The 48,050-nt window shown below is 37.9% G+C and carries 50 protein-coding genes; 22 read left to right on the top strand and 28 right to left on the bottom strand.

The window, feature by feature from the left end:
• The first annotated feature begins 64 nt into the window (after positions 1-64).
• Positions 65-460, top strand: a complete 396-nt coding sequence (locus LQ50_RS17920; RefSeq protein ID WP_034631852.1) for a hypothetical protein — start codon at positions 65-67, stop codon at positions 458-460.
• 258 nt (positions 461-718) lie between these two features.
• Here LQ50_RS17920 and fabI read toward each other — a convergent pair whose 3' ends face one another.
• Both fabI and LQ50_RS17910 read right to left on the bottom strand, forming a co-directional pair.
• Positions 719-1,501 (bottom strand): enoyl-ACP reductase FabI, encoded by a 783-nt coding sequence (gene fabI, locus LQ50_RS17915; RefSeq protein WP_034631851.1) that lies wholly within the window; start codon positions 1,499-1,501, stop codon positions 719-721.
• Between the two features lie 365 nt (positions 1,502-1,866).
• The gene (locus tag LQ50_RS17910; protein WP_034631849.1) at positions 1,867-3,930 is read right to left on the bottom strand and encodes a cation:proton antiporter; all 2,064 of its coding nucleotides are present in this window, start codon (positions 3,928-3,930) and stop codon (positions 1,867-1,869) included.
• A gap of 236 nt (positions 3,931-4,166) precedes the next feature.
• Between LQ50_RS17910 and prpE the strand changes: the two genes are divergently transcribed.
• Positions 4,167-4,907, top strand: coding sequence for a bis(5'-nucleosyl)-tetraphosphatase PrpE (gene prpE / locus LQ50_RS17905; RefSeq protein WP_034631848.1), 741 nt, complete (start codon positions 4,167-4,169; stop codon positions 4,905-4,907).
• 21 nt (positions 4,908-4,928) lie between these two features.
• Complete coding sequence (locus tag LQ50_RS17900; protein WP_034631846.1) at positions 4,929-5,360, top strand: hypothetical protein; 432 nt, start codon at positions 4,929-4,931, stop codon at positions 5,358-5,360.
• Positions 5,361-5,461: 101 nt separating this feature from the next.
• Here LQ50_RS17900 and LQ50_RS17895 read toward each other — a convergent pair whose 3' ends face one another.
• Genes LQ50_RS17895 through LQ50_RS17880 form a run of 4 tightly spaced genes read right to left on the bottom strand, consistent with a single transcriptional unit; the run spans position 5,462 to position 8,219 of the window.
• Positions 5,462-6,358: an RluA family pseudouridine synthase gene (locus LQ50_RS17895; RefSeq protein WP_034631845.1), complete on the bottom strand. Its 897-nt coding sequence runs from the start codon at positions 6,356-6,358 to the stop codon at positions 5,462-5,464.
• Positions 6,351-7,145, bottom strand: a complete 795-nt coding sequence (locus LQ50_RS17890) for an NAD kinase (protein WP_034631844.1) — start codon at positions 7,143-7,145, stop codon at positions 6,351-6,353. The genes LQ50_RS17895 and LQ50_RS17890 overlap by 8 nt, the downstream gene beginning before the upstream one ends.
• Positions 7,146-7,164: 19 nt before the next feature.
• Complete coding sequence (yjbM, locus tag LQ50_RS17885; protein WP_034631864.1) at positions 7,165-7,797, bottom strand: GTP diphosphokinase; 633 nt, start codon at positions 7,795-7,797, stop codon at positions 7,165-7,167.
• Between the two features lie 44 nt (positions 7,798-7,841).
• Complete coding sequence (locus LQ50_RS17880) at positions 7,842-8,219, bottom strand: UPF0738 family protein (RefSeq protein ID WP_034631842.1); 378 nt, start codon at positions 8,217-8,219, stop codon at positions 7,842-7,844.
• A 211-nt stretch (positions 8,220-8,430) separates the two neighbouring features.
• Between LQ50_RS17880 and LQ50_RS17875 the strand changes: the two genes are divergently transcribed.
• The 5 genes from LQ50_RS17875 to LQ50_RS25815 all read left to right on the top strand — a co-directional run bounded on the left by LQ50_RS17875 (position 8,431) and on the right by LQ50_RS25815 (position 11,638).
• Entirely contained in the window at positions 8,431-9,018 is a 588-nt protein-coding gene (locus LQ50_RS17875; RefSeq protein ID WP_034631841.1) for a CYTH domain-containing protein, read from the top strand.
• A gap of 99 nt (positions 9,019-9,117) precedes the next feature.
• The gene (locus tag LQ50_RS17870; protein WP_034631840.1) at positions 9,118-9,756 is read left to right on the top strand and encodes a lytic transglycosylase domain-containing protein; all 639 of its coding nucleotides are present in this window, start codon (positions 9,118-9,120) and stop codon (positions 9,754-9,756) included.
• A gap of 225 nt (positions 9,757-9,981) precedes the next feature.
• Positions 9,982-10,365 carry a globin domain-containing protein gene (locus LQ50_RS17865; protein ID WP_034631838.1) on the top strand — a complete coding sequence of 128 codons (384 nt, stop codon included), beginning with the start codon at positions 9,982-9,984 and terminating at the stop codon, positions 10,363-10,365.
• 15 nt (positions 10,366-10,380) lie between these two features.
• Entirely contained in the window at positions 10,381-11,307 is a 927-nt protein-coding gene (locus LQ50_RS17860) for a ClpXP adapter SpxH family protein (RefSeq protein ID WP_034631837.1), read from the top strand.
• 154 nt (positions 11,308-11,461) lie between these two features.
• Positions 11,462-11,638 (top strand): hypothetical protein, encoded by a 177-nt coding sequence (locus tag LQ50_RS25815; protein WP_202595391.1) that lies wholly within the window; start codon positions 11,462-11,464, stop codon positions 11,636-11,638.
• Positions 11,639-11,689: 51 nt separating this feature from the next.
• On the opposite strand, the gene pepF is transcribed toward LQ50_RS25815, so the two are convergent.
• The 4 genes from pepF to mecA form a co-directional block, all read right to left on the bottom strand.
• A complete protein-coding gene (gene pepF, locus LQ50_RS17855; protein ID WP_237563743.1) occupies positions 11,690-13,492 on the bottom strand; it encodes an oligoendopeptidase F in 1,803 nt (600 codons plus the stop codon).
• A 28-nt stretch (positions 13,493-13,520) separates the two neighbouring features.
• A complete protein-coding gene (locus tag LQ50_RS17850; RefSeq protein ID WP_052144840.1) occupies positions 13,521-14,762 on the bottom strand; it encodes a competence protein CoiA in 1,242 nt (413 codons plus the stop codon).
• A 164-nt stretch (positions 14,763-14,926) separates the two neighbouring features.
• Complete coding sequence (gene cls / locus LQ50_RS17845) at positions 14,927-16,438, bottom strand: cardiolipin synthase (RefSeq protein WP_034631834.1); 1,512 nt, start codon at positions 16,436-16,438, stop codon at positions 14,927-14,929.
• A 145-nt stretch (positions 16,439-16,583) separates the two neighbouring features.
• Positions 16,584-17,231 carry an adaptor protein MecA gene (gene mecA / locus LQ50_RS17840; RefSeq protein ID WP_034631833.1) on the bottom strand — a complete coding sequence of 216 codons (648 nt, stop codon included), beginning with the start codon at positions 17,229-17,231 and terminating at the stop codon, positions 16,584-16,586.
• 477 nt (positions 17,232-17,708) lie between these two features.
• Here mecA and LQ50_RS17835 point away from each other — a divergent pair, with 477 nt between their 5' ends.
• Complete coding sequence (locus LQ50_RS17835) at positions 17,709-18,374, top strand: TerC family protein (protein ID WP_034631831.1); 666 nt, start codon at positions 17,709-17,711, stop codon at positions 18,372-18,374.
• A gap of 64 nt (positions 18,375-18,438) precedes the next feature.
• On the opposite strand, the gene spxA is transcribed toward LQ50_RS17835, so the two are convergent.
• The 6 genes from spxA to trhA form a co-directional block, all read right to left on the bottom strand.
• A complete protein-coding gene (spxA, locus tag LQ50_RS17830; protein ID WP_034631830.1) occupies positions 18,439-18,834 on the bottom strand; it encodes a transcriptional regulator SpxA in 396 nt (131 codons plus the stop codon).
• Positions 18,835-19,276: 442 nt separating this feature from the next.
• The gene (locus LQ50_RS25810; RefSeq protein WP_202595390.1) at positions 19,277-19,420 is read right to left on the bottom strand and encodes a hypothetical protein; all 144 of its coding nucleotides are present in this window, start codon (positions 19,418-19,420) and stop codon (positions 19,277-19,279) included.
• A gap of 35 nt (positions 19,421-19,455) precedes the next feature.
• Entirely contained in the window at positions 19,456-20,019 is a 564-nt protein-coding gene (locus LQ50_RS17820; RefSeq protein ID WP_034631827.1) for a GNAT family N-acetyltransferase, read from the bottom strand.
• 221 nt (positions 20,020-20,240) lie between these two features.
• Positions 20,241-21,446, bottom strand: coding sequence for a putative glycoside hydrolase (locus LQ50_RS17815; RefSeq protein ID WP_034631826.1), 1,206 nt, complete (start codon positions 21,444-21,446; stop codon positions 20,241-20,243).
• Between the two features lie 54 nt (positions 21,447-21,500).
• Positions 21,501-21,731 (bottom strand): excisionase family DNA-binding protein, encoded by a 231-nt coding sequence (locus tag LQ50_RS17810; protein WP_034631825.1) that lies wholly within the window; start codon positions 21,729-21,731, stop codon positions 21,501-21,503.
• Between the two features lie 99 nt (positions 21,732-21,830).
• Positions 21,831-22,475 (bottom strand): PAQR family membrane homeostasis protein TrhA, encoded by a 645-nt coding sequence (gene trhA / locus LQ50_RS17805; protein WP_034631824.1) that lies wholly within the window; start codon positions 22,473-22,475, stop codon positions 21,831-21,833.
• A 173-nt stretch (positions 22,476-22,648) separates the two neighbouring features.
• Between trhA and LQ50_RS17800 the strand changes: the two genes are divergently transcribed.
• The gene (locus LQ50_RS17800; protein ID WP_034631823.1) at positions 22,649-23,185 is read left to right on the top strand and encodes an HD domain-containing protein; all 537 of its coding nucleotides are present in this window, start codon (positions 22,649-22,651) and stop codon (positions 23,183-23,185) included.
• A gap of 335 nt (positions 23,186-23,520) precedes the next feature.
• Positions 23,521-24,504, top strand: a complete 984-nt coding sequence (locus LQ50_RS17795) for a sodium:calcium antiporter (RefSeq protein WP_034631822.1) — start codon at positions 23,521-23,523, stop codon at positions 24,502-24,504.
• Between the two features lie 52 nt (positions 24,505-24,556).
• Here LQ50_RS17795 and LQ50_RS17790 read toward each other — a convergent pair whose 3' ends face one another.
• Positions 24,557-25,111 (bottom strand): TlpA disulfide reductase family protein, encoded by a 555-nt coding sequence (locus tag LQ50_RS17790; RefSeq protein ID WP_034631821.1) that lies wholly within the window; start codon positions 25,109-25,111, stop codon positions 24,557-24,559.
• Between the two features lie 89 nt (positions 25,112-25,200).
• Here LQ50_RS17790 and LQ50_RS17785 point away from each other — a divergent pair, with 89 nt between their 5' ends.
• A complete protein-coding gene (locus LQ50_RS17785; protein ID WP_034631819.1) occupies positions 25,201-25,383 on the top strand; it encodes a hypothetical protein in 183 nt (60 codons plus the stop codon).
• A 500-nt stretch (positions 25,384-25,883) separates the two neighbouring features.
• On the opposite strand, the gene LQ50_RS26545 is transcribed toward LQ50_RS17785, so the two are convergent.
• Positions 25,884-26,066 (bottom strand): diacylglycerol kinase family protein, encoded by a 183-nt coding sequence (locus tag LQ50_RS26545; protein ID WP_034631817.1) that lies wholly within the window; start codon positions 26,064-26,066, stop codon positions 25,884-25,886.
• A 91-nt stretch (positions 26,067-26,157) separates the two neighbouring features.
• Here LQ50_RS26545 and LQ50_RS17775 point away from each other — a divergent pair, with 91 nt between their 5' ends.
• On the top strand, positions 26,158-26,991 hold the full coding sequence (locus LQ50_RS17775; protein ID WP_052144839.1) for a zinc-dependent alcohol dehydrogenase: 834 nt from the start codon (positions 26,158-26,160) through the stop codon (positions 26,989-26,991).
• A gap of 2 nt (positions 26,992-26,993) precedes the next feature.
• The gene (locus tag LQ50_RS17770; protein ID WP_034631814.1) at positions 26,994-28,085 is read left to right on the top strand and encodes a class II aldolase/adducin family protein; all 1,092 of its coding nucleotides are present in this window, start codon (positions 26,994-26,996) and stop codon (positions 28,083-28,085) included.
• Between the two features lie 64 nt (positions 28,086-28,149).
• On the opposite strand, the gene LQ50_RS17765 is transcribed toward LQ50_RS17770, so the two are convergent.
• Positions 28,150-29,265: an MGDG synthase family glycosyltransferase gene (locus tag LQ50_RS17765; RefSeq protein ID WP_034631812.1), complete on the bottom strand. Its 1,116-nt coding sequence runs from the start codon at positions 29,263-29,265 to the stop codon at positions 28,150-28,152.
• Between the two features lie 187 nt (positions 29,266-29,452).
• Here LQ50_RS17765 and trpS point away from each other — a divergent pair, with 187 nt between their 5' ends.
• Complete coding sequence (trpS, locus tag LQ50_RS17760) at positions 29,453-30,445, top strand: tryptophan--tRNA ligase (protein WP_034631811.1); 993 nt, start codon at positions 29,453-29,455, stop codon at positions 30,443-30,445.
• A gap of 339 nt (positions 30,446-30,784) precedes the next feature.
• Here trpS and LQ50_RS17755 read toward each other — a convergent pair whose 3' ends face one another.
• The 3 genes from LQ50_RS17755 to LQ50_RS17745 form a co-directional block, all read right to left on the bottom strand.
• Positions 30,785-31,528, bottom strand: a complete 744-nt coding sequence (locus LQ50_RS17755) for a YjbA family protein (protein WP_034631809.1) — start codon at positions 31,526-31,528, stop codon at positions 30,785-30,787.
• Positions 31,529-31,623: 95 nt separating this feature from the next.
• Positions 31,624-31,848: a YuzI family membrane protein gene (locus LQ50_RS26620; protein WP_034631807.1), complete on the bottom strand. Its 225-nt coding sequence runs from the start codon at positions 31,846-31,848 to the stop codon at positions 31,624-31,626.
• A gap of 35 nt (positions 31,849-31,883) precedes the next feature.
• The gene (locus LQ50_RS17745; RefSeq protein WP_034631805.1) at positions 31,884-32,714 is read right to left on the bottom strand and encodes a DUF2268 domain-containing putative Zn-dependent protease; all 831 of its coding nucleotides are present in this window, start codon (positions 32,712-32,714) and stop codon (positions 31,884-31,886) included.
• A 169-nt stretch (positions 32,715-32,883) separates the two neighbouring features.
• Between LQ50_RS17745 and LQ50_RS25520 the strand changes: the two genes are divergently transcribed.
• Both LQ50_RS25520 and LQ50_RS17740 read left to right on the top strand, forming a co-directional pair.
• Positions 32,884-33,024, top strand: coding sequence for a hypothetical protein (locus LQ50_RS25520; protein ID WP_161784698.1), 141 nt, complete (start codon positions 32,884-32,886; stop codon positions 33,022-33,024).
• A gap of 23 nt (positions 33,025-33,047) precedes the next feature.
• Complete coding sequence (locus LQ50_RS17740) at positions 33,048-33,386, top strand: hypothetical protein (RefSeq protein ID WP_052144838.1); 339 nt, start codon at positions 33,048-33,050, stop codon at positions 33,384-33,386.
• Between the two features lie 46 nt (positions 33,387-33,432).
• Here the strand turns inward: LQ50_RS17740 and LQ50_RS17735 are convergent, their stop codons facing one another.
• Complete coding sequence (locus LQ50_RS17735; protein ID WP_034631803.1) at positions 33,433-35,577, bottom strand: DNA topoisomerase III; 2,145 nt, start codon at positions 35,575-35,577, stop codon at positions 33,433-33,435.
• Between the two features lie 163 nt (positions 35,578-35,740).
• Between LQ50_RS17735 and coaA the strand changes: the two genes are divergently transcribed.
• Positions 35,741-36,694, top strand: coding sequence for a type I pantothenate kinase (gene coaA / locus LQ50_RS17730; protein ID WP_034631801.1), 954 nt, complete (start codon positions 35,741-35,743; stop codon positions 36,692-36,694).
• Between the two features lie 102 nt (positions 36,695-36,796).
• Here coaA and LQ50_RS17725 read toward each other — a convergent pair whose 3' ends face one another.
• Positions 36,797-37,918, bottom strand: coding sequence for a D-alanyl-D-alanine carboxypeptidase family protein (locus LQ50_RS17725; protein ID WP_052144837.1), 1,122 nt, complete (start codon positions 37,916-37,918; stop codon positions 36,797-36,799).
• A gap of 386 nt (positions 37,919-38,304) precedes the next feature.
• Here LQ50_RS17725 and LQ50_RS17720 point away from each other — a divergent pair, with 386 nt between their 5' ends.
• Positions 38,305-38,892, top strand: coding sequence for a cell wall hydrolase (locus LQ50_RS17720; protein ID WP_034631799.1), 588 nt, complete (start codon positions 38,305-38,307; stop codon positions 38,890-38,892).
• Positions 38,893-38,934: 42 nt separating this feature from the next.
• Here LQ50_RS17720 and LQ50_RS17715 read toward each other — a convergent pair whose 3' ends face one another.
• Positions 38,935-39,432, bottom strand: coding sequence for a GNAT family N-acetyltransferase (locus LQ50_RS17715; RefSeq protein ID WP_034631797.1), 498 nt, complete (start codon positions 39,430-39,432; stop codon positions 38,935-38,937).
• A gap of 123 nt (positions 39,433-39,555) precedes the next feature.
• On the opposite strand from LQ50_RS17715, the gene LQ50_RS17710 reads away from it, so the two are divergent.
• Together LQ50_RS17710 and LQ50_RS17705 are read left to right on the top strand one after the other, a co-directional pair.
• On the top strand, positions 39,556-40,206 hold the full coding sequence (locus LQ50_RS17710) for a hypothetical protein (RefSeq protein ID WP_034631795.1): 651 nt from the start codon (positions 39,556-39,558) through the stop codon (positions 40,204-40,206).
• An 82-nt stretch (positions 40,207-40,288) separates the two neighbouring features.
• Positions 40,289-42,790, top strand: a complete 2,502-nt coding sequence (locus tag LQ50_RS17705) for a CBS domain-containing protein (RefSeq protein ID WP_052144836.1) — start codon at positions 40,289-40,291, stop codon at positions 42,788-42,790.
• A 233-nt stretch (positions 42,791-43,023) separates the two neighbouring features.
• Here the strand turns inward: LQ50_RS17705 and LQ50_RS17700 are convergent, their stop codons facing one another.
• Complete coding sequence (locus tag LQ50_RS17700; RefSeq protein WP_034631793.1) at positions 43,024-44,307, bottom strand: acetyl-CoA hydrolase/transferase family protein; 1,284 nt, start codon at positions 44,305-44,307, stop codon at positions 43,024-43,026.
• 182 nt (positions 44,308-44,489) lie between these two features.
• Here LQ50_RS17700 and LQ50_RS17695 point away from each other — a divergent pair, with 182 nt between their 5' ends.
• Positions 44,490-45,503, top strand: a complete 1,014-nt coding sequence (locus tag LQ50_RS17695; RefSeq protein ID WP_034631791.1) for an LCP family protein — start codon at positions 44,490-44,492, stop codon at positions 45,501-45,503.
• Positions 45,504-45,563: 60 nt separating this feature from the next.
• Here the strand turns inward: LQ50_RS17695 and fabF are convergent, their stop codons facing one another.
• Together fabF and LQ50_RS17685 are read right to left on the bottom strand one after the other, a co-directional pair.
• On the bottom strand, positions 45,564-46,805 hold the full coding sequence (fabF, locus tag LQ50_RS17690) for a beta-ketoacyl-ACP synthase II (protein ID WP_202595389.1): 1,242 nt from the start codon (positions 46,803-46,805) through the stop codon (positions 45,564-45,566).
• A gap of 25 nt (positions 46,806-46,830) precedes the next feature.
• A complete protein-coding gene (locus LQ50_RS17685) occupies positions 46,831-47,769 on the bottom strand; it encodes a beta-ketoacyl-ACP synthase III (RefSeq protein ID WP_034631789.1) in 939 nt (312 codons plus the stop codon).
• Positions 47,770-48,050 lie beyond the last annotated feature (281 nt).

Raw genomic sequence — 48,050 nt, 5'->3', positions numbered from 1 at the left:
CATTCACCTACTCCCTCCAACTCCATAGTATAAAGAGAAGCAAACAAGATAAGGAGTTGATTTCATGTACGGACCACAGGAACCTTCCGTGCAATTTTTGCCACCGGTTGTTGTATCTCAATATGTCAACCAGTGGGTTACAACATCTATTCCAAATTACGGGGAAGTAACAGCATATATTACAGACTATAACCGTAGAACAGGCATGGTATCCATGTTCATCTATAGACCACCTAACTACCAACCGCAATTTATCCAAGTACATCATAGTGACTTAGTAGGAATTGCACCATACTACGGCCCTATTCCACCTAGACCAGGCAGACCACCTAGACCTAGACCACCATATTCACCTGGTTATCCTGGTGGTGGTTATCCTTACCCAGGTCCAGGTTACCCTGGTGGCTTCATCCCATGGTTAATTGGCCAAACAGGTATTTTCGGGCAACAAAGATATTAAGTATAGGTAGTTTTTGCAAAGGTTTTTGCTTTAGAGAAGGTTTTTCTCTAAGAGAAAAGGAGCGGACCTCGACTCCTGCAAGATAAAGAGGAAGACCACTGAAAAAGGTACGATTTTCACCTTTTTCAGTGGCCTCATAAATAGGTATATTCGAAAACACTTTAATTATATAGCACTCAAAAAAGGCTGACTCGAAAAGGACACAAACAGGCACCCCCTATTTATGTCCTCTACTCTTGTCAGTCTTCTCTCTATCCTTTATGACATGGATAGAATATTATATCCACTATCAACGTGTAACATCTCACCAGTCATTCCACGTGACAAGTCACTCATTAAGAACAACGCTGTATCTCCTACTTCTTCTTGTGTTGTTGTACGACGAAGCGGTGCCCGTTCTTCGATTTCTTTTAACACATCATTAAAACCGCCAATCCCTTTAGCCGCTAAGGTACGAATTGGGCCAGCAGAAATCGCATTCACACGAATGTTATCTTTCCCTAAATCATTAGCTAAGTATTTTACACTTGCATCAAGAGATGCTTTTGCCACGCCCATGACATTGTAATTTCGAACAACTCTCTCTCCACCTAAATAAGTAAGAGTGACAATGCTTCCACCTTCAGTCATTAATGGGCGAGCTTCTTTAACTACAGCTGTTAATGAATACGCGCTAATGTTTTGAGCGAGAAGAAACCCATCGCGAGTTGTATTTAAATATTCTCCCTCTAGCTCATCTTTATTAGCAAAAGCAATACAATGAGCAATTCCGTGAATCGTTCCCACTTCATCCTTAATTTGCGAGAACGTCTTCTCGATTTCCTCATCACTAGTAATATCACAAGGAAGAATAAGATGGTCCTTGCGTTCAAGTGTTTCCATAAGTGAGCGAACATTTTTTTCCAGTCTTTCTCCAGCATATGTGAAGATCAATCTTGCTCCCGCATTTGCTAAGGATTGTGCAATTCCCCAAGCTATACTTCTTTTGTTTGCGACACCCATTACAACATATGTACGTTGCTCTAAATTTAATTGAATCATTCTTTCTCCTCCATTATGAGTAGTTATTAATACCAAGTACTAATTATTATATCATATGGTTCCTATGATAGATAGTTTCAACATGTAATCTCACTAACCCTTTTTTGTTTTAATATTCTTCTGCTCATACTCACACTCTACACATTTATAAATAATATTTTGATTCGATTGTGCGGTTAATAAATTCGTTATAGGCTTTTGATCTTGGCAATTTGGGCAGACAACGATAACATCAGTTAACACTAGCAATCACTCCTGTTTTTATCTTCAGTGTCGCCCAATTCAGAGTAGGACATTCCTTTATATATAAAAAGAAGAGAGTGCAAAAAAGTCGCTTATGACCTTTTTGCACCCTCTTTATACTCTTACTCCTCATATGAACTATTAGATAAAAATGTCTTAGGTAACGCCGTACCTCTTGTACCTCTTGTATCAACATTTTCAATTTCACGCGGATAAACAATAATGAAACTTTCTGGCCCTGAATGAGCAAGTACACGTGGCAAACGCTCCAGTTGGGGATGCCATGCCACCGTCCCTCTCCTTGCACTAAATACAACAACTACATCATCTGCTCGGAGTAGTGGTTTATACGTGTTATGCCATTCATTCCAAGATTCAAGACTCGTCACCGATACCTTAACATCAGGCTTTACTTCATTAAAGCTTTTTTCATAGCTTTTAATGTTATCTTTAATAACGAAGCAAGCAATAGTTGCGCCTAATTGATTTGCCATCTTCTTTGCTACTTGAACCGATTGATAGTAACCTGATTTATGATCGAATCCAGAAGGAATGAGAATAACAATTCGCTTAGTCGTATTTAAAGGGTGACCGAGTATTGATACGAGCACCATCTGAGTTGTACGCTCAAGCAATTGATCTAACACTCCACCAAATATTTTTTGAGGGGTAGATAATTTTCCATTCCACCCGATCACAGCCGTTGTAATACGTGACTCCTCCATGGCTCGAACCATTCCTGAAGTGATGTTTGTATCCACCCTAGTAAGCATTTGAATCGGTACCTCTGCACCAGCAGCATACGTTACGGCATGGCCGAGTAACTTTTCTGCTTCCACAATTCTGGAGGAAGAATCTTCCCTCCCTCCTTGAGCAACAGATAATGTATAGAGCGGTTCAGGCGATTGCCCCCTAATAATAAATGATAAATCCATGAGCGACTCCATTGTGTGAGGATTAGCAATTGGGACCATAACCCTTTCAGGAGCCGAAGAAGGCTCATATGGCTTTTGCTCTTCTTTCATCGCAATAATCCTTGAGAATTTCTCTACTTTATATGGTCCTATCATGCATGTTATTAATATCATTACAATGATGGCATTCACAGTCGCTTGGTCAAACAATCCTAAATCAAATCCAACAAGGGTTGCAGCTAATGTAGCTGCAGCTTGTGGAATGGTCAGTCCGAAAATAAGTCTGATTTCTTCTTTTGAATATTGATATATCTTGCCTGCCGCCCACGCTGCTAAAAACTTACCGATGATAACAAGAAATACGACAAGGAATGCCTTTGTCCATGCAGACGGATCCGACAAAAGAATTCTTAAGTCCATTAGCATTCCCACTGATAACAAAAAGAAAGGAATAAAAATCGCATTTCCAGTAAATTTAATTCGATTCATTAAAGGACTTTGTTCAAAGATGAATCGATTTAAGGCTAACCCGGCTAAGAAGGCACCGATAATTGGCTCTAAACCAGCTACTGTCGCAAAATAAGCCGTAACAAATAACACGGTCATAACAAAAATAAATTCTAGTGTCCCTTCACTACTTAATGTTCGAAAGAAGAACTTTGCCGCAATTGGTACAATAATAAAAACACCGGCAACATAGACAATTAAGGAGACAATCAGAACAAACCAAAAATTCGGTGTCAATTCACCTTGTGTTGAACCCGCCACGACCGCTAATACAAGCAAGGCAAGCGTGTCAGTCATGATAGTTCCACCAACGGATGTCGTAACCGCCTTATTTTTGGCAATACCTAGCCTACTAGCAATCGGATAAGCCAACAACGTATGTGAACCGAGTAACGATCCTAATAGAATGGCTCCAGCTATACTATATCCTAATATATAGGCGCCAATTGTACCGAAGACAAAAGGAATCGTAAAAGACATCGTTCCAAAGGTTAAACTTCTATTTCGATATTTTTTAAACCCGTCTAAATCAATTTCAAGCCCAGCAATAAATATAATGTATAACAAACCAACTGTTCCAAGTAATACAATGGTTGGATCTCGTTCCAAGAGCCCAAGTCCATTTGGCCCAATAATAACACCGGCAAAAATGAACCCTATAATACCCGGAATTCTTAACCTTGCCATAATCAATGGGGCCACGAGAAACACGACCATAGCAATAGCAAAAATGAGAACAGGATTCGTCACAGGTTGTGGCAACATTGATTATTCACTCCCTTACATAAAAAACTTCTGTACCAATAAGTCTTTTCAATCTTAAAGAACAGGTAGCATACATGTCAACGTTAAATACTTTTGCAACCCCTTCCAACTAAAAGTTCAATAAATTCTTGAGATTAGTATGAATTTTTCAAGCTGTTCATTGCTTTCTCTTTACTGGATAAGCTATTATTTGAACGAGTCATTTCATTCGTAAACGAACATAGGAGGGTCAGGAAATGGAAATTGATATCATCGGGGATATACATGGATGTTATGAAGAACTCATCTTACTTATTACTGAATTAGGTTATGAAAAGCAAGGCCGTTCATACATTCATCCAAAAGGGAGGAAATTGGCGTTTGTAGGAGACTTAACCGATCGTGGACCTAATTCTGTTGCTGTTATACAATTGGTTTCTGAACTGATAAACACGAACCAAGCTTTTTATTGTCCAGGAAACCATTGCGATAAGCTCTATCGTTATTTTCTAGGTAGAAACGTACAAGTTACTCACGGGTTAGAAACAACCGTAGAAGAATTAGCCCAATTGTCTAAACCAGATTATCAAAAAGTCAGACAGCAATTTATGTCTTTAATAGAAAACTCCCCTCTCTACCACGTTCTTGATGACAAAAACCTAGTTATTGCCCACGCTGGAATCCGTAGTGATTTCATCGGACAAGCAAACAAGCGTGTCAAAACATTTGTCCTTTATGGTGATATAACTGGTGAAACGAACAAAGATGGTACCCCTGTACGACGGGACTGGGCACAGAAACACCAAGGAGATGAATGGATTGTTTATGGACATACCCCTGTACGAAATCCTCGGTTTCTACATCGCACAGTAAATATTGATACCGGCTGTGTTTTTGGAGGGGCCTTAACTGCCTTACAATATCCCGAAATGAATATCGTCCAAGTCTCCTCCAAACAACCTTTAGTTGAAGAGAAATTTCGGACTTTTGATAATTAATTCTAATGCATGGAGGATTATATGAATAAATACATAATTTCCCTATTTCTATTACTCATTATCACTGCTTGTGGTCCTGAAGTTCTTCTTGAGATTGATCAAGAGCAAACTCGAATCATCCACGATAATGAAATAGAGATGGTTTCTATTTACGTACGGGTTGAGAATAACGGACAATTACCAGCAAATGACTTATCTGCTCGTTTTCTCATCGATGACCCCAACGTACAATTGGCTCTAGGTGGTCAAAATGAAATCGTTTTTACAGATACAGAAGGAAACCCGGAACCGTTTCAACTAAGCGGTGGCTCAAGTTTCTTTATTGCTGAAGTGTTTTCCCTTGAGTCTGATGTAACAGATGAAGATTTACGTGAAGCGATTACAGTAGAAATTCTTAATGCACAAGGAGATGTAGTGGCTGAACACACAATCAATTATGTCACGACTGAATAAGACGTTTAATCCAAAGGGGTAAAAAGGAGACCACTGAAAAACGTACCTTTTTCAGTGGTCTTGAAAAAAAGAACAAAGGAACTCTTTAATTAGTACTCGCATTACATTAAAAGCTTGCTCATTTCCACAGGTAATTCACTTGTAACCCGTATCACGTCATTTGTAAATGGGTGTTGAAACTCAATCTTAAAACAATGAAGAGCGTGACGTTTAATTCTATCACGCATTCCGCCATATAGTTCATCTCCTAATAAAGGGTGTCCAACGTAAGAGAAATGAACTCGAATTTGATGAGTTCTTCCTGTTTCTAATTTTATATGTATTAAACTAGCTTGGTTCGTCACGCTCATCACAGAATAATGGGTCACAGCTCGTTTGCCGTCAGCTCTTACTTGGCGAGTTATAATGCTGTTTGGGTCTCGACCAATTGGAGCATCAATCGTCCCTTTTTCGCAAATAGGCTTACCTGTCACTATTGCCTGATAATAACGGTTCACAAGCCCTTCCTGCTGTAATTTAGAAAGTCGGTCATGCGCCAGACGATGTTTGGCAATAATTAACAGGCCTGACGTATCTCTATCTAATCGATTTACAGCGTGAAATGTAGTTTTCAATTCTTTTTGGCGATAATACCCTAAAACAAAATTAGCTAAAGAATGCAAAGGATGCTCTCTTGAAGGAATAGTTGACATTCCAGCCTCTTTATTGATGACTAACAAATGGTCATCCTCAAAGACAATGTCTAAATCTCCTTCTTCGGCTAATAACGTTGAGCTTACTTCTTCAGGTGGGAGACATACCGTCACCTTATCGTCCGTGCTAAGCGTGGTCCGAACAGTCACCTCTTTCCCATTTAACATGATGACTCCACCATTAAATTTAATATTGGCGAGCCCACGTTTAGAGATATGACAGTTCTCACGTAAAAAAAGCCTCAATAGCTCTTTATCCCACTTTTCATCCACTCTCCACGAAAGAGTCGCAACGTATTTATTCACGAATAAATGACTCCCTTACTCTTTTCCAAAATGGAAATGGACGAAATCTTGCAAAGCGAACTTTCTCTTCAGCAACACGACATTGTAACGACTTAATCCGACGATGCTCAAGCGTATAATGATCAACGGTTACTTGAATATCAACATCATTTAATGGCTTTAATAAACAAGTGTGGTGTTGCGGCAATACAAGAGGAGAACCAACTGTACGGTACACACGATTATTTATCGATGCCATCTCGGCAATCTGAATAGACGCTAGAGAAGGATGTAAGATCGCTCCTCCTAACGCTTTGTTATAAGCTGTGCTCCCCGATGGAGTTGATACACATAGTCCATCCCCACGAAAAACTTCAAATGGTTCTCCTTTTATATCTATGGTACTAACGAGAGAACCACCTATGCTTTTAATCGTACATTCGTTGAGTGCGAGATGACGTTCTGAATTAGCCATTCCTTCCTGTCGAATAACTACTTCAAGTAGGGGGTATTCAACAATTTGGTAAGGAGTCTTTGCAATATGTATGACTAATTTCTCTACTTCATCAGGCACCCAATCTGCATAAAATCCAAGGTGCCCTGTATGTATTCCAACAAAAGCCGTATCTTCTAGACGATCGGAATAATCATGAAAGGCTTGTAGCAAGGTTCCATCCCCACCTACAGTGATCACCATTTCTGGTTTTTCATCGTCATAAGATAAACCAAAATCAAGCAAATACCTCTTTATTCTTTGCTGCAAAGTATTAGACACGTCATCCCCGCGCGATGTGACCATAAACTTCATCAATCTTCCTCCTTAATCTCTACAGCTTTCTGCCTTGCTCTTGCTTGGTTGTAATAATCTCCTGTGCGTCTCTCACTTCATCACGTATGATTGACATCTCTTCATCTAATTTAAAGGCGGCCTCGGCTGCACGTTGCAATCGCATTTTAATGTCCTCGGGAATTTCTCCACTATATTTATAATTTAAAGAGTGCTCAATCGTTGCCCAGAAGTTCATGGCTAATGTTCGTACCTGAAGTTCGACCAAAACCTTCTTTTCTCCTTCAATGGTTTGCACAGGATAGCGTAAGACCAAATGATAAGACCGATATCCACTTGGCTTTTTGTCAAAAATATAGTCTCGTTCCTCAACGATCTCAAAGTCTCTTCTCGTTCTAATTAATTCAACAACTGTTTCAATATCTTCTACAAATTGCGTTACAATTCGAACGCCTGCAAGGTCTTGCATCCCTTCTTCTAACTGATCAAGAGGAACATTTTTTCGTTTCGCCTTATCTAGAATACTCGTAACCGGCTTCACCCTCGCCGTTACAAATTCAATCGGAGTATGCTTGGATGATTGTTGATACTGTTCCCGTATTCCTTTAAGCTTTATTTTCAACTCATCAACTGCTTGTTTATATGGTGTCAAAAAAATCTCCCAATTGCTCATTACATCACCGTCCGTCTCTTGCACAGAAAATTACCTATTTATTCCTAATTAAAAAACTCCTGTACAGCCTTTTCCATCTCTTCACCATAGTTGCTATTGCCTTCAATATTTTCAGTTAAGAAGGAAAGCTCTTCAACTATCGAAACAAGCTCAATTGTTATATCGTTGTTTAGACGTAGTGTAAGTGAAGCTGATTGAGATAATACTTCATGCAACTGTGGCCACGTCGCCTGTGAAAATGCAACATAATAAAAGGAAGATTCGTCTTCTAATATGTATACAAACGCTAATCCATCTGAATCGACAAGCATACGTCCACCTGCTTGCAATGTTTTAGCAAGTTCCTTATCTATTTCTTCCTGCATTATGGCAGTATATTGGTCTTTTTCAACAATTATTTTTTCTACTTCTAGTTTTTTCATTATGTCCCTCCAACTATTCAACAGATCTAACAAATACACACTTATTCTAACATAGTTCTAATGTGAATACGTACCAATGAGACGTTTCCATTGCAACTGCATGAATGAATCTAGTCACATATCAATAGAGAACATTACCTGCTATAATAAAAAGCATTGAAAATTAACCGAAATGAATAGGAAATTTGAACATTAAAAAGGTGGGTATAATATGTCACAAGAAATAGAAATTGAAGTAAAATCAATGCTTACTGAAGAAGGGTATCACACCTTAATAAATGGGTTAGAATTACTCGGAGCAAATGCAGTTACCCAGCATAATCATTATTTTGAAACTCCGGACTTTTCTCTAAAATCTGCGCATTCCGGTCTTCGAATCCGTGAAAAGGATCAAACTTTCACGTTAACACTAAAGCAACCTCATACTGTTGGAAAGCTCGAGACTCACCAAACGTTAAAGGAAGGTGAGTGGATCACAGCAAAAGAGGAAGGGCTACTCCCTGCAGGCCAGGTCGTTAGTCAACTTACTTCATTAAAAATTCCAATTGAGAGACTCACTTATGTAGGAACTCTCACTACAAGTAGAATTGAAATATCATATAGAAATGGAACTTTATGTTTAGATAAGAGTAGCTATTTAGGTCAGACTGATTTTGAGATAGAGTTTGAAGGTACCTCACTTTCGCATGCTGAATCAACACTTACAAAGCTATTAGAGAGCTATAACCTCCCATATACAGAAACAGACAATAAGGTGCGCCGGTTCTTCACTCGTAAATTAGCCTTAGACAACAAGTAGACCAAAAACAACCAATTGTTGTTATCTTTCTTATTTGCTATTATTAACTGTGTAAATCATCTATTTTAATTCAGTGTCACAAAAGAATGAGGTGTAACGATGGATCTGTCCTTCCTTCAACATGTTAACCAGCTTCAAGCTTTACAAAAGTTAAACAAATCAAGTCAGCAATCATCGATGATGCAATCGATGTTCTCACAATTTTTAAATGAACAAATGACTAGATTGGAAATCGATTCTCCTCAAACGAAACAAAGAGATCTTTTTCTTCATCCACTATCTAATTTTGAACCAGTACATACAAATGAACTGGCTACATCCGTGGATCCAAACTGGACTAACTCTCTATCCAATAAAGAATCTAAGTTTCAACCACTTATAGAGGCTGCAGCCCAAAAGTACAATATAGACCCTAAATTGCTTCATTCTGTCATTAAACATGAATCTAATTTTGATCCAAACGCAATTAGTCATGCTGGCGCTAGAGGATTAATGCAACTTATGCCTGCTACAGCTCGTATGCTTCAAGTTGAAAATAGTTTTGATCCTGAACAAAACATTAATGGCGGAGCAAAATATTTGCGACAGATGTTAGATCGGTACAATGGAGATACTAGGCTTGCGTTAGCTGCATACAATGCAGGTCCAGGAAATGTTGATCGATATGGAGGTATTCCACCATTTAAAGAGACACAAGCTTATGTCCCTCGTGTTTTTAATACGTATTTAAATGCGTAGCTTTTGATTTTTTCCCCGATACCAACATATACTAAAACTGATATTTGAGAATTTATCTTCTCTATATCAGTTTTTTTTGACTACAACTCTTCCCTTCTCCACACTTCACCATCATTATGTGGTTATTATGTAATTCATCAAATTTGCCGTACCCTGCTCATATTGCTACAATATGAGCATAGAACAATATCATAGTTACTGCTATACAACAGAGGAGTTATAAATATGACCAATTCAAGTCAAACACCTTTTGATGCTTTAGGTGGGGAAGACGTTTTATCAAAGCTCGTGGATACATTTTATCGTAAAGTTTCACAGCACCCTGATCTAGCTCCGCTTTTCCCTAATGACCTAACAGAAACAGCTCGTAAGCAAAAGCAATTTTTAACACAGTTTCTCGGAGGACCCTCTCTCTATTCAGAAGAACATGGTCATCCAATGTTACGAGCTCGCCATATGCCTTTTGTTATCACTTCGATACAAGCAGAAGCATGGCTTAACTGTATGGAACGTGCAATGGATGATGTTGGAATAGAAGGAGTCATTCGTGAATATATGCTAGAACGTTTATCAATGACCGCCCATCATATGGTAAATCAACCATTATAGAAAGGAGAATGACCATTGAACCAAAAAGATACTCATTCAACTTGCGATCATCAACTTGGCGTTTGTGGTCTAGATCCTGAACAATCGTTTTCGGAAAAACGCCATAAACCGATCGAACTATATACATTTATCGATCCTTTATGTGCTGACTGTTGGGCCTTTGAACCAATTTTAAAAAGACTTCAAGTTGAATATGGAAACTATTTTCGAATAAGAACCCTTGTAGCAGGCAGGCTCCAAGCATGGAATGCATGCAAAAATACAAGCAAAGGACTCATCTCAAAAAAGCAAGAAATTGCGTCGATTTGGGAAGATATCGCAACAAAAACAGGGATGTCTTGCGACGGAGATGTATGGTTAGAAAGTGAGTGGCACTCCCCATATCTCGCCTCGTTAGCAATAAAAGCGGCAGAATTACAAGGGCAACAAGCAGGTACACGTTTTTTACGAAAAATGAGAGAAGCCCTTTTTCTTAATAAGCAAAATATTACTAAAGAGCAAGTCCTCATAGAATGTGCCCATAATGCTTGTTTAGACATAGCTGAATTCAAACACGACCTAGAATCCAAAGCAGCAACGAAGGCACTTCAACACGACATAAAAACAACGAATGAAATGGGCGTTGACGTTGTTCCAACGTTTGTCTTTTTTAATGCGAATGTAGAAGACGATGGAATAAAGGTAACAGGAAATTATCCTTATAAAGTCTATGTACAAATACTAGAGGAGATGCTAGGATTTAAACCCGAGCCGGCAGTGGCTCTCACATTAGAGGAGTTTTTAAAACGCTATGAGTTTGTAGCTACAATTGAGGTCTCCGTCGTTTTTAACTTGAGTGCTGAAGAGGCTGAAAAACAGTTAAAAGCTCTCGTACTTCAACAAAAGGTTGAGGCTGTTCCTGTTAAATATGGCTTGTTTTGGCGGTACTTAGGGGAAAGGTGACCATTTATTGTAGCCCTTTAAGGTGGCCCGAGAAAAAGTTATTGTTTGATGCAGCCTATTTTATTCGCTTTAATCGACTTTAGGAAAACACACCTTCTAAGCTTGATCAACTCATCATAAACTATGATAGCACCTGTTGATAGGAGGGCTTGTGTTGAATCGGGTAAAAATTATTATCGGCATTATTGTTACTATCATTTGCTATTACCTTTTCCTTTTATCATTAATGAGAGTTTTTCCACTATGGATTGCTGCACCAGCGCTATTTGCGGGTCTTGTCTTGACCCTTTCTCCTCTTGCCGCTCAAAAACGATTTAAAGGATTCAAATAAATAAGACAGGGTGTCTAAAAGGTCAAACTTCCGACCTTTTAGACACCCTCTTTATTGATCAAGTAACTCTTCCATCTCTGATAATGTCTGTTCAAAAACTGCCAATGCCTGTTCAATCGGCTCTGACGATGTCATGTCAACTCCGGCATGTTTTAATACTTCAATTGGATAATCAGAGCTACCAGCTTTTAAGAAGTCCAAATAACGAGATACAGCCGGTTCTCCTTCTTCAAGAATCTGTTTGGATAAAGCAGCTGCTGCACTATACCCCGTTGCATATTGATACACATAAAAATTGTAATAGAAATGCGGAATTCTAGCCCACTCTAGTCCAATCTCTTCATCAATTACAAGATCTTCCCCAAAGTATTTAACATTCAAATCATAATACGTCTTTGTTAATAATTCAGGAGTTAACGCTTCGCCATTTGCTGACTTTTCATGGATCAGCTGTTCAAATTCAGCGAACATTGTTTGACGGAATACCGTACCTCTAAATCCTTCTAAGAAGTGATTCAACAAATATAATTTTTCCTTTGGGTCATCCGTATTCTTTACCATATAGTCATTAAGTAACGCTTCATTTAACGTAGAAGCGACTTCTGCCACAAATATCGTATAATCACCATATAAGAATGGTTGATTTCGACGAGTATAATAACTGTGAAGACTATGGCCGAATTCGTGAGCCAGTGTAAAAAGATTGTTGACGTTATCTTGCCAGTTCATTAAAATATACGGCATTGTTCCATAGGCACCAGAAGAATAAGCCCCACTACGTTTACCAACATTCTCCTCGACATCAACCCAACGCTTTTTAAAGCCTTCTTCTAATGTTGAAACATACTCATCTCCTAATGGTGACACCCCTTTGACTACAAGCTCTTGAGCTTTTTCATAAGGAATTTCCATCTTCACATCTTTGACAAGTGGCGTATAAAGGTCATACATATGCAATTTGTCGACACCTAATACTTTTTTGCGTAATCTCACATAGCGGTGAAGCAAGTCTAATCGATTATTTACTGTTTCTACGAGTTGATCATAAACAACTTCCGGAATATGATTGGCACTAAGAGCCGCTTCTCGTGCTGAGTTATACTTTCTTACTTTTGCATAAAATAAATCCCTTTTCACTTGACCGCTGAGCGTAGAAGCAAATGTATTTTTGTATTTATTATACGTACTATACACTGCTTTAAATGCATCTTCTCGTACACGTCGATCGCTACTTTCTAAGAAACGAATATAGCGTCCATGTGTAATTTCAACTTCCTCTCCATTTTCATCCTTAATGGTTGGAAATTTGAGGTCAGCATTATTCAGCATCCCAAAAGTATTACTTGGACTATTTGTTACTTCTGACGCCTGAGCTAAAATGGCTTCTTCTGCTTCTGATAAAACATGCGCTCGTTGTTCATTTAATTCAGCAAACATTTGTTTATAAAGCTTTAACCCGTCATGTTCCCTCATAAATTTTTCAATTTTTGATTCTTCGATCGAAAGAAGTTCCGGAACAATAAATGAGGCTACTTGGCCAACCTGTGCAGCAAGGCTTGATGCACGATCGTTTAACCCTTGATAAAAAGAATTCGATGTATCTTGATCATTTCTCATATGTGCGTATGCATATAAACGTCCAAGCTTTTCTGAAATCTCATTTTGTTTTTCTAGCGCCACAAATAGCGTCACTGCTGAATCAGCTAATGTTCCTTTACATGCCTCCAAGTACGGAAGCATAATTTGAATTTCTTTAAATTCTTTCTCCCACTCTTCATCTGTTTTGAAAATAGCTTCTAAATCCCACGTTTTTTCTACTGGGACTTCGTCACGCTTTTGTAATTTTTTTGACAAGTGATAACACCTCCACATTCATTCCATATTATATATTCGACTTAAGGCTGCTTATTCCTTTATTCTTTCCTTCATTCCTTTCTCTCATGATTGTAACTAACGTATTGTAATATAATGTTTGATCATACTGAATTGCTTCATCTACCGTTTTAGCAGCAATAGCATTCTTAAGTCTTTTAAAATAACGCTTTGGTGTTTGTTCTAAATAACCTATTTTAACAAGAAAATGAAAAAAACCCATTATAGCTAATGTCCAATGTCTATCATCATTCATCGAACGAAGGGTGAATATATTGTTGTTTAAATATGGTTGGATACAATGTATAGCAAGATGAATTGAAAATGGTTGGTACAGAGGCTGATTCTCGAGGCACTCTAATAAGAGGTATGTTTGCCAATGACAAGGTGCAGATGAAATAAGTTCATAGTGATTCGTAGGCCATCCTGCTTCAATCGGAAATAAACTTGGAGCTATACGCCTTCGATATAAAAGACTTTGGAGAAATTTTTCCGTTTTACTCGGATACGGGTTAGGTTGATGATATCGCCAATGCTTCCTAATCGTAAGCCATTTATCTAATAATTGGGTATAATGTTTGCTAGGATTGAGGAGTGTATTAAGAGAAGAATTGGTTAAGGATATTTCTTGATAGGTTGCTAATATTCGAGTAGAACTATACGGGGTTAATTGCTGTAAGAAAACAAAACTTTCCTGCTCAGGACAGAAATACGTAAGAAATTGTTGCTGATCTATAAAATTGCGAGTTGTATGCCATTCAAATGATTTCAGTGAATACGAATGAGGACCATGACGTTTTAATCGATTTCCACCTAATATCCATATTGGGACCATCCCTAACTGGAGATAACCTTCCGTACGACTTTTCAGAAGTGTTGATTCAATTGGAGAACACTGAAATTCCAGTGCATAGAGGGTATTTTGGTTACGGAATAATATATCGGGTCTTTGTCTAATAAGCGGCAAATAAACTTCCATTCCAACTTTTAACTTTTGACTCTTGAGCCAATCGTATAACTTTCTTTTACCTTTAAGGTGATACAGGGTTTCTTTCTCGGTTTGGATGATACAAATATTGTTTGCCTGATGAGCAAAATGCCAAAGCTTCGATGTCCCCAGTTTCAATTGGACTTGAGAGTGACAGGCAGGGCAGAAGAATGTCCGTTTCTTGCGTAATTCCTTCAACTCATCTATATGCCATTGATCTGCCATTGAAATAATCGTTCCATCTGCAAATTTAGCGTTAAACATCCATTCACCTCCATCAATTTATGATTATCAATTCGCCTTTCATTTTTATTTCCCTGCAAAAAAAGAAATATTTATAAAACTAATTTAAAAACAATCGCTATTTTTCTTCACATATAAAAAAGGAACATCCAAAAAGGTCTATCGTTGCCCTTTGGAAGCCCCTTTTACAATAATGGTGATAACAATCTAGAAGTAGATTCAATGATTCGATACAAGATAGAACGATTCCTAAATAATTTGTAGCTTAATTGATTACAATGCTCTAGATCATATACAAAATCACTGACAAGCGTTGTAACACTTTTCGTTTGATATAGATAAGCATTTACTTCAAAGTTCAAATGAAAACTGCGCATATCCATATTGGATGTACCAATTGAAGCCATTTCATGATCAACAATAATTAATTTACTATGCATAAAACCACGATTATACTCGTAAATTTTCACTCCAGCCTCTAGTAGCTCAGGAAAATAAGAACGAGAAGCATGAAAGACAATACGTTTATCGGGCCGACTTGGTACAAGCAATCTTACATCAATTCCACTTAATGCAGCAATCTTAAGCGCGCTTAAAATGTCATCATCGGGAATAAAATATGGACTGGCAATCCAAATGGACTTCTTAGCAGATGTGATCATCGAGAAAAATAATTTCTTATTAACTTCCCAACGTTGGTCCGGTCCACTAGCAATCATTTGGACCCCTCCATCGGCCTTAACAGACGTCAAAGCAGGAGATAAATAGGTTGGATTCAAAATGGTTTCCCCTGTTTGATAATGCCAATCTTGTAAGAAAATCAGTTGTAATGTTCGAACCGCTTCTCCTCTTACAAATAAATGTGTGTCCCTCCATTTTCCAAAGTAAGAATGTTTCCCTAAATACTCATCTCCGATATTTAAGCCACCAACAAAACCTACAATGCCATCAATGACAATAATCTTTCGATGATTGCGGTAATTAATTTTGTGATTTAAAAAAGGGAGTTTCACTGGTGAAAAGGCGACGATTTCAACGCCTCCCTCTTTTAACTCACGAATGTAGTTCTTTGAAAGCCGCCAGCTTCCTACAGCATCATATAGAAAACGAACTTCTACACCGGCTTGTGCTTTTTCAATTAATATCTCTTTTATCTCTTGTCCAAGTCCATCATTTCGTACGATATAATACTCTAGATGAATGTGATGTTCTGCTAATTTAAGCGCTTGTAAAATATGAGTAAAAGTTTCTTTTCCATCTGTAAGTACTTTCGTTTCACTCGAAAACGAAACAGGGTTTTTTCCAAGCCGATGAGCTAAACGAAAAAGCAACTGCTGGTGCCCACCCATTTTTTGAATTTGATCCTCATTTAATTGTCTTTGGCCTTCAATTTTTTCAAATGCTTGTTCATCTTGTAAAGCCTTAATTGAAAATGAGCGACTTTTTCGGTGATTTTGTCCAAATAACAAATAAAAGAAAAAGCCAACTAACGGAAATGCAGCTAATACTAATAGCCAAGTTAATGTTTTGGTTGGATGGCGATTTTCAAAAAATATAACGACAGCTATGAAAACAACTGACAGTGAAAAAGCAACACTTAACGCCCCAACAACCCAACCTTGCCAATACATCCGAGTCATGTAAAGTACAGCTAATAATGAGGTTAAAAAAATAAAAATATTAAATTGATTTCTCATTGGACACTCCAAAAATAGTTACATTCAACTAAAATAGGAGGACCCACAGGATCCTCCTTATTTCCAAGCAAATATCAACAAAGATACATAGCTTTTCTGTAGGCAAATAACCGTTTTGTTGTAGTTCAACCCGTGTCTTGCCATTTTATTTAGAAAATGAGGATCGAATGACTGGTAGAGCATTTTCTCTTACAATTTCTTTCCCATATTCCTTCATTCGATAGATCGAGATATCTGATTCATAGCCATATTCGAGCATTTGGCTCAACATATCGTCTTGCTCATCTTCATTATAACTATCGTCGTTAAAGATCACGTGAAGATAATACGTACCTTCAAAATGATATAGTTCATTATATAGGTCATTAATGAAGAAATTATGACTTAATGAGATTACATCTTCAAAATCTTTAAATCCAATGACAATTTCAAGATGATCATTAGAAAGGTCTAACTCATCATCCTCACTCCCTGACATTAAATCAACAAGGTTTGACTCATCCGATTCTTTGTCAGTTACTGGAATCTCAAGCTTCACACTTCCATCTGAAACCTGACCTCTTGTCACTACAATTTCTAATCCTTTATCTAATGCATGAACCTGTATCCATAACGGTCCATCCAATTCTAATGCATCGTCACTATCATTAGCTTCATTCATCATTTCGAAGAAGAGCTCTTCTCCACGCTCACGATTGTACCAGATTTCATCTCGGTCAAAGCCTCTATCCTCAATATCTGTATACGTAATAAAAAACTTAATGGTCGTATCATTTACGCGTTCAATATCCATTTTCGCTCTCCCTCCTAATCGAGTAATGGTACTAGACTTCGTTTTTGATGAGGAAATCTTCGTTAAACCCCCTTCAATTTCTTAGTCATGTAGCAAAGCCTTCACTTCGTACTAAATGTAATTCGTGATATGTGCTCTGATTCCTTCCTACTACCTAGGATATCTTGTGGGTGCCTATATCGCTCACCTCAATATAAGCTTACTACTATTTTATGATAAATCGATTGAAAATGGAAATTTAAAAACTACATTTTCTCCTATTTTCAAAAAAATCAGTACTACAATCATTATAACAGTAATTTAGCTAGATATGCCTCTAGAAATTTTCATCATATTTTCCTTGAATAAACCATATATGTTCTTAGTAGACGGTTAGACAAGCTCCATACACATCACATACGTCATTGCTAAATGTATGACATATTTCTAACCATTATGAAACAAATAATGTGCTTATGCCAAAGGATGATGCAAACTATGGATACTGATTTTCTAATCTCTCTCTTAACGATTATTGGCATTGATATCATTTTAGGTGGAGACAATGCCATTGTCGTTGCCCTTGCTTGCCGAAATTTACCACAAGAAATTCGAAACAGAGCGATTGTTCTTGGCATTTGTTTGGCACTTGTAACAAGGATGTCCCTTACGGTAGTAGCTGTACAACTTCTTGAAATTCCTTTTTTACTGGCTATTAGCGGGGCTCTTTTAGTCTATATTGCCTATAGTTTATTAACAGATCAAGCCGACGACCATTCAATTGAGGGAGGAACAAGCCTTTGGAGTGCCATCAAAGCTATTATCATCGCCGACTTGGTCATGGGATTTGATAATGTAATTGCTGTGGCCGGTGCAGCGCATGGTGACCACACGCTTGTTATGATTGGTTTACTTGTTTCCGTTCCTATTATTATTTGGGGAAGTAAATTAATCTTAAAAGCCTTTGACCGTTTTCCAATTATTGTCTATATAGGTGCTGGGATTTTAGCTTTTACAGCTAGTAGAATGATAACTCATGAAGAGATGTTAGCTCCACTATTTCATCCTCACCCTACATTTACATTATGCTTTCAATTTTTTATCATTGTCGCAGTTATCGTATCTGGAGCGTATAAAATAAGAACAAGCAAAAAATTTTCCTAGTGTACTACAAATCAAAAAACAAAACCCTTCTACAGTCATTCGAATGAAGTAGAAGGGTTTTTTATTAATTAACTAATCGTTGTGCCTCTTGCAATTGGAAAGTGCGCACTTTACGAGGTAAGAAACGACGGATTTCTGCGTCATTATATCCCACTTGTAAACGCTTCTCATCAAAGATGATAGGGCGACGAAGCAAGCCAGGGTTTTCACTAATGATTTGGAATAATGTTTGTAGAGGCAATGATTCTAACTCTACATTTAGCTCTTGGAATACCTTTGAACGGGTTGATATAATTTCATCCGTGCCATCCTCAGTCATCCGTACCACTTCTTTAACCTCTTCAACAGTTAGTGGCGATGCAAAAATATTTCGTTCCTCAAATGGGATATTATGTTCTTCTAGCCACGCTTTCGCTTTCCGGCATGATGTACAACTAGGTGATGTTAATAATGTAACCATATGGTGGACCTCTCCTTTCAAGTTTGAGATCTATGACGAACTTAGATGTATTAATGTCAATTTTGTTGATTACATAACTATTATACAAATCTGTTCAATTTTTGTATATACAAATTAAAACATTTTTATATACGGCGCTGAACACTGCATACAACTAATTAAACATACAAAGGTGCAATACCCTCAATTTTTACATCATAAACCTATTATACAAAAAAATCGTTTCTAAACAAATATGTTTATTAAGTTGTTTTGTAACATTTCTAATTCGGACTTACACTTGTCACATTTCTGTCACATTTTCCTAACATAACAAAAATAGTGGCCAATTACTTTTTTCCTTCTTTTCAAATAGTTTCAAATTTATGTTACAGTTTGGAAAAAAATAAAAAAGTGTTTCACTAAAAGGACTAGCCCTCTAACGAAACACCTTCATCACTATCTATGCAGTTGTACGTCTTGATGGAGTAGGCATTGGGCTCCTTCTTGACCCTGCCTTCCAACCTCTCATATTTTTCTTCAAGAAATCTTTTAACATGTCTCTTTTCTTTTTGTTGTTCCGACGTCTTACATCTTTTCTTTTCATTTTTCATCACCCTCATTATTGATGAAGAAATTCTGCTACACAGTCGCTTGATCCTTTTCTTCCTCATAAGTTAGAACCTGATCAACATCTTCGTATGATGCACCATAAAGTTCCTCATCCTTATAAGTATGAACATTTTCATATGTGTGCTTCATTTTTTCGAAAATGCTTTTTTCTGATTCATCTGTCGGAGACCAGTAAAGAATCTCTAATTCATTCACTTCATTTGTCGCAAGTGAACGTCTTCTATATCCAACAGACTGTGCATGCCTAAATCCTTCTCGACTATAGAAGCGTTGGCGCTTCTTAGTATCTGTGTCATCATAATCTACAGGCTCTACTTCAAGAATAATCGGCTTGTTCTTTAGCTTCAATTTGTTTAGTAATTTTTTTCCTAAACCTTGGCCTCTCGCATTCGTTGAAACAAATAGGTAGTCGACAAAGACGAAGTCGTCCGTTTCTACATACATCATAACATGATTTGGTCCTTCATCCTTATGGTAAATATCAGCTTTTTCTTTTAATAACAATTCCATATGCTCTTTTGATTTCATTTCTTCAATAGGAAAGTATTGATTGAGCTTTTCATACCAGTTCATTCTCGTACCTCCATCATTATAACTTACCTTTAGTATATTCCTCTTGCACATATGCTTAAACTGCCTCATTTCAGCATATAAAAGGAAGATTTACCTCCACCCCCATTCTTTTAACAATATTTAACTCATTCATACAATTGCACCATGTTCCACCAAGTCTCGACCTTCTGTATTATTGCACTTTACTAAAGAGAGCTGTTACGAAATGTAACAGCTTCACATTAGTCCAGCGGTTTATAATTAACATCTTTTGTATACCGATTGGTCGCATTCCATAAGAGAAACTCGTTTATTCCCTGTTCTTGTAAAGCACGAATTTGGTCCTCAACTTCTTCTTTCCCGTAACTTTTATAGTTTCCCGTGCCCAACCAAGAAGCCGTGAAATCTTGAATCCATGGCCTAGATACAGGCGGATCCTCTAATGCGCTTAATACCTCATTTTCTACTTTTGCATATTCTTTTGTTAATTCGTACGGATATAAATCAGGTTTATCGATTCCAAAATAAGGAGTCCAATGACTTGGATAAATCATTGATGAAATAACATCTACATTTGCAGATATTTTCGAGAAATTTTGTCCGATACCTGGCGCTTCTGAAATCGTCGCTGCATAGCCAAAAATATCAACGGAAACGTCAACATTATACGGAGCTAACCGCTCTTTAGCGTAAGCCACAAAGTCTGTGACAGCCTGTACTCTTTTTTGAACGTTATCGTCCCCCTCATCGTACTCTCCTAATCCATACTCCAACATATCATCACGGCGTTCAAACCCTTCCGGAAAACGAACGTAATCAAATTGTATTTCTTTAAAACCCATTTTTGCTGCTTTTTCAGCAATCGCAATATTGTAATCCCACACTTCTTGTAAAAATGGATTTACAAATGCCTCTCCACGGCCATTTTTCCAAACTTCTCCATTCTCTAAAAAAGATAACTCGGGCTTTTTCTCAGCTAAAACCGTATCTTTAAACACGACGATTCGAGCAATAGGATAAATTTCATTATCATCAAGTGTTTCCATTAATTGGTCAGTATCACCAATGAAGTTTTGGGAAATGTTATAAAACGGTGAATCTTCCTCTGGGCGATACGTTAAGTAACCATGGTCATCTTTAATGTCAATGACCATTGAGTTTAACTCAGTCGTATTCATTAATTCAATGAGGGACAAAAAGCGTTGTCCACCGGCAGAATTGCCAGTTACGTAGATGCCTCGCACCCCATCATTTGGATAATTAAACGAATAACCTGAGTCATATTTAAATCGGACCATTTGTTCAGGCACATCTAAATTTGTCTTTGTTACTTTTTTTAGCTGATGGTCTCTTGCTTTGTTTGACTCCGTTTCTGCTTGTACAGAAAAAGTTCCCATTAATAAGCCAAAAATACAAAGCATGAGCACAAACACCAAATGTTTCCCCATTGCGTCTCACAACCTTCTCTTTTGGTTTTTGTGTTCACAATTATAGTGTATGTACTAATCCTCGTCTTTAGCATCCCAATCTTCAGGAAGTGGTTCCTCCGCTTCTTGTGCAAGTAGTTTCCTTTTTGTATCAAGTTGCTCCTTATGCCAAAGAAACTGTTCGCGGTTTACCAAATGTTTCCTCCCATCAAACACGGTCTTCACATGACCAAGTTTTACCTGCTTTTCAATATATTCTTCAGGTAACTCTAAATAGACAGCCAACTCTGAAATCGTCACATACATATTGATCCCTCCTCTTACATCATACCTTTTGTTTTCTAGCGTATGTAACAGTCTTACTAAAGAAAAATAGCCAGTGGACAATACCACTGACTGACAAAGTTAAATAGGTAATACGTAGACAATAATTAAAAAGAAATGGAATATTGTACCAGCTAAAACAAACATATGCCATATGGCGTGATGATATTTAAACCCTCGCCACACATAAAAAATGGTTCCAATGGTATAACAAATTCCACCAATAAATAGAAAAGCGGTACCTGCAGGAGGGAGTGTTTCAACAATTGGCTTAATAGCAAAAATAGCAAGCCACCCCATACCAATATAAAAAATCGTTGATAAAAATAGAAATTTTTTCACAAAGAAAAATTTAAACACAACTCCAACGGTAGCAATTCCCCATACAATTCCAAATAGTGTCCAACCAAGGGTACCTTGGACGACAATAAATAATAAAGGAGTGTAACTTCCAGCTATGAATAAATATATAGACGCATGGTCAAAAATCTCAAAGAGATCTTTCACCCTTCCTTGTGGTAAGGCATGAACCATAGTCGAAGAAAAATAAAGTAAAAGCATCGTTACGCCATAAATAGTAAAACTTACTATATGCAAAACAGATCCATATAAACTTGAATACACAATTAGTAATACTAACGCTGCAACACTTAGTAATGCACCAATTCCATGTGTAATTGCGTTTGCTATCTCTTCACCTTTTGAAAATGTGTGTGTTGTTGCCATTTCAAGCTCCTTTCAAACGTCTTCCTCTTTTTATTATACACCTTTAACCATTGACAATACTACCCTTTTTTCACACTTCATGTTGCACTTTTCATTTCAACTCTATATAATAGATGAAATACACTTTTTTATTGACAGATTATTTACACAACTAAGAAGAGGAGGAATGTTATATGAGACATGTTACATTAGTTCAATTGTTCGATCACCCAATTACACAAAAATATGTTAAAAGGTCAGGAATGGCCCATGCAGTTGCCTGTGCTTACCATGCCTATCATTTAGCCATAGAGCACGGAGTGGATCCCGATCGTGCGACTAAGGCTGCATTCCTTCACGATATTGGACATTATACTTGGTATCGAGACGGCAAGTGGGATTATAATCTATACAAAGAAAATGACATCCATGCCATAAAAGGTTCAGAACGCGCGCACAAGCTACTTATTCGTTTAGGGGAGCATCCTCGTACAGCGAAAGAAATTGCGTTAGCTATTTTGCTTCATACCGATTCTTATTTACCAAATGGCTATCTTGAGCTAAACCCTCTCCAGCATGTTGTTGCTTTGGCAGATGAAGCAGATGAAGAACCAGGTGGAGAGCATCATTACCGGACAATATCTGACCGCCGTGCTAGACGTATGTTAAGCTTGCTTGACAAAAAAATAGAATCCCAATCAAAAGAAGACTATATAGAGCGCTCAATGTAAAAGTTAACTCACTCTCACTACAGCACTAACGAAGACTTGAGTCAACTTTTACACCACAGGTATGAGTGAATAAGCTGCAAGAAAAAATGATTGACGTGTATTCAACTTTCATGCTACATTAAATCCAGCACAATTATATACCCTAAAAAGGGGAGTAGCGACCAATATGGTCAATGAGTCGTCATGACAGTGATGAATTCACTCGGTTCATTGAGCTTTGAAGCTTACATTTCACTTTCAAAGTACGCAAGACCTTTTTATGAGAAACTGCATTTTCGGGCAGACTCTCATAAAAGGGTCTTTTTTGTGTCAAAATTTTTAGGGGGAATTTATTTATGGTTTTCTTGGGGTTTATTTTGGCAGCCGCCATTACCGTCTTTGCAGCAATAAAATTATCTACTTATGCAGATACGATTGGGGAAAAAACTTCTCTTGGAGGAATGGTTGTTGGAACGATTTTTCTTGCAGGGGCAACTTCACTTCCTGAAGTGACAACAAGTGTCTCTGCTATTTTGTTAGACAGTCCGGATATCGCTGTAGGGAATGTGTTTGGTAGCAACATGTTTAATCTATTAATTATTGCCAGTTTTGATTTATATTATCGTAAACAACAAATTTTTAAAAATGCCGGCAAATCACATATTTATACAGCAAGTATTGGTTTACTCTTAGCCATTGTTTCATTGCTCGCTCTTACCATTAAAATTGATTATTCGTTCCTTGAAATCGGGGTAGATGTCTGGATTCTTATGACCGTTTACTTCTTAGGTATATGGGTCATTTCTTACTTATCAAAAAAGTATCCAGAAGAACCTGTAGCAGAACCTGAAGAATATAATTTATCAGCGATTCCACTGAAAAGAGCCATTATCGGTTTTGTCATTGCAGCCCTTGTCATAATGGGAGCAGGAACTCTTTTAACGGTAACAGGAGATCAAATTGCTGTTATTACAGGATTAGGTGCTAGTTTTGTCGGGAGTTTTCTTATTGCAGCAACAACCTCTTTACCAGAAGCAATTGCCGTTTTAGTTGCTCTGCAACTGCGAAATTATAATTTAGCAATTGGGTCAATTTTGGGGAGTAATTTATTTAACATTTTAATTTTAGGAGCATCAGATGTCTTTTATCGTCAAGGTTCCATCATTGCAGCGGTTTCGGAGGTTCATCAAATAACAGCAGCAGCCGTCGGCATTCTTTCAGTCGTCATTTTATATGCGCTCGTTCGTAAACCTAGAGAGTCCTCCATTCGTTATGCACTCCCTTCAGTCATCTTAGTGATTCTTTACTTCATCTCATCTTACTTAATATTCATTCAATAAAAGAAAGGTTACACAATTTTTTTGTGTAACCTTCTTTCTATTTTCTGTTTCATTAACGGAGAATGACGAGGTCTTCCATCAAGTCATAGGTTAATCCTCCATTAATCCTTTGAACAATCATTCCTTGTTCGTCAATGACAATCGTTGTTGGAATTCCAATGATTTGATATTTTTTCATTACCTCTCCCTCTACATCTAACAATGGATCAAAAGTTGCTCGGTAATGTTGAAGAAATGGTCTTATCTCTTCTTTGCTCCTTTCCTGACTCGTCATGTTAATCGCTAAAAAAACCGCCCCTTTTTCTTTTAGCCTTTTTTCCATCTCCAAAATGATGGGCATTTCTTCTTGGCAAGGATGACACCATGTTGCAAAGAAATTCACCACTACTGGCTTTCCGAGGTAGTCACCTAGAGCAATTTCTTCCCCACTTAATGTAGTTAATTCAAACGGAAGAGCTTCTTGTCCGACTTGAACTCCTCTTTGAACCGATGCAGCAACTGACTCTTCAACTTGTTGATAGACACTTTCAGATTGGCTATACATAAAGCCAACACCACATAAAAGGACAATCAACACACTTCTGTACAATGCTTGTTTCGTTTTCATCCATCACGCCTCTTTTCGTTCTAATTCAAGATTGCTATAATGTAGCGTATGTCCAATTCTATAAAATCATGCGAAATGAGGGGAATGCTTTGTCCAAAATTCAACTAATGCAAATATTTGCGATAGTCGTTCTTGTTGTGTTTGTCTACATGTCCTATCATAACGACTCAACTGTGACGTGGATTTTCTATATTATCGTGATAGTGAATGTAGTGTTGTGGATTTTACGATTGCTTGAGCGAAGAAAAAAAGATCAAGCAAAGGCGGAGTAGAAAAACTCAGCTTTGACTACCCAAATACGGTGACCCCCTGGAGTTCAGGAACCATCTGGCTCCTTTGGCTACCCAACTATGTGGGGACTCGCAAGTTCGGGCGTCATCCCTTCCCTTTGGCTACCCAACTATGTGGGGACTCGCAAGTTCGAGCGTCATCCCTTCCCTTTGGCTACCCAAATATATGGGGACTCGCAAGTTCGGGCGTCACCCTTCCCTTTGGCTACCCAACTATGTGGGGACTCGCAAGTTCGGGCGTCACCCTTCCCTTTGACTACCCAAATATGTGGGGACTCTTGAGTTCAGGCTCCATCCCTTCCCTTTGGCTACTCAAATCATCTAGAGCCATTAGCTAATTTATTTTTAAGAATGCCCACTCCTACAGGCTGTGGCCTCAATCAACACTTCGAGACCGTACAAAGGTAAAAACGACCTTTTTCTACGATCTCTTACATCTTTTCATACATTTTTGTGCATATTATTTGTACAGTATCTTCTATTTAAGGAGGCATATGTATGAAGCAATGGTTAGCAAACATAATAAACGCAAGACCTTCATCCTTACTCTCTGTAATGACGACTTGGTACTCTACATTTTTTTCTTTTAATATCGCTTCTATTTCATTCCATACTTTTACCGAACGCCCTTTGCCTGATGTTCGATTGACAAGAAAGTAATACATATGGTTGCAACGAGTTGTGGTGAACCCTGTGCTTTCATGTGAAAGTCGAGGATTACATCCATGCCCAGCATGCGAACGTGGAGATGAAAGTTTGTGTGAACAGAAAACGAAAGGTTCCATTGAATCCGGTTTACTAATAGGAGCGTGTAAAGACACAGGCGGAAGTTGGAGTCCCTATTTTGTAGCACATAAAAGCCAGATTCTCCCCTTACCTGATGCAGTCGATGATCTAAATGGGGTATTAGTAGAACCATTTAGTTGTGCCCTCCACGCTGTTTTGAGAAACCCTCCAAAAGGAGGCGATCGCGTCTTAATCATTGGTGCAGGAGTTATCGGACTTTCCGTTGTTGCTGCCATTAAGGCCCTTGACTATTCATGCCATGTCACTATTTTGGTCAAACATTCCTTTCAAGGTGAAATGGCCAGGGCATTTGGTGCAGATGAAGTGATTTATTTAGATGGTTCTTATGTAGAAAATACAGCTAATGCTCTTGGTGCCGAAACATTAAAACCGTTACTCGGACCTGAAATTGTCCAAGGAGGAGCGAACATCGTCTATGAATGTGTAGGCAAGAAAAAAAGTATAACAGATGCACTCCGTTTTACTGAAAGTGGAGGAAAGGTCGTACTCCTTGGTTTGGCTAGTATTATGAAACAAGTTGATTGGACAACCGTATGGCTCAATGAATTAACGATAAAAGGGTGCTTCGCTTATAGTACAAATGAGTTTGAGGGACAAAGGATGAACACTCTTCAAATTGCGATAGAGCTGATGAAAAGAGGAAAAGTAGATCTATCACCTCTTATTACACATCAATACCCTCTACACGACTATAAGGTAGCTTTCAACACCATCACGAAACGAAAGCAAGAAAATGCATTGAAAGTTGTCTTCAATCATGATCAAACTACTGTTGGAGGTTAGACATGAAAAATTTTATGCTTAGTTCAAATCCTACCAGTCCATTTTTACAAAAGCTTTCAAAAGGGCTCGTTTCTACATTTTCAAAAAATGAATTTACGTATACGGACAATCCAGATGACCCATTACAACTCGTCTTTCATTTTGTCTCAGAAGATGAGATTAAGCCTTTTAGAAGAAAAGCACAAGCAACGTTTGTCGTTGCCGTCCTAGAAAGTACAGGCAAACCATATGACTTATTCACAGAAGTGTACCCTTTTCTGATTCGCTCACTTGCGAATCACTTTATGTATATTAATCATCGCTCAGGTAAGACAGATATTCATTTCCTAACTCCTGAACAAGGATGTTATTCCATTTCATATCATGAAGGCGACGATGAGCAGTTGTTTTTTGATAAAATATACAATCGTCTACAACCTCTCACTTGCTCAAGACTTGTTATTGATAATCAGTTTTCTGAAGATCTGCCAAAACCACTTTGGCAGGGGGATCGTGTCACGATTGAACTAAGTCAATCAGGAAAAAAATTGGATGAGATGGACTTACTTCCTGCTCCTTTTCCTTTGGATAAGTACTTAAGCGAAAGAGATATGAGACATTTAAACAAACTCTACGGGCTTGGTGGCTTAAGTTATGGAAATTTAAGTGCTAGAAGTGATGAAGAACATTTTTGGATGAGCGCGAGCGGAATTAACAAAGCAAATATGAAAGAAATCGGGCGCGATATATTATATATTAAAGGATACAATGATAAAGAAAATCACATAGAGGTTAGCATCCCACCGAATGTGACCCCAAAGCGCGCTTCTGTCGATGCCATTGAACACTGGATGATTTATAAAGAACATCCTGATGTTGGTGCCATTGTTCATATTCATGCGTGGATGGATGGAATTCAAGCTACTGAAATTAACTATCCTTGTGGAACCATTGAGCTTGCAGAAACCGTCGCTTCCCTTATTCGTGAGTCTGATAATCCAGCAGAAGCAATCATTGGATTGAAAAACCATGGATTAACCATTACCGGACCTTCTCTAGAAAATATTTTCAATCGAATTGAAGGAAAAATCAAACGACAAGTCCCCATGTCTTAACACAAAAAAGGATGACTACCAACTGACCCCTGTCTGTCTTCTTGGGTCAGTTTTTTTTCATCCTTTATAATACTTGTTTAGTCCGAATTAACTGTTTAATGACATATGCAATGTGTCTTGCCGCATCTGGCTTTTTTAATTTTCTTGCATTGAAAACAAACTGCTGATACGTCTTTTCATTAAAGATCATTTCCTCGACATGGTTTGAAATTTCTTCAATTTGCTCTGCTTTTACAGCTGTTCCAAAATTCACTAAAAATTGAGCATTATCTTCTTCATGCCCTGGCACTGGCTGGTAAATTAATATCGGGGTTTCACAAGCAAGAGCTTCTGAAACAGTTAATCCACCTGCTTTTGAAATAACAAGATCGCTCGCTCGTAAATAATTGGTGAATTGATTCGTATAGGAAATAATGTGTATCCTATGTTTGGTGCTACATCGGCGGATTTTTTCCTCCAATTCACTATTAATGCCTGTCATACATAAGATTTGAATAGTCTCTTGGACATTTTCTAATGATCGAATAATTTCTTCATACTTGCCTAAGCCTAATCCACCACCAGAGATAAGAATGGTTTTCTCATCTGGTTGCAACTTCAAATCATTGCGTAACTTCCACCTTGGTATATTGATATCTGGAATTTCCTTAATGGGAATTCCTGTGCAAAACAATTGCTCAAGAGGTAAATTATGCTCTTTCGCAAAATGATCGATATGAGGTGAAGCGGTGAAATACCCATCTATTTCTGGTCGAACATAGGCAGGATGTAAGTATAGATCTGTAATAACTGTGTAAAGTGGCAACGTCAAATTTTTCTTTTTCTTTAACTTTGCTAAAAATGCCGTAACAAACGGATGCGTTGAAATCATTACACTGGTTCTTTGCTTCATGATAATTGAATGCAACTTCTCACAAAAAAATGTACCTAATTGATCTAGTATTAAAAACCATGAATAATCTTCACTATATCGATAAAGTCTCCCCCAAAGTCTTGGGGTCTTCTCAATCATCCGTAAATACAACTCTAAAAAAGTTTTGTGTAGCAAAGGATGAATGGAATGAAATGTATCAATAATCGTCACCGTTTCGCCTTGCTGTTCAAATTGCTCTTTCAAAGCTTTTGAAGCTTCGTTATGTCCATTTCCGATTGATGCCGAAAAAATTGTAATTTGACTCATAAGCGAACCTCACTTCCTTGAACCAGATACGAAATACGATAAAGTTAGTGTTTACTTTTTCTTGCAGAACATTCACATCTGCCGTATGAAAAAAGTGTCTTTTTACATAAAGTATGTGCCTATGTTTTTTGGAAACAATCTGATATGATTTGATGTATAACAATTGATAATGGAAGGATTGACAAGAATGAAAACCGTATTCTCTGGAATTCAACCAAGTGGTACGCTTACACTTGGAAATTATTTAGGAGCCATGAAGCATTTTGTCGAGATGCAAAATGATTATAATTGTTACTTTTGTATTGTAGATCAACATGCGATCACAGTTCCTCAAGATCGTTTAAAATTACGTGAAAATATTAGAAGTCTAGCAGCCCTTTACTTAGCTGTTGGCATTGACCACGAGAAGGCAACATTATTTATACAATCAGAAGTCCCTGCACACGCACAGCTTGGATGGTTAATGCAATGTGTATCTTACATAGGTGAACTTGAACGCATGACTCAATTTAAAGACAAATCAGATGGGAAGGAAGCCGTTTCATCGGCATTGCTTACATATCCACCATTAATGGCTGCCGATATTCTTTTATACAAGACTGATATCGTTCCTGTTGGTGAAGATCAAAAGCAGCATCTTGAACTTACTCGTGACTTAGCTGAACGCTTTAACAAAAAGTACAACGACATTTTCACCATTCCAGAAGTTCGTATTCCTAAAGTCGGTGCACGAATCATGTCGTTAAACGACCCAGCGAAGAAAATGAGCAAATCCAATCCCAATCCGAAAAGCTATATATCCATGCTTGACGATGAGAAAACCATTACAAAAAAGATTAAAAGCGCCGTTACGGATACAGAAGGCAGCATCCGTTTTGACCGCGATGAAAAGCCAGCCGTCTCTAATTTACTTTCTATTTATTCCCTTTGTTCAGGTGAGTCAATTGAATCAATTGAAGAACGGTATGCTGGAAAAGGGTACGGGGATTTCAAATCTGATTTAGCTGAAGTCGTTGTCGAAACGTTGCGCCCAATTCAACAGCGCTACTATGAATTAATCGACTCTGATGAGCTTGATGACATCCTTGATCACGGAGCAAATAAAGCAAACCATGTAGCCTCTAGAATGATTGAAAAAGCAGAACGCGCAATGGGATTAGGACGTAAAAAAAGAAAGTAATAAAAAAACGAAGGACAACTACTTCTTGTCCTTCGTTTTTTCATTCCGATTAGCCTTCGTTCTGATGGTTAATTAATAACCACTATTTTTCTTCATAATTTTCCCAACGAAAAATGAAAGCCCAAGAGTTCCAACTAGTAATACAACCGTAAGAATTTGCATGACTGTGTATGCGAAGTTATCCATTCTGTCCCCTCCTCATGCCTATTAACATTTCTTTATTTATTATAGGAGAGATCTAATACATTGTAAATGCCTAAGAAAAAGCCAAATCAGGCTAATTCTTAGGCATTAGTATGCTTATTACGATTCGCTCTATACTTGTTCACAAACCGTTCATTATTTAACGCTTGTCCCATGTTCAAGTTCCCAAAGCTTTTCAAAGAAGGCTTGCCCTCTAACTAACGCTTCACATAATTGATGGTGTCTTTCAGTCCAGCCTTGACGTATTTCTGAATAAAGCTGCTCCCACGCTTCATCCCGATTAAGCATTTGAATTCGAACATAGTCATTCGGACTCCATTCTGTATACCAATACCTTACTTCTGCATCAGTTCCAGTTGAATAAAGTTGATCAAGTGCCATATACAATAACTGTTTTAGTTGACGCTCTTTTCTCGTCAATCCCCATAGATCTTCTGGATTCGGGGAAAGAATATGATATTGTTTTTCTACAGCTTGAGGTAAGTCAAATTGTTTCAGTACATTTTGTTTTAATTGTTCATATACCAATTGCTCTTGTCTTGGGGTAAGACGACTTTTTCTTATAGGAGTTTTGTACCCCATTGTATCAATTGCGATAATCCTTTCACCATCAGTTGCAATAAAACAATAATCTAATTGGATTCGTGACATATTTTTTCTGAGGTAACTCTGTTGATGTACTTCCGCTAATAATTCTTCTGGCAAATCAGATAGGTCATTTTCAATAAAATGGAATAGATTCGTTGTAACATACACTAAAATGGCTTGATCTAATACTTCAATTCTGTCATCACTTCGCCATTCATGAAAATCACAGACGTTATATCCATTTTCCTCCCCTTCGAACCAATTGACCCATACGTCCCGGATATGGACCATAAAAAACCCCCCTTACTGTAATTCGTTTTGTATCAACAGTATAGGCAGGGGAGAACCAGTTTATTCCACACTCTCTCAATTCATTCCAATTTGTTCTATGATTTTTTTTGTTTTTTACTTCTTTTCATCGGAAACGTCATGGAGACAATAATGATCACTACCCCAAATATGAAAAAATAAAATTCAATCCTGTGCAGTAGAAACTGAACATACATTAACGACGTATATCCTGTTATTAACAAATTCAAATAGGCCAATATTGTTACGCCACCTATTACCGCGAATGAAAACCCAACTAGAACAAAAAACAATCTAATCATGAGCTATCACAACAAACGACCATTTTTCTCACCCCTCAAGTTTTGAACAAAGATCGATCAAGAAACGCATCAGCAGATAAAGGTAATAATTGTATTGTCGTGTCTGTTTCATTCGTAGCTGATTGGACCATTTTATAGCCTGTATAATACCCTAACCATAACGGGATCCCTAGTTCTTTGTTTCCATATAGATAAGAGAGATAATTTTGTCTCCCTTCCTTCCATAAGTGGGGCCGCACCCACCTTTCAAACCACGGACCGATTGAAACATGATCATATCGTGTGGTCCAAGAAGCACATGCGCTCTTTCCAAGTTCCTCTTTTACAGCAAATTCAGCCAATCCCTCCATGATCATGGATTCTAGAAAGGTCACTGATTCCTCTGATTGATTCATTCTGCTCAGACGACATATATGGTTGTATTCATGAGTTATTAATGCTTGTAAATCTTCCTTCGTTGTAGTCGAATCAATAAAAAGAACAATTGCATTGTCTAAAGATAACCCTGTTTTACCACCTAGCTCTGTTCTTAAAAATGGATCTTTTTGATTCATAGGCAATATATATATTTTGGCATCTGGTCCATTCCACTTTTTCTTCAGCTTTAAAAATTGATCCTGAATAATGAACCATGGTAACGACTCGCTCCATTTTTCATATTCTAAATTTATCGATTGATCTGGTAGAAATAACCCCATCCGAATGAGATACTGATGAAGCCCTAGAATATCATCAGTTGAAAAGATATTACATAGCGGTCTAATGATTACATCACGTTGACATTCCACTTTTTCTTCCATTGTCGTTGCGTTCATCCACCTATTATTGTAGTGATATAACCACTTGTCCGTTCTCACAACCCCCATTTGATGACACCCTCCTCATAACCACTATATGAAGAGTTTGTCTAAAATGAACCAACTTCTGCCTTTTCTACGAAAAAATATGACTTTAAAAACGGAGCCGTAAAAGAAGAACATAATGACTTCAAACCGAATACGATAAAGAAACATGAAAGAAAAAGAGGGTGGCACTATGGACGAAAGCCTAAGAGCAAAGATACTTTTCGCTGTTGTTCTTTTACTATTTATTAGTTTCACAACCGGAAAATTCACAGGTAACGGGGAAACATTTAGTCCGGACGATCCAGCTAGTCCGTTACTTTTATTTGATTAATCTACTTATAGGGAGGGTTTGGGATGTTTCGTAATGGACCACCTTACTATCAAAACCCTTATCAATATCAGCAGCAGCAATATCAGCAACAGCAACATCCACAACAGCCACAAAAGCGACAGAGGAAAGAAGTAGATCCTCAAGCTAAATTAACTCCCAATCAAATCGCTGTGATAACAGCAATTTTAACAAATGCATTAAGTGTTCAATCCATTCTTGTTGATAAGGATAAAACGATTCAAGTATTGCTTGAAGGGTCACTTACAGTTCAAAAGAAATCAGAATTAGATAAACTCATTGATCAAGTCCGTGATGTTCCAGTTGGAGATTTTCTTTCATCACTTTTAAAAAAAGATAGCTAGGACACGTTAGACTCTATCCTAGCTATCTCTTTTCAAAATTTGAACGTTAAAACTGAAACGTTATTTTCTTTTCTGTTTTATCCCAAACAAGGGTTGCTTTGAATGATTTATCTTCTTTTATAAATCCTTCGATCGTCTCGGTCTTACCATCTTTTAATAAAGCTTTCACATCTTTTTGCCTGATTTTTTTACCAAGAATGACCTTAGAAATTGTAAAACGACACTGCTGTGAATGAAATTGACTACAACCAAAAAACGTCCCTTTATCGAGTATCACTCCCCCACATTCCGGACATTTACCTAGTGACGTAGACCGACGTTTACCTCTCTTTGGTTTCTTTTGCATAGACGCAGTGTCATAATTTGAAAAATCCCATGACGCCGCCTGCCTACTTGCTTCATCTAGTAGATGAGTAACCAGCTTTTTAGTTTGTTCCATAAAGAGTGCAGGTGATGCCTCTCCTTTTCCAATCTCACGTAAACGTTGTTCCCACTTAGCCGTCATCTCTGCGGATGTCAAAAGACTAGATCCTAATGCTTCAATTAACAACCGACCTTTTTCAGTTGGGTAAACGGTGTTTTCGGTTACCGTCATATACCCCCTGTCTTTTAAAATGGAAATAATTCCTGCTCTTGTTGCTTCAGTCCCCAAGCCTTGTGATTCCATTAATACTTTTTCAAGTTCTGTATCAGTCAATTGTTTCCCAGCGGTTTTCATGACATTAATAAGTTGACCCTCAGTATATCTTTTAGGTGGTTGTGTAACTGATTCTTTCGTCTCAATTTTTTTCACTTGACCAGTTTCACCTATTTCAAGGTCAGGAAGTTCTTGATCTTTTTCTCGTTTAGTCTGAATGATTTTTCTCCAACCTAACTGTTTCACAATTTTCCCTTTTGAGACAAACGTCGCACGCTTATCTACGAGTGTTTCAACTGTTGTCGTGTTCACAATGGCATCCTCTTGGTGAGCTGCAAGAAGTGAGCGCACTACTAGATCATAAATATGCATTTCTTCTTGTGTTAGTTTTTCCAGGTTAGGTACTTGTTCAGTTGGAATGATCGCATAATGGTCAGTTACTTTCTGGTCATTCACAAAACGTGGATTGCCCATTATGGATGCAACAGGGAGAGGAAAATACGATGAATATTCCTGCTTCATTGATAATCTCTCAAGAATGGTCGGAAACGTGAATGCTTCTCCCTTTGTAACAAAAGGAGAATCTGTACGCGGATATGAGATAAAACCTTTCACATAGAGTTTTTGCGCAATATCGAGTGTTTTTTTCGGTGAATAACGAAAACGTTGATTGGCAATGGTTTGCAAACTTGATAGAGTAAATAAAAAAGGCGGCTTATACTTTTTTTCTTCCTGCTTTACATCGAGAATCGTAGCCTGCTTTCCTTTACAGAACAAGGAAATTTTCTCTGCCATTTCTGCCGTTATTATACGCGTCTTCCCATCTTTGTGCCACACACCTTTGAATTCTTTTTCTCCTATAGCAAATGTAGCTGAAACTTCCCAAAATGGTTCAGGTTGAAAGGCTTCAATCTCTTTTTCCCTCTTTACTATAAGTGCTAAGGTCGGAGTTTGAACTCTTCCTGTTGAAAAAACATCTGAGATTCCTTCTTTTTGTAACAGAAGAGTGTAAACTCTTGATGCATTCATTCCAACGAGCCAATCTGCACATGATCTACTTAATGCTTCATAATACAAAGGTCTTGTTTGTTCCTCTGTTTTCAGTGTGCGAAAGCCTTCCTCCACTGCTTTTTTTGTAAGAGAAGACAGCCAAAGACGCTTTAAAGGCTTTTGGACACTACATTGCTCAATAATTAATCGAACGATCAATTCCCCTTCACGTCCAGCATCCCCTGCCATGATGATCTCAGAAACATTCGACTGTTGGACCAATTTTTTTATTACTTGAAATTGCTTCCATTTGCCTTTTGATACCTGATGCAAAAACCGTGTAGGTACAATAGGTAATGTATCTAGCTTCCATGACTTCCATTTTTCATCGTAGGATTGGGGTGGAACAAGTTCACATAAGTGGCCGACTGCCCATGTAATATAGGCGCCTTTTGGGAACTGAGCTGTTTTTTTTATTTCAATATACCCTGCCTTTTTTACGGATTGATAAGGTGCAGCTAACTTCGCTCCTTGGTCCGGCTTCTCTGCGATAATTACTTTCATCCCTTTTTCTATCCTTTCGCTACACAACTTTTGCTTAATTATAACTCAATCTTGAAAATTATGAGTGAAAAATTCCCCTTTCCATCTAAAATAGTGTTACTATACAAAAAGATACTTTTCATCTTTATCACCTTTTAATTATAAACAATAAAAGGAGAACATTATGGCTACATTAAATAAATCTGTACCTTTATCTGCCTACACCCAATTTAGCCGTGCTGAATGGGCAAAATTGTCTCAGTCTACTACTGAAATTTTATCTGCCCTTGAACGTGAAAAGCTTGGGGGAATTGATGAGACCATTTCTGCAGATGAGGTTAATGATATTTACCTTCCATTATCACAGCTGCTTTATATGCATATGACTCATTCTGTTAACTTACACGAAAATGTTAGTAATTTCTTACAGAAAAAAACAAAGAAAGTTCCTTTTGTTATTGGAGTTGCCGGAAGCGTATCGGTTGGAAAAAGTACGACAGCACGACTCATTCAAGCACTCGCTTCACGCTGGCCAAATTCACCCAAAGTAGATTTAATCACTACAGACGGATTTTTATATCCTAATGCCGTGCTAGAAGAGCGTGGACTTATGAAACGAAAAGGATTTCCTGAGAGCTATGACATTGGTCGATTAATCCGTTTTCTATACGAACTGAAATCTGGTTACGCTTACATCGAAGCACCCATGTATTCCCATTTAACTTACGATATATTAGAGGATACTGTTCAAAAAATCATTGAGCCAGATGTCGTCATTGTTGAAGGAATTAATGTATTACAAGTAAACAAAAAAGACAGACGAATTCCTCAAGTGTTCGTCTCCGATTTCTTTGACTATTCTATTTATGTCGATGCGGAGGAAGAGGATATCCGCTCTTGGTATATTGAACGATTCAAATTGCTTAGAAATACGGCATTTCAACAATCAGAGTCGTTCTTTCACCGTTATCGTCATTTAAGTGATACCCAAGCTTATGATATCGCTAAAGACATTTGGACAACAATTAACGCCATCAATCTTGAAAAAAACATTCGCCCTACTCGCCATAGAGCCGACCTTATCCTAAAAAAAGGAGCCGGGCATCGAGTAGAAGCGGTCCATCTAAAAAAAATGTAGAGACTAACTTGAACATATAAGTCTCGATCAATGAACTTGGGCGCCTGTTATGAGAATCTACTCATAACAGGCGCCCTACTTTGTCCTTTTTAAAATGTCTTATTAAAACAAGAGCTTAGATCGAATTTGAGATAGTATTTGAAGAAGAAATGATGAGTTTGTTTCTTCTTCAACTATTTCACTAGTATCTTCCTCATTTAGATTCTCTTTTGAATGTAACATCGTTGTTTTAATGATGCGATCGTCTTCCCCTCTCACCCATAGTCGCCCAAGAGAATTAATGTCTACAGAGATCTCCTCATCTCGGTTAGAAAGAAAATAAAGATCTTCATCCAATTCAAAACGCTCACCCGCTTCTGACTCAAACACCTTATTGCTAAACACAACATTGGTTTGATAATGATCAAAACCGTAATCAAACAATGTAGTCATGTCACTATAGGCATGATCAGCAGAAGGAGCGTTTAATGTAACGGCAATTAGCTCCATTCCGTTCCTCTTTGCAGTAGTAACAAGAGTATAGCCTGAATTGCGGACAAAACCATTTTTCACGCCTGTTGCTCCATCATAATTCCATAGTAAGCGATTATGATTATAGATTACTGTTTCCCATCCTTCTCCTACCCACTCCATCTCTTTTGTCCCAACAATCTCACGAAATGTTTCATTTTGCATCGCATATTGCGTAATCATTGCCATATCATATGCTGTAGTGACATGGTTCTCATCAAACAGACCATGAGGATTGGTAAAATACGTATCCTCTACTCCAATAACTTCTCGAACGAAACGGTTCATCTTTCTTGAAAAGAGCTCTTCACTTCCAGACATATGCTCTGCAATAGCAGTTCCTGCATCATTACCAGAATTAATTAGCAGGCCCTGTACTAGCTTTAACAAAGGTACTTGTTCATCCTCTAATAAATAAACTCGTGTTCCAATGACATTGACAGCTTCCTTACTTACCGTAACAATATCATTAAGGTTGCCTTCTTCAATTGCAAGAATAGCCGTTACAATCTTTGTTATACTTGCCGGATACATTTTTTGGTGCATTTCTTGATTGTATAATATCTCTTTTGTCTCAGCGTCCATAAGAATCGCTGTTTCGCTATATAATGACAAGTTCTCGTTTGCAGCTGCTATTTTATGATTTCCTTCAAATAATTGGAATAGGATGACAACAAAACAAAGGATGCTTGTCATGATTGATGTTATCTTCACAACGTTCCTCCAATCAGTAATGATTCCTAAAGACTAGTATACCTTAAACGTATTACAACTGGTTAACATCAATATTACAGATAACAAAGATTGACGCTGTTATTGTAATAGGATAAACCTTGATAAATTGGAAGATGATCCTAACAACTGCAAAGAAAAGACAATAATAAGACTCCGATCATTAATTCTACTACATAATTCTTTCAAAATAATCCAATACAAGTTTCTCCACATTTCGTTACATAACTGTAAAAAAAGAGCATGCTCCTTACTGCACCATAGCTCGAAGTTCTCTCAATTTTTCACTGGAAAAAGTTAGCTACTTCCTCTCCTCCATTTTTATGCTAGTTTAGTAGAGTACGATTTACCAAGGAGGGCTTTAACTTATGAAAAAAATCATGTTTACTATTTGCGCGGCAGCTGCCATTATCTTTATTGGAGGAAACGATTCACATGCACAATCAGTTACACACTCGGTTGTTGCAGGAGATACCTTTTATAAATTAGGACAGCAATATGGCGTTCCGGCTACTGACATCCAACGAGCAAACAACAAGAATTCTTCTATGCTTATGGTTGGAGAAACATTAACTATTCCTGCTTCTATTTCAACAGCAGAGAAAGACCTACTAGCACGATTAGTTCGTGCAGAAGCAGAAGGTGAACCATACGCAGGAAAGGTTGCAGTTGCAACCGTAGTATTGAATCGTGTTGCTCATAAAGATTTTCCTAATACAGTAACAGGTGTCATCAACGAAGTATCTAATGGATACTATGCTTTCTCACCAGTACAAAATGGTCGTATTACCCGTGCTGCTGACAATGAATCTATACGTGCTGTTAATGAAGCCTTAGCATTTCGCGGACAAGGTTCGGGATCATTATTCTTCTATAATCCAGCAACGGCAACAAATCATTGGAATGCTACACGAACAGAAACCATTCGTATTGGTAATCACGTATTTGCAAAATAAATATGAAAAGAGGTTGAACCGCATTAGGTTCGACCTCTTTTGTTATCTTAATATCTTCATCATATACTCTTCATCTATATATTCCCCGTTTACCTTCAGGGCCCTTTTTTCCAATCCGAATAGTTGGAAGCCTAAAGATTCATATAGTTGTTTTGCTTTATCATTATGCGCTGCCACGACGAGTTGTAATTGCTCTATCCCTTCTGCTTGGGCCTTTTCCATAACATGAGTAAATAGCTTTTTCCCAAATCCCTTCCCTCTTGCCTCTTTAGTAATAAATACACTTCCAATTGCCGCCTTATGTTGCATTTTCAATAGTGTGGAACGTGAAAGACTTATAATGCCAACTAATTTGTCTTCTTCTTTAAACAATCCGAAGAACACTTCTTTATTCAATAACTTTGATTCAAAAAAACTGATTCCTTCTTGAAATTCTTCTTCATAGCTTGCTGCAAAGGCTTCAGGCACTTGTTTTAATGCTTGTAGTCTTATTTCTCTAAAAAGGTTCGCATCTTTACTTTCTAGCTTTCTTATTTGCATATTTAAGCATCCTTTCTATTTTATTGAACAATTAATTTTCATAATAAACAGGTACTTTTAAGCTACACACGGAATAAAACTAATAGTATCTTTTAAAAGACCAATCAAAGGATGGTGACTGTAATGACTCGAATCTCTCGGGCTTCACGAACAAAAGCTGAGCGTATACAAGCTGCCTATGTAAATCGTATGACTGAAGTTTTGAGTGTGGATCAAGTCCAACCAATCGATAGAACTAAACATACAAAGAACCATACGAGCCATCCAAATGAAAACCATCTACTTTCATATGAACGATATTTCCAATCGAAACAGCAAATTCGAGATACCTTTCGACAATTTTATAAGACAGAAAAAGAACTCTATCACGCAGCGCATGATTTAGACGAAACTAGTAAAGAAATCCTAACACATTTAAAGAACCTCGTCCAAAAATACAACCAAACTATTAAAACGATTGAAGCCTTTGATCAGCTTTCAAAAACGAATCACCTTCCTACGATTTGCGAGTTGGTTTCAGATGAAAAATATGACTTGAAGATGATTGGGATCACAACGGGACCATCTTCTCCATTTCTATCGTTTGATCAAACACAATTTCTCATTCATTTGGCTAAATCAAAACCAGTAACTCTACAACAAGTAAAGAATTTCAAAGCATTAATGATGAAAGAATTTCAAACGCTAGCAAAAGCGAAAAAATCAACCTATTTGAACCAATATGAAGGGCCTCCTATAGACTTAAAAGGATTAATGATCGAAGAAGAAGGTTGACTAGCTTCTTTCTTCTTTTGTTATCAATTCATAGTTAGATTTGTTAAAATAGAATAACTCACTTTTAGAAAGGAGGAAAAAGATGGATATTATTGTTTCTCATGTAAACCTAGACTTCGATGGTCTAGCTTCCATGCTAGCAGCACAGAAACTTTATCCTGGAGCAAAAGTGGCTCTAACTGATAAACAGCACCCAACCGTTAAATCCTATCTAGCTATTTATCGAGATGAACTTGCCTATTCATCCTATACAGAAGTAAATTGGAAACATGTGCGTACGTTAATTCTTGTTGATGTGGCATCCCTAGAACGAACGGGCATTCCATTATCAGAATTGTCCCCACATGTACAAATCATCATCTATGATCACCATGCTCCAAAAGAAGGTGACATTATGGAGGGCGAACGTTATATTGAACAAGTTGGGGCAACCGTTACACTTTTAACTGAGAAATTACATAAAGAACAGATCTTCATTACGCCCTTTGAAGCAACACTATTTGGTTTGGGAATATATACTGATACAGGAAATTTCACCTATCCACAAACAACAGAAAGAGATCTTTATATCGCATCCCTTTTAAAGAAGTTCGATATGGACATTACGTTAGTTGATCATTTCTCCGAACAGCCATTGTCGATTGAAAATAGACAGCTCTTTCAAACACTTTTAACAAACGGTAAAGAATACTATGATTCAGGAATTACCCTTTTCCTATCAACACACGAGCTGTCAACCTATCAGAGCGGCCTTGCTACAGTAACAAGAAGGTTACTTGAATCAACTGATTCAGATGTGGCAATTTCTATCGTTAAAATGAAGGATCATGTTTATGTAGTTGCAAGAGCTAGTTCTTCTCGCGTTGATCTAAAGGAATTAATGGCGCAACTCGGTGGTGGAGGACATGCTCAAGCTGCGTCAGCTACTGTAAAGAAAAAAGAGCTAGACGACGTTATCGACACCGTCCAAAAATCATTATCGATCATCATAAAACCTGCCATTTTTGCTAAGGACATTATGGCTTCCCCCGTAAAGTCTGTTTCACCGTATGATACCATTAATGAAGTACTTGAACAGATGTTCCAATATGGACATACTGGATTTCCGGTGGTAAATGATCAAGGAGTACTAGTAGGAATCATTTCTCGTCGTGATGTGGATAAAGCGACTCATCATGGGCTTGGACATGCCCCAGTTAAAGGGTATATGTCTACACAGCCTATAACACTTTCTCCGCATGCATCATTAGAAGAAATCCAGTCTACAATGATGAAGTATAACATTGGACGAATACCTATTTTGTCAAATAGCAAGATGATTGGTATTTTATCTAGAACTGATATTATTGAACAATTACATAAGCAAACAAGCCTATTGAACAAACAGTCTATTGTTGAACTGATGAAGAAACAGTTACCAATAGACTGTTATCAACTTCTGATCAAAATTGGTACGATTGCGGATAAACAAGGCGTAAACATTTATTTAATCGGCGGGATTGTTCGTGATTTCATTTTGCAGCGAACAAATGAAGATATTGATTTAGTTATAGAAGGCGATGGTATTGCTTTTGCGAACATTTTGTCACAACAGCTAGGGGGCCAAGTTAAGTCGCATGAAAAATTTGGTACAGCGACATGGAAGACCCCAGGAGGCTTAAAAATTGATATTGTCACTTGTCGGACAGAGTATTACGATGCTCCAGCCGCCTTACCGAATGTGCGCGCTTCTAATATTCGTGAAGATTTAAGAAGACGTGACTTTACGATTAATGCGATGGCTATCCAAATGAACAAAAGTCGTTTCGGAACACTTCTCGACTTTTTTCAAGGTCAGAATGATCTTCAACATAAGAACATCCGCATTCTGCATACGCTAAGTTTTATTGAAGACCCTACACGAATCATCCGGGCGGTTCGTTTCGCCCTACGTTTTGATTATCAACTTACTGAGCAAACATTCACGCTTGCCATTGATGCCATACCTTTGTTAAAACAAATTAGTGCCAAGCGTCTATTACGTGAATTTGAGTTACTTGTTAATGAAGGTTGTATAGTTAAAGCGATTACGCTACTTGATGAACTTCATGTATGGACAACGTTACTTGGACGTCGTCCCACGAAAGAGGACATAATAAAGGTAAATAATATACTTAATAAAATCCCGGATCCTTTTTTTGTCTTTCTAATATTATCTTACCCTCTAGAAGGATGGAGAAGGAAAGTGAAGCCCTTTGCATTAACAGCTCGACACAACCAAATCATGCAGCATCTTGAGATGTTGGAAGAGATCAACCTGGAGCAACCTGCATCCATGAGTGTCATTCATCAGCAATTGGTACATTATGATGACGAGTCCCTTTTGATTTATACAGAACTATCAAATAATGAGCATATAAAAACCTATTTTGAAAGAAGAAGACAAATAAAACCGTTACTAACTGGATCTGATTTAATCAAAAATGGAATCAAACCGGGCCCTGTTTTTTCTCAAATTCTACAGCAGTTAACAGGTTTGCAACTGGAAAAGGAAATCAAAACAAAAAACGAAGCACTCCAATGGCTTAACACTAAATATAAATAAATGTATAAAAAGTGGTTTCAATGACATTTCATACGGGTACTTATAAAAGGAACACCTAAGACTGACAATCATGAGTGGTGAGGTTGTCTCAATTTAAGCTCCCCGAAAAAAAGATGCTCTACAAGTGAGACACTGAAAAAGGTGAAAATGGTACCCTTTTCAGTGGTCTTCTAGAAGTGAGCATACTTTTTGACGCGGGAAAATCCTTATTTTGAGACAATTTATATTCTGCCTTAACGATATCCCATCTTCTCAGCCTCTAGTGTTAGTTCATCACGGAAGTTTGGATGGGCAATTTGAATTAATGCCTCAACTCTTTCCCGAATCGTTTTCCCTCTTAATTTCGCGACTCCGTATTCAGTAACAACATAATCAACATCATTTTTGGACGTTGTTACAACTGACCCTTTTGCAAGAGTAGGTACAATCTTTGATATTGTGCCGTTTTTTGCTGTTGAATGTAAACAGATAATTCCTTTCCCATTATTTGCCATTCTTGCTCCAATACCAAAATCTGCTTGTCCTCCAGTAGAAGAATAATATCTTCCCCCAATTGATTCAGAATTACATTGACCAAAAAAGTCTACTTCAACCGTAGCATTAATTGTAACTAGTTGGTCAATTTGCGCAATGATTCTACTATCATTCGTTTTGGTCACAGGGAACATTTGAACTTGCTCATTGTTGTGCATAAAGTCATATAATTTTTTTGAACCAAAAGCAAACGTCGCTGTCATACTTCCTTTTTTTAGTGGATTATTTGAATTCGTAATGGCTCCTGCGTCAAATAAATCCACGACCTTATCAGGAATCATCTCAGTAAAGATCGTTAAATCCTTATGATTCTTTAAATAGTTCATAATTGCATTCGGAATGGCACCAAAACCAATTTGAAGAGTATCCCCATCGTTAATCATCTTCGCAACTGTCTCGCCAATTACTTTATCTTCTTCTCTTAAAGGAATTTCTGGTGTCACAGGTAAGGTAGCATGATGTTCAACCAAACCGTCTACTTCAGAAATGTGAATGCGATTCTCTCCAAATGTATAAGGCATTTCCTTATTCACTTCAACGATTACTTTTTTCGCTTTATTAAGAAGAGGATAAATATAATCACAATTTGTACCAAGTGAAAAGTACCCATGATCATCCATAGGAGAAACCGTTGCCATTATTACCATCTCTTTTGCCGTTTCTTCAAGAATTGCTGGTACATCTGAAAAATGATTCGGGAGAAGGTCAAGTTCTTTTTCATAAAAACCTCTCCGCTCGTCTTTATTTAAAAACATGGAGATCAATTTTATTTTTGACGGTTCGACGTCAATAACGGGTCTGAGTGACAGCATTTGAAACAAACGATTTCCCTTCAATGTTTTATGAGAATCTAAAGCACTCATTAATGCTGGTGGTTCTCCTACTGCCAATGGAACAATAATGTCTTCGTTCGACTCTATAAGCAATACTGCCTCTTCGGCCGTATTCATTCTTTTTTTGTTATATAGGTCTAAATGATTCATTAAACCTTTTCCCCCTCCTGCAAAACGAATTATTTTACATTTTCATTCATGAAAAAGTCATTTCCAACGAATAATATTACTATGTTTTCGTTCAGTATCCAAGAGTATTATTATTGTATAGTGTTTGCAATCAAGTTTAATCCTATGTCATACCAATAATTATCACATGAGGAGGGCTTCCATTGTCCACCCGTAAAAGTCTAAAGGAGATAAGAAAACGAAGACGTTATCGAAACCTTGTTATCATTTCTAGTCTCACATTTCTCTTGCTTATTGGTGCCGTATCAACGTACATATTTACTCAGTATGAGGCCGGAAAAGCAGAGACTCAGCAAGAAATCGTTAAACCAACAAGCAATAAACCAAAGGACTTCCAAAATGAAGGTACTAATACAATCATCAAAGCAAAAGAACCTGAAAATAATGAGCCCATTAACGTGCTTTTAGTCGGAATGGATACATCCAAAGATGAAATTGCACGCACAGATACCATCATGATAGCTCAGTATAATCCCACAAATGGAGATACCAAGATTGCATCGATTATGCGTGATTCCTATGTTGAAATACCTGGAAGATCAAAAAATAAAATTAATGCTTCGTTTGCATTTGGGGGCGTGGAATTACTCCAGCAAACGCTCGAACATAACTTTAATCTAAATATCCATTATTATGCTCTTGCTAACTTTGACGGGTTTATCAAATTGGTTGATACGATAGCTCCAAATGGAATCGACGTAACCATAGAACGACAGATGATCGATCCAAATAATGCTATCAGCTTTACTCCTGGGGCTCAAAAATTAGACGGGGAAGAAACTCTAAAATACGTTCGGTTCCGAAAAGATTATGAAAATGACTTCGGTCGCGTTAAACGACAACAAGAGATTGTCCAACATTTAAAAGATGAACTATTTAGTCTATCCGGAGTGACAAAAATCCCCAAGCTTATAGGGGTGCTGGAACCACATATCGATACAAATATGCGTACAGCTAAAATGCTTAGCCTCGGACGAGATGTGGTGTTAAATCCTATTGATACCATTGAAACCATTCGTATCCCCATTGACAATAGTTTTACAGATGCTTCTTACCAACATGCTGGAGCCGTCTTAGATATTGATATTGAGGCAAATCGCGAGGCACTTCTGACTTTTTTTGCTAAAACAGATCAAGATGAACCTCATCTAAACTAAAAAAAGGCTGACTTACCTATATTCCTAAGATGCAGAAATTTAGGTAGTCTAGCCTTTATCTTATTCAGTATATTCTTTAAAAACAAGTGTAGCGTTGTGTCCACCAAAACCTAATGAGTTACTTAATGCAGCTCGTACAGGCTGTTTACGCGCCTCATTTGGTACATAATCCAAATCACAGTCAGGGTCTTTTGTCTCATAATTAATTGTTGGAGGAATGATCCCTTCATTAATTGCCTTAATAGACAGAATCGCCTCGACAGCACCAGCTGCGCCTAATAAGTGCCCAGTCATTGATTTTGTTGAACTTACAGCTAACTTGTAAGCATGCTCACCAAAAACGGATTTCGCTGCCATTGTTTCAAATTTATCATTATACGGGGTGCTCGTACCATGAGCATTTAAATAATCAATGTCATCTGGTTTTAATCCAGCATCTTCAATGGCTTGCTTCATAGCTCTAGCACCACCTTCTCCTTCTGGTGCCGGTGCTGTTACATGGTGCGCATCGCCAGTTGCCCCGTAACCAACTATTTCAGCATAAATGGTTGCGCCACGCTTTTTCGCAGATTCCAAACTTTCAAGAATTAGAATCCCCGCACCTTCTCCCATTACAAAGCCATCACGATTTGCATCAAATGGTCTTGAGGCAGTTTTAGGATCCGTACTTGTAGAGACAGCTTTTGCTGAGCAGAAGCCTGCAACGGCCATATTTGTAATTGGTGCTTCGGAACCACCTGTAATCATTACATCAGCATCGCCACGTTGAATGACTTTAAAGGCATCTCCAATTGAGTTCGTTCCAGATGCACAAGCCGTAACTGAGCACGAATTAATTCCTTTTGCTCCTGTTGTGATTGAAACTTGCCCTGACGCCATATCTGGAATCATCATTGGTACAAAAAATGGACTAACACGACGATGTCCTTTTTCTAGAAACTGACGAAAATTTTGTTCGTATGTTTCCATTCCACCAATTCCAGAACCAATCCAAACCCCCACTCGGGGAGCAATGTCTTCTGTAATTTCTAAATTAGCATCTTTTAAAGCCATTAGTGAAGAAGCGACGGCAAATTGTGTAAATCTATCCATTTTGCGTGCTTCTTTTTTATCCATAAATGCAGCCGGATCAAAATCATTAATCTCAGCGGCGACTTTCATCGGAAACTCTTCAGCCGGAACTCTAGTTAAAGGACCGACGCCAGACTTCCCAGCAATTGCATTGTTCCACGTCGTTTCAACATCTAAACCAAGCGGAGTTACCGCACCCATTCCAGTAATTACAACACGTCTTTTATCCAAAATAATTCTCTCCTTTACGTAATGGTTATTTTCCCCATCTAATGGCAACAGAGCCCCAAACGAGTCCAGCTCCAAACCCTACTAAAACAAGAAGATCTCCATCTTTAATTTTCCCGCTTCTTAATTCATCTACCATAGCCATAGGGATAGAGGCAGATGAGGTATTTCCATATTTATGAACAGTTTTCGACATCTTTTCTACAGGTAGGTCCAATCGTTCTCTAGCCGCTTCCATTATGCGAATATTTGCTTGGTGCGGCACAAGAAAATCACAGTCCTCTTTTGTTAAGCCCGCTTTCTCAAGCACTCGTAGTGATGAATCCCCCATTTGACGAACGGCAAATTTAAATACCTCACGGCCATTCATTTGTAAGTATTCACCTTGTTGGTTTATATGCATGGCACCCGTGCCATCAGCACCTAATTCAAAGGCTAGAATGCCTTTATCTTCAGAAACCGGCCCTAGAACTGCTGCCCCCGCACCATCTCCAAATAACACGGCAGTATTACGATCAGTAAAATCAGTAATTTTTGATAATTTTTCCACTCCAACGACAAGAATATTCTTGTATGCACCATTTTCAATAAATTGCTGTCCCGTTGCAAGGCCATAAATAAATCCCGCGCAGGCTGCACTAATGTCCATTGCAGCTGCCTTTTTGGCCCCTAGTCGGTGTTGGATTAATGTAGACACTGTTGGAAAAGGCATATCCGGCGTAACCGTTGCTACCAAAATCAAGTCAATATCCTCAGCCGAAATTTCAGCATGCTCCAAAGCATCTCTCGCTGCTAAGTAAGCCATATCAGAGCTATCCACATCTTTAGGCGCAAAACGTCTTTCTTCAATTCCAGTTCTCGTCCGAATCCATTCATCATTTGTATCTATCTTCTTTTCAAAATCAGCATTTGTGACAAGCTCTTCTCCAATGTAGCTTCCCATCCCTAAAATTCCTGCTTTTGTCATCTTACTCAATCCCCTTTCGCGAGCACACGACCTTTTGGGTTATTATTAGTACCTGATCCTAATTTTACAGTAAGAACAAGAATATGTCTACAAGCCAATCCCCCAAAAGGCTGCTTTTTGCCTTTTGGGGGATTGGCAATGTAATGTGCGGAGCCGTTGCTATGTTTTAAGCCAATAGGAGTGCTCTTCTCCTATTGGCGCGCAACGTGCGGAGCCATTACAAACTTGTTCGCTCTCTTTTGGATAAGAAAGGCTGCTTTTTGCCTTTTGGGGGATTGGCG

The organism is Halalkalibacter okhensis, assembly GCF_000787375.1.
In the GTDB taxonomy this organism is placed as follows: domain Bacteria; phylum Bacillota; class Bacilli; order Bacillales; family Bacillaceae_D; genus Halalkalibacter; species Halalkalibacter okhensis.
Note: the sequence above shows the minus strand (reverse complement) of the source record. Positions and strands in the feature narration are given on the sequence as shown.

Bases quoted from the DNA above. Each gene is read 5' to 3' on its own strand.
- spxA (WP_034631830.1), bottom strand. From the start codon at position 18,834: ATGGTTACATTATTAACATCACCTAGTTGTACATCATGCCGGAAAGCG.
- LQ50_RS17850 (WP_052144840.1), bottom strand. From the start codon at position 14,762: ATGTTTAACGCTAAATTTGCAGATGGAACGATTATTTCAATGGCAGAT.
- cls (WP_034631834.1), bottom strand. From the start codon at position 16,438: ATGAGAAATCAATTTAATATTTTTATTTTTTTAACCTCATTATTAGCT.
- LQ50_RS17720 (WP_034631799.1), top strand. From the start codon at position 38,305: ATGAAAAAAATCATGTTTACTATTTGCGCGGCAGCTGCCATTATCTTT.
- LQ50_RS26545 (WP_034631817.1), bottom strand. From the start codon at position 26,066: ATGTATTACTTTCTTGTCAATCGAACATCAGGCAAAGGGCGTTCGGTA.
- LQ50_RS17820 (WP_034631827.1), bottom strand. From the start codon at position 20,019: ATGAACTGGTATGAAAAGCTCAATCAATACTTTCCTATTGAAGAAATG.
- LQ50_RS17765 (WP_034631812.1), bottom strand. From the start codon at position 29,265: ATGAGTCAAATTACAATTTTTTCGGCATCAATCGGAAATGGACATAAC.
- LQ50_RS17700 (WP_034631793.1), bottom strand. From the start codon at position 44,307: ATGAATCATTTAGACCTATATAACAAAAAAAGAATGAATACGGCCGAA.
- LQ50_RS17685 (WP_034631789.1), bottom strand. From the start codon at position 47,769: ATGACAAAAGCAGGAATTTTAGGGATGGGAAGCTACATTGGAGAAGAG.
- LQ50_RS17800 (WP_034631823.1), top strand. From the start codon at position 22,649: ATGAGACATGTTACATTAGTTCAATTGTTCGATCACCCAATTACACAA.
- LQ50_RS17815 (WP_034631826.1), bottom strand. From the start codon at position 21,446: ATGGGGAAACATTTGGTGTTTGTGCTCATGCTTTGTATTTTTGGCTTA.
- LQ50_RS17810 (WP_034631825.1), bottom strand. From the start codon at position 21,731: ATGTATGTGACGATTTCAGAGTTGGCTGTCTATTTAGAGTTACCTGAA.
- LQ50_RS17790 (WP_034631821.1), bottom strand. From the start codon at position 25,111: ATGAAAACGAAACAAGCATTGTACAGAAGTGTGTTGATTGTCCTTTTA.
- LQ50_RS17890 (WP_034631844.1), bottom strand. From the start codon at position 7,145: ATGAAGTTTATGGTCACATCGCGCGGGGATGACGTGTCTAATACTTTG.
- trhA (WP_034631824.1), bottom strand. From the start codon at position 22,475: ATGGCAACAACACACACATTTTCAAAAGGTGAAGAGATAGCAAACGCA.
- fabI (WP_034631851.1), bottom strand. From the start codon at position 1,501: ATGATTCAATTAAATTTAGAGCAACGTACATATGTTGTAATGGGTGTC.
- LQ50_RS17910 (WP_034631849.1), bottom strand. From the start codon at position 3,930: ATGTTGCCACAACCTGTGACGAATCCTGTTCTCATTTTTGCTATTGCT.
- LQ50_RS25520 (WP_161784698.1), top strand. From the start codon at position 32,884: ATGGACGAAAGCCTAAGAGCAAAGATACTTTTCGCTGTTGTTCTTTTA.
- LQ50_RS17835 (WP_034631831.1), top strand. From the start codon at position 17,709: ATGGATACTGATTTTCTAATCTCTCTCTTAACGATTATTGGCATTGAT.
- LQ50_RS17795 (WP_034631822.1), top strand. From the start codon at position 23,521: ATGGTTTTCTTGGGGTTTATTTTGGCAGCCGCCATTACCGTCTTTGCA.
- LQ50_RS17710 (WP_034631795.1), top strand. From the start codon at position 39,556: ATGACTCGAATCTCTCGGGCTTCACGAACAAAAGCTGAGCGTATACAA.
- prpE (WP_034631848.1), top strand. From the start codon at position 4,167: ATGGAAATTGATATCATCGGGGATATACATGGATGTTATGAAGAACTC.
- LQ50_RS17740 (WP_052144838.1), top strand. From the start codon at position 33,048: ATGTTTCGTAATGGACCACCTTACTATCAAAACCCTTATCAATATCAG.
- yjbM (WP_034631864.1), bottom strand. From the start codon at position 7,797: ATGAGCAATTGGGAGATTTTTTTGACACCATATAAACAAGCAGTTGAT.
- LQ50_RS17745 (WP_034631805.1), bottom strand. From the start codon at position 32,714: ATGGGGGTTGTGAGAACGGACAAGTGGTTATATCACTACAATAATAGG.
- LQ50_RS17870 (WP_034631840.1), top strand. From the start codon at position 9,118: ATGGATCTGTCCTTCCTTCAACATGTTAACCAGCTTCAAGCTTTACAA.
- LQ50_RS17715 (WP_034631797.1), bottom strand. From the start codon at position 39,432: ATGCAAATAAGAAAGCTAGAAAGTAAAGATGCGAACCTTTTTAGAGAA.
- LQ50_RS17735 (WP_034631803.1), bottom strand. From the start codon at position 35,577: ATGAAAGTAATTATCGCAGAGAAGCCGGACCAAGGAGCGAAGTTAGCT.
- LQ50_RS17770 (WP_034631814.1), top strand. From the start codon at position 26,994: ATGAAAAATTTTATGCTTAGTTCAAATCCTACCAGTCCATTTTTACAA.
- coaA (WP_034631801.1), top strand. From the start codon at position 35,741: ATGGCTACATTAAATAAATCTGTACCTTTATCTGCCTACACCCAATTT.
- LQ50_RS25810 (WP_202595390.1), bottom strand. From the start codon at position 19,420: ATGAAAAGAAAAGATGTAAGACGTCGGAACAACAAAAAGAAAAGAGAC.
- LQ50_RS17865 (WP_034631838.1), top strand. From the start codon at position 9,982: ATGACCAATTCAAGTCAAACACCTTTTGATGCTTTAGGTGGGGAAGAC.
- LQ50_RS17900 (WP_034631846.1), top strand. From the start codon at position 4,929: ATGAATAAATACATAATTTCCCTATTTCTATTACTCATTATCACTGCT.
- LQ50_RS17705 (WP_052144836.1), top strand. From the start codon at position 40,289: ATGGATATTATTGTTTCTCATGTAAACCTAGACTTCGATGGTCTAGCT.
- LQ50_RS17755 (WP_034631809.1), bottom strand. From the start codon at position 31,528: ATGGTCCATATCCGGGACGTATGGGTCAATTGGTTCGAAGGGGAGGAA.
- LQ50_RS17880 (WP_034631842.1), bottom strand. From the start codon at position 8,219: ATGAAAAAACTAGAAGTAGAAAAAATAATTGTTGAAAAAGACCAATAT.
- trpS (WP_034631811.1), top strand. From the start codon at position 29,453: ATGAAAACCGTATTCTCTGGAATTCAACCAAGTGGTACGCTTACACTT.
- mecA (WP_034631833.1), bottom strand. From the start codon at position 17,231: ATGGATATTGAACGCGTAAATGATACGACCATTAAGTTTTTTATTACG.
- LQ50_RS17920 (WP_034631852.1), top strand. From the start codon at position 65: ATGTACGGACCACAGGAACCTTCCGTGCAATTTTTGCCACCGGTTGTT.
- LQ50_RS17875 (WP_034631841.1), top strand. From the start codon at position 8,431: ATGTCACAAGAAATAGAAATTGAAGTAAAATCAATGCTTACTGAAGAA.
- LQ50_RS26620 (WP_034631807.1), bottom strand. From the start codon at position 31,848: ATGATTAGATTGTTTTTTGTTCTAGTTGGGTTTTCATTCGCGGTAATA.